Below are 57025 nucleotides of genomic sequence, written 5' to 3'. Positions count from 1 at the left end.
CTAAAGTGACCATGGCCGGTGTGACCATCGGCAAGGTTACCGCCATCGATCTGGACCGTGATTCCTACACCGGTCGGGTGACGCTGCAACTGGACAAGTCGGTGGACAACCTGCCGACCGACTCCACGGCCTCGATCCTGACGGCCGGGTTGCTTGGCGAGAAGTACATCGGCATCAGCGTGGGCGGTGAGGACCAAGTGCTCAAGGACGGCGGGACCATCCATGACACCCAGTCGGCGCTGGTGCTGGAAGATCTGATTGGCAAGTTCCTGCTCAACTCCGTTGGCAAGGAACCGAAAGAAGCGCAACCGGCTAATTAAGGAGTTTCCATGATTTCGATCCTGCGACGTGGCTTGCTGGTCCTGCTGGCGGCCTTCCCCCTGATGGCGCTGGCCGCGCAGTCTCCGCATGACGTGGTGCAGAGCACCACCACAGAGCTGCTGGGTGAGCTCAAGGCCAACAAGGAGCAGTACAAGTCCAACCCGCAAGCGTTCTACGACGCCCTTGACCGTATCCTCACGCCCGTGGTCGATGCCGACGGTATTTCCAGAAGCATCATGACCGTCAAGTACTCGCGCAAGGCCACGCCCGAGCAGATGCAGCGCTTCCAGGAAAACTTCAAGCGCAGTCTGTTCCAGTTCTACGGTAACGCCCTGCTGGAGTACAACAACCAGGGGATCGTCGTGGACCCGGCCAAGGCCGATGACGGCAAGCGTGCCTCCGTAGGCATGAAGGTCACCGGCAACAATGGCGCCGTGTACCCGGTTCAGTACACTCTGGAAAACCTGGGTGGCGAATGGAAGGTGCGTAACGTGATCGTCAACGGCATCAACATCGGCAAGCTGTTCCGCGACCAGTTCGCCGATGCCATGCAGCGCAATGGCAACGACCTGGACAAGACCATCGACGGCTGGGCCGGCGAAGTGGCCAAGGCCAAGCAGGCCGCCGACAACTCGCCAGAGAAGACCGTCAAATGAGTGAGGCCGGCGTAAGCATGGCCGAGCCGGGCGTGCTGCGCCTGGCCGGCGTGCTGGACTACCGCAGCGGGCCCGCCCTGCGCAAGCAGGGCAGGGCGCTGATCGCGGGCTGCCGCGAGGCGCAGTTGGTGCTCGATTGCTCGGCTGTACAGCGCTCCACCAGTGTCGGCCTGTCGTTGCTGCTGGCCTTCATGCGCGATGCCCAGGCCACCGGCAAGGGTTGCCAGGTGCGCGGTATGCCCGACGACATGCGGGAAATTGCCGAGGTCTATGACCTCGATGAAGTGCTGGCAACCTGATGTTCCGGCACGGATGATGGCCCCTCGGTCAGCGAAGCCCTCGTTGGGCTTCGCAGGCGAGGGGCTTTTTTGTATGATGGCCGACCCGTGCGCATCGGGCGCCGATTGAGGTTGAGCATGCAGGCCGTAGAAGTTAAAAGCTTCCTTGAAGAGAAATTGCCGGGTTCCCGGGTCGAAGTTGAAGGCGAAGGCTGCAACTTCCAGTTGAACGTGATCAGCGACGAGTTGGCTGGCCTGAGCCCGGTCAAACGCCAGCAGGCGATCTATGCTCACCTGAATCCGTGGATCGCCAATGGCAGCATCCATGCGGTAACCATGAAATTTTTCAGCAGCGCAGCCTGGGCTGAGCGCACCTGAGCCAACGTGGCGGCGAGATTCCAATGGACAAACTGATTATTACTGGCGGCGCTCGCCTTGATGGCGAGATCCGCATTTCGGGCGCGAAGAACGCAGCCCTGCCGATTCTGGCGGCGACCCTGCTGGCCGACGGCCCGGTCACCGTGGGCAACCTGCCGCACCTGCACGACATCACCACCATGATCGAGCTGTTCGGCCGCATGGGCATCGAGCCGGTGATCGACGAAAAGCTGGCGGTCGAGATCGACCCACGCACCATCAAGACCCTGGTCGCGCCTTACGAGCTGGTCAAGACCATGCGCGCCTCGATCCTGGTGTTGGGCCCGATGGTCGCCCGTTTCGGCGAGGCCGAAGTGGCCCTGCCTGGCGGTTGCGCCATTGGTTCGCGCCCGGTCGACCTGCACATCCGTGGCCTCGAGGCCATGGGCGCGAAGATCGAAGTCGAAGGCGGCTACATCAAGGCCAAGGCGCCTGAGGGTGGCCTGCGCGGTGCGCACTTCTTCTTCGACACCGTCAGCGTGACCGGTACCGAGAACATCATGATGGCCGCTGCCCTGGCCAAGGGCCGCAGCGTGCTGCAGAACGCCGCGCGCGAGCCGGAAGTGGTCGACCTGGCCAACTTCATCAACGCCATGGGCGGTAATGTCCAGGGCGCCGGTACCGACACCATCGTCATCGACGGCGTCGAGCGTCTGGGCTCGGCCAACTACCGCGTGATGCCGGACCGTATCGAGACCGGCACCTACCTGGTTGCCGCTGCCGTGACCGGTGGTCGCGTCAAGGTCAAGGACACCGACCCGACCATCCTTGAAGCAGTACTGGAAAAACTCAAGGAAGCCGGCGCCGACATCAATACCGGCGACGACTGGATCGAGCTGGACATGCACGGCAAGCGGCCGAAAGCCGTCAACCTGCGTACCGCCCCGTACCCTGCTTTCCCGACCGACATGCAGGCGCAGTTCATCTCGCTCAACGCCATTGCCGAAGGCACCGGTGCAGTGATCGAGACAATCTTCGAGAACCGCTTCATGCACGTCTATGAAATGCACCGCATGGGCGCGCAGATCCAGGTCGAAGGCAACACTGCCATCGTCACAGGCGTCAAGGCGCTGAAGGGTGCCCCGGTAATGGCCACCGACCTGCGTGCTTCCGCCAGCCTGGTGCTGTCGGCGCTGGTAGCCGAAGGCGATACCCTGATCGATCGCATCTACCACATCGACCGTGGTTACGAGTGCATCGAAGAAAAACTGCAGATGCTGGGCGCGAAGATCCGTCGCGTGCCGGGCTAATCGTCTGCCTGGTGCATCCTGTGGGAGTGCGGTTTGCCCGCTTTCGCAGGATGCGCCTAACGAATTGAATGCGGTCGGGCTCTACGCCCGGCCGGCAGTAGCCGCTTAAGGACCGACGTTCCAATGTTGACCATCGCGCTTTCCAAAGGCCGTATTCTCGACGATACCCTGCCATTGCTGGCCGAGGCCGGTATCGTGCCGACCGAGAACCCGGACAAGAGCCGCAAACTGATCATCCCCACCACGCAGGACGATGTGCGCCTGCTGATCGTGCGTGCCACCGACGTGCCGACCTATGTCGAGCATGGTGCCGCCGACCTGGGTGTGGCCGGCAAGGATGTGCTGATGGAGTACGGCGGCCAGGGCCTGTACGAGCCCCTGGACCTACAGATTGCCCGCTGCAAGCTGATGACCGCCGGTGTGGTCGGTGCACCTGAGCCCAAGGGCCGTCTGCGCGTGGCTACCAAGTTCGTCAACGTAGCCAAGCGCTACTACGCCGAGCAGGGCCGCCAGGTCGACATCATCAAGCTGTACGGCTCGATGGAGCTGGCACCGCTGATCAATCTCGCCGACAAGATCATCGACGTGGTCGACACCGGCAACACCCTGCGTGCCAACGGCCTGGAGCCCCAGGAACTGATCGCCACGATCAGCTCGCGCCTGGTGGTCAACAAGGCCTCCATGAAAATGCAGCACGCCCGTATCCAGAGCCTGATCGACACGCTGCGCGAAGCGGTCGAATCGCGACACCGCGGTTGATTCCTGCGCGCGACCTTCGCTGTCGCGCCCATCTATCCGCGTCATAGCCATTTTTCTCGGGTGCCCGCGCGGATGGACTGGTAGCTTAGGGTGCCTGAGCATTCGCCAATAATCGAGGCCCTCGCCATGACCGTGTCCACTGCAATTGCCCGTCTCAACGCTGCTGATCCGGATTTCGCCCGACATCTGGATCATCTGCTGAGCTGGGAAAGTGTGTCCGATGACGCGGTCAACCAGCGCGTGCTCGACATCATCAAGGCCGTGCGCGAGCGTGGCGATGCGGCGTTGGTGGAATTCACCCAGCGTTTCGATGGTGTCGATGCCAAGTCGATTGACGACCTGATCCTCAATCGCGAGCGCCTGGAACTGGCCCTGACCCGCATTACCCCGGCCCAGCGCGAAGCCCTGGAAAAGGCCGCCAACCGCGTGCGCATGTACCACGAGCGGCAGAAACAGGACTCCTGGCAGTACACCGAAGCCGACGGCACCGTGCTCGGCCAGAAGGTCACCCCACTGGACCGCGCCGGCCTGTATGTGCCGGGTGGCAAGGCGTCGTACCCGTCGTCGGTGCTGATGAACGCCATCCCGGCCAAGGTTGCCGGCGTGGCCGAAGTGGTGATGGTGGTACCGACCCCGCGTGGCGAGGTCAACGAACTGGTGCTGGCGGCTGCCTGCATCGCCGGTGTCGACCGTGTGTTCACCGTCGGCGGTGCCCAGGCTGTCGCCGCCCTGGCGTACGGTACCGAAAGCGTGCCGCAGGTGGACAAGATCGTCGGCCCGGGCAACATCTACGTTGCCACCGCCAAGCGCCACGTGTTCGGCCAGGTGGGTATCGACATGATCGCCGGCCCGTCGGAAATCCTCGTGGTGTGCGATGGTCAGACCGACCCGGACTGGATCGCCATGGACCTGTTCTCCCAGGCCGAGCACGACGAAGATGCCCAGGCCATCCTGGTGAGCCCGGACGCCTCCTTCCTCGACCGCGTTGCTGCCAGCATCGACAAGCTGCTGCCGACCATGGAACGTGCCGAGATCATCGAGAAGTCGATCAATGGCCGCGGTGCGCTGATCCAGGTACGTGACATGCAACAGGCCATGGAAGTGGCCAACCGCATTGCACCCGAGCATCTGGAGCTGTCGGTGGCCGACCCGCAGGCCTGGCTGCCGCACATCCGCCACGCTGGCGCGATCTTCATGGGCCGCCACACCAGCGAAGCGCTGGGCGACTACTGCGCCGGCCCCAACCACGTGCTGCCGACTTCCGGCACCGCGCGTTTCTCGTCGCCGCTGGGGGTGTACGACTTCCAGAAGCGCTCGTCGATCATTTTCTGCTCCGAGCAGGGCGCGTCCGAACTGGGCCACACCGCCTCGGTCCTGGCCCGTGGCGAGTCGCTGACTGCCCACGCCCGCAGCGCTGAATACCGCATCCTGACCCAAGAGAAGGGGAACTGAGCATGAGTCGATTCTGGAGCCCCTTCGTCAAGGACCTGGTGCCTTACGTGCCGGGCGAGCAGCCCAAGCTGGCCCGCCTGGTCAAGCTGAACACCAACGAAAACCCCTACGGCCCTTCGCCCAAGGCGCTGGAGGCCATGCGCGGCGAGCTGAACGACAACCTGCGCCTGTACCCGGACCCGAACGGTGACCGGCTGAAGCAGGCGGTGGCCGAATACTATGGCGTGACCCCGGCACAAGTATTCGTCGGCAACGGCTCGGACGAGGTGCTGGCGCACATCTTCCACGGCCTGTTCCAGCATGACGCACCGCTGCTGTTCCCGGACATCAGCTACAGCTTCTACCCGGTCTACTGCGGCCTGTACGGTATTGCCTTCGAGCAGGTGGCGCTGGACGAGCAGTTCCAGATTCGCATCGAGGACTACGACAAGCCCAACGCCGGCATCATCTTCCCCAACCCCAACGCGCCGACCGGTTGCCTGATGCCGCTGCAGGTGGTGGAGCAGTTGCTGCAGGCCAACCGTGATTCGGTGGTGGTGGTTGATGAAGCCTACATCGACTTCGGTGGCGAAACCGCAATCAGCCTGGTGGACCGCTATGACAATCTGCTGGTCACTCAGACCCTGTCGAAGTCGCGTTCGCTGGCCGGGTTGCGGGTTGGGCTGGCGGTGGGGCACCCGGACTTGATCGAGGCGCTGGAGCGGATAAAGAACAGCTTCAACTCCTACCCGCTGGACCGTGCCGCGATCGTTGGCGCGGCGGTGGCGTTCGAGGACCGCGAATACTTCGAGGAAACCTGCCGCAAGGTGATCGACAGCCGCGAGGTGTTGGTCGGGCAGCTGCAGGCCAAGGGCTTCGAAGTGTTGCCGTCGGCAGCCAACTTCATCTTCGCTCGCCATCCGCAACGAGATGCCGGTGAGCTGGCTGCGCGACTGCGCGAACAGGGCGTGATCGTGCGCCACTTCAAGCAGCCGCGCATTGCCCAGTTCCTGCGCATCACCATTGGTACGCCAGAGATGAACCAGGCGCTGCTCGATGCGTTGAACTGACGCCATCCACTGCCCTGCGCGGTCCTTGTAGGAGCGGCCTTGTGTCGCGAAAGGGCGCTCCTACAAAAGATCGCGCCAGGTTTTTAATCGCTGCTCTCTTCAATGACAAACACTTTGCCCACCGGTATGCTGCGCCAATTCATCGGATGATTGGTTGAGTTGAATGAGTAGCGAATTGACCAAGCGTTCACTGGTCGAACTGGCCGTCGAGCGCATGCGCGAACGCATCGTGCTGGGCGACTGGCAGGTTGGCCAGCGTTTGCCGACCGAGCCGGAGCTTGCCCTGCAGTTGGGCATAAGCCGCAATACCGTACGCGAGGCCATGCGTGTGCTGGCGTTCAGTGGCCTGGTGGAGATCCGCCAGGGCGACGGCAGCTACCTGCGTACCGCCCAGGACCCGCTGCAGGCGGTGCAGGCGATGTCACGCTGCACGCCCGAGCAGGCCCGCGAAACCCGGCATATCCTCGAAGCCGAGGCCATTGGCCTGGCCGCACTGCGCCGAACCGACGCCGACCTGCAGGCGCTGCGTGAAGCCCTGGCCAATAGCGCCGGGCATTTTCACGGTGATATCGATGCTTATGTGGCCTGCGACCTGGTGTTTCACCAGCGGCTGGTCGATGCCGCCCATAACCCGGCCTTGAGTGAGCTGTACCGGTACTTTTCCGGGGTGGTGGCTGCCGCGCTGCAGCACAACATGGCGACCGTGCCGCGCTGTCAAGCCACGTTCGACTTGCATGGGCAGATACTTGCCGCCATCGAGCAACGCGATGCGGAGCAGGCCAAGCGCCTGAGCCGTACCCTTATCGCATCCTGACTCCGAGAAGGCCATGGCTGATTCCATCACCCGTAACACCCCACCGAGCGAGCGGGACCTCGAAGAATTGCTGATCGACGCCGAGGCTGACGACGAGCAGGTCCAACAGCAGCCGGTACCGATACAGCGGCCTTGGCTGTTGTTGCTTGGCCTGGTGCTGGTGGCATTGAACCTGCGCCCGGCATTGTCGAGCATGGCGCCGGTGCTGGGCCAGGTGTCCGAAGGCTTGGGGCTGAACGCCTCGCAGGCCGGTTTGCTGACCACCTTGCCAGTGCTGTGCCTGGGGCTGTTCGCCCCTTTGGCGCCGGTGCTGGCGCGGCGCTTTGGCAGCGAGCGGGTGATCCTCGGCATTCTCGCCACCCTGGCGCTTGGCATAGTCGTGCGCAGTAGCTTGGGGGCCACCGGGGTGTTCCTCGGCAGCCTCATGGCGGGTGCCAGCATCGGCATCATTGGCGTGCTGTTGCCGGGCATCGTCAAGCGCGATTTCCCGCAGCACGCTGGCACGCTGACCGGCGTGTACACCATGGCGTTGTGCCTGGGCGCCGCCATGGCGGCTGGTGCTACGGTGCCCCTGGCCCAGCACTTCAACGACAGCTGGGCGCTGGGCCTCGGCTTCTGGATGTTGCCGGCCCTGCTGGCCATGCTGGTGTGGCTGCCGCAGGCCCGCCAGGGCCATGGCCTGCACAAGGTAGCTTATCGCGTGCGTGGGTTGTGGCGTGACCCGCTGGCCTGGCAGGTAACCCTGTACATGGGCCTGCAGTCATCACTGGCCTACATCGTATTTGGCTGGTTGCCATCGATTCTGATCGGTCGCGGCCTGAGCCCGACCGAGGCGGGGCTGGTGCTGTCGGGGTCGGTGATCGTGCAGCTGGTCAGCTCGCTCAGTGCGCCCTGGCTGGCCACTCGCGGCAAGGACCAGCGCCTGGCGATCCTGCTGGTCATGCTGATTACCCTGGCCGGCCTGTTCGGGTGCCTGTATGCGCCGCTGTCCGGGCTGTGGGGTTGGGCGGTTGTGCTGGGCCTGGGGCAGGGCGGTACCTTTGCCCTGGCGCTGACCTTGATCGTGCTGCGCTCGAAGGATGCCCATGTGGCGGCAAACCTGTCGAGCATGGCGCAGGGGGTGGGCTATACCTTGGCGTCGATGGGGCCGTTTGCGGTGGGGCTGGTGCATGACCTGACCGGGGGCTGGGCGGCAGTGGGGTGGATCTTTGCCGTGCTGGGGCTGGGTGCCATCGTGTTCGGCCTGGGAGCCGGGCGGGCTTTGCATGTGCAGGTGAGCAGCGAGAAAGTCTGACGTTGATGTTGGCAGTGCCGGCCCTTTCGCGGGTAAACCCGCTCCCACAGCTACTGCACAATTTTCAAGATGTGTGCGATCCCTGTGGGAGCGGGTTCACCCGCGAAGGGGCCGGTACTGGCATAAGCAACCGGGGCAGATTATCGTGCTGCTTTCATCCCCAGGACGGACCAGCCCCCATGAGCGACGCCAACCGCGACCTGATCACCCGCTTCTACCAGGCCTTCCAGCGCCTGGATGCCGAGGCCATGGTCGCCTGCTACAGCGACGATATCGCCTTCAGCGACCCGGTCTTTGGCACCTTGCGTGGCAAGGATGCAGGCGACATGTGGCGAATGCTCACCAGCCGGGCCAAGGACTTTACCCTGACCTTCGACAACGTCCGCGCCGATGAATGCACGGGCGCCGCACATTGGGTGGCCACCTACCTGTTCAGCCAGACCGGCCGCACCGTTGTCAACGATATCCAGGCGCGTTTCGTGGTCCGTGACGGGCTGATCTGCCAGCACGATGACCAATTCGACTTGTGGCGCTGGTCGCGGCAGGCGCTGGGTGTGCCTGGCATGCTGCTGGGCTGGTCGCCGCTGGTGCAGAACAAGGTGCGCCAGCAGGCGTTCAAAGGCCTGCGGGCGTACCAGCATGCTCAAGGCAGCGCTACCGCCTGATCACTCTTGTGATAGCTGAAGGTGGCGCGTTCATCGAGGTCGTTCGGTAGACGGATGCGAATGACAGGTATGAATGTGCCATTGGTCCTGTACCAATCTCGTTGATCGGCCTGAGCTTGTTGCAATGCGCCATACGCGCCTTCGATATGGAAGAACGACTGGATTGGCAGCCTGTTGGACTGCTCTTCGTCCCACGCACCGATCACCACCTCGTTCCACGGGAACGGTAGTTCAGGCGCAAACAACTGTTTGGCGCGTATGCTCTGGTAGAAGGCTTCAGCCCGCTCGGGAACCCGCGCCCGGCGGATATCGAATGCGCATTGGGCCTTGTAGTCGCCGCTTTGCCGGAACCGCTCCATCCACTGCTCGGCAGTGAGTACTCCCTGTTCATGGCAGGCCGCTTCGGTTGCGGCCGTTTGCCGATTGTCGCCGCAACCGCGTTTGTCACGCTCCCAGGTATCACCGTCAGTGGGCCAGGCGCATAGCATTTCGTAGCGCAAGCTGTCTTTTGGGCGTTGCAGCAGCGGGTACAGGGTAAAGCCGCTACGGCCGTCGGCAGCCAGCTGCGTGGTGGGAATGTCGCTGCGCAGGTATGAAAACGATACGCCGCCCTTGTCCTTGCTGTTCTGGCTATGATGCCAGGAATGATAATGCGGTGAAGGTTTGGTTGACCTTAGCAAGACGCCCGAACAGGCATGGGCAGGTACCGCGTTGCCTGGGCAATGCGCGGGCGTGGAATCGTAGTTTTTCTGCAACTGCTCGGCGGTCCGGGCGCCGATGGAGGCCTGGGCGGCGGATGCGCCGGCCAACAGGGCAGCGGCAAGCAAGGTGCGGGATACTGAAGTGAGCATGATGAAGCCCTTATGAGGGTGGGCTCACCAAATTAATGATGGAAAGAGCAGGCGTCGTGAGTGAAAAAGTGCCGGATCAGGCAGTAAAACCTTGGTATGTCTACTTGGTAAGGGCTGCCAATGGATCGCTGTATTGCGGTATCAGCGATGACCCGCAGCGGCGTTTTCTGGCGCACCAGAAAGGGCAGGGCGCGCGTTACTTCAAGACCAGCCCGGCCCAGGCGCTGGTGTATGTGGAGCAATGGCCGGACAAGGGCGAAGCATTGCGCCAGGAGCGGCTGGTGAAGCGGCTGCGCAAGGCGGCGAAGGAGGCGCTGGTGGCCTCCTATGAGGCTGAGTCTTCCGCTATTTAGGGCCGCTTCGCGCCCCAGGGCCCTCAGTCCTTGCGACGCTTCAACTGATCCACCAAGGTGGTCGGAAGCCCCTTGATGATCAAGGTCCCTGCCGCTTCGTCATACTCGACCTTGTCCCCCAGCAGGTGCGCTTCGAAGCTGATCGACAATCCCTCGGCACGCCCGGTGAAACGGCGGAACTGGTTGAGGGTGCGCTTGTCCGCGGGGATTTCAGGCGACAGGCCGTAGTCCTTGTTGCGGATGTGATCGTAGAACGCCTTGGGCCGGTCCTCGTCGATCAGGCTGGACAGTTCTTCCAGCGTGACCGGCTCGCCCAGCTTGGTCTGGGTAGTGGCGTACTCGACCAGGGTCTGGGTTTTTTCGCGAGCGGACTCTTCCGGCAGGTCTTCGCTCTCGACGAAGTCGCTGAAGGCCTTGAGCAGGGTGCGGGTTTCGCCCGGGCCGTCGACGCCCTCCTGGCAGCCGATGAAGTCGCGGAAGTAGTCCGAGACCTTCTTGCCGTTCTTGCCCTTGATGAACGAAATGTACTGTTTGGAATTCTGGTTGTTCTTCCACTCCGACAGGTTGATGCGCGCCGCCAGATGCAGCTGGCCAAGGTCGAGGTGGCGCGAAGGCATCACATCAAGCTCGGCGTTCACCGCCACGCCTTCACTGTGGTGCAGCAGGGCGATCGCCAGGTATTCGGTCATGCCTTGCTGGTAGTGGGCAAACAGGATATGGCCGCCGGTGGACAGGTTGGACTCCTCCATCAGCTTCTGCAGGTGCTCCACGGCCACGCGGCTGAAGGCGGTAAAGTCCTTTTCTTCGTCCAGGTACTGCTTCAGCCAGCCGCTCAGCGGGTAGGCCCCGGACTCGCCGTGGAAAAAGCCCCAGGCCTTGCCTTGCTTGGCGTTGTAGCTGTCATTGAGGTCGGCCAGCAGGTTTTCGATGGCGTCGGAAGCGGCCAGTTCGGAATCGCGGGCATGCAGTACGGCGGGGCTGCCATCGGGCTTTTTGTCGATCAGGTGAACGATGCAATGACGGATTGGCATGGAATTCTCGGGGAGATGCAAAAGTCGTCCAGTTTACCCTAGACACCAGGTGGTGCAGTGGCCGGATGTTGGCAGAAATGGCGGTTGTTCGTTTTTTGTTCAAATTTGTGCGTTTTAGGCTAAAACCCCCGAAAAACCTGCATTAAATCGAAGCGCGCAGCGGATATTTATCCGTTCCTGTGGTAGCTTTGCGCGGTCTTGCGCCCCTTGTGTGGCGCATTGCTGGCAGCGTGCTGTCGTCGTGTCGAACCAAACGTCGATTTGCGTATCTACATACGCGATTGGCGCGGCCCTCCACTTTCAGGGGCTGGCCCGATAACGTCGTAGTGCGCTGCATAACCAACGAATTTGATAGGGAAGGAACACCACCATGGCATTGACCAAAGACCAACTGATTGCCGACATCGCCGAATCGATCGCCGCGCCAAAAGCCACCGCCAAGAACGCTCTGGAGCAACTGGGCCAGATCGTTGCCGACCAGCTGGAAAACGGCGCTGAAATCACTCTGCCAGGCATCGGCAAGCTGAAAGTCGCTGAGCGTCCTGCCCGTACCGGCCGCAACCCTTCGACTGGCGCTGCCATCGAAATCGCTGCCAAGAAAGTCGTCAAGTTCGTTCCAGCCAAAGTGCTGACCGACGCCATCAACAAGTAATTGTTGAAGCTTTGACGAAACCGCGCCCGGCTTGCCCGGGCGCGGTTTTTTCATGCCCGGTTTTTACGCCCGGCGTGCCAGGCCTGGCGCGCGGCGTCGTCGTGGAAGCTCCAGGCGACCATGCGGCTTTGCTTCTGTCCCTGGCCCATTTCACTGATGCGCACGGCCTTGACGCCCGTTTTCCTGAGCGCGGCCTCGATCCCCGGCAGGTTGCTGGCCTTGGACACCAGGCTGGTGAACCACAGCACTCGCTCGGCGTACTGCACGCTTTCACTGACCAGTTGGGTGACAAAGCGGATTTCGCCACCTTCACACCACAGTTCGTTGTTCTGGCCACCGAAGTTGAGCACCGGCAGCTTGCGCTTGGGGTCCTGCTTGCCGAGGTTCTTCCACTTGCGCTGGCTGCCACGGGTGGCTTCGTCGCGTGAGGAATGGAAGGGCGGGTTGCACAGGGTCAGGTCGAAGCGTTCGCCCTCCTGCAGCAGGCCGCTGAGGATGTGCGCACGGTTGGCCTGCTGGCGGAGGGTGATGGCCTTGCCCAGGCCGTTGGCCTGGACGATGGCCTTGGCCGAAGCCAGGGCCACGGGGTCGATGTCCGAGCCGAGGAAGCGCCAGCGGTAGTCGCTATGGCCCAGCAGCGGGTAGATGCAGTTGGCACCTACGCCGATGTCCAGCGCATGCACCTGGGCGCCCTTGGGGATCTCGCCGGCATTGTCGTCGGCCAGCAGGTCGGCGGCCACGTGGATGTAGTCGGCGCGGCCGGGAATCGGCGGGCACAGGTAGTCGGTGGGGATATCCCAGTGCTGGATGCCGTACTGGGCCTTCAGCAAGGCACGGTTGAACACCCGCACAGCCTCGGGGTTGGCGAAGTCGATGCTGGGTTTGCCGTGGGGGTTGGTGATGGTGAAGCGCGCCAGGTCAGGGTGGGCCTTGATCAGGCTGGGGAAGTCGTAGCGGCCCTGGTGGCGGTTGCGCGGGTGCAGGGTGGGTTTGCGGGTCATGGTCGGGTCCTGAAAAGCATCGCCGGCAAGCCAGCTCCCACAGGTATGGTGCTTTCCTGTGGGAGCTGGCTTGCCGGCGATGGGCTGCGAAGCAGCCCGCTATGGCTTCACTTTTGATTAAAGCGCTGCAATCCGCGCATGCTGCTCTGTGAAGTTGGCCAGGGCCTGTTCGGACTCGGCCAGCTTGGCGCGTTCCTTCTCGATCACGGCAGGCGGTGCCTTGTCGACGAAGGCAGCATTGGACAGCTTGCCACCCACGCGTGCCACTTCACCCTGCAGGCGCTGGATTTCCTTGTTCAGGCGCGCCAGCTCGGCATCCTTGTCGATCAGGCCGGCCATTGGCACCAGCACTTGCAGGTCACCGACCAGCGCGGTGGCCGACAGCGGCGCTTCGTCGGCGTCGCCCAGCACGGTAAACGATTCGACTTTGGCCAGCTTCTTCAGCAGGGCTTCGTTTTCCTGCAGGCGACGCTGGTCGTCGGCGTTGGCGTTCTTGAGGAACAGCGGCAGCGGCTTGCCCGGGCCGATGTTCATTTCGGCGCGGATGTTGCGCAGGCCGACCATCAGCTCCTTGAGCCACTCGATGTCGCCTTCGGCGGCGGCGTCGATGCGGCTTTCATTGGCCACCGGCCATGGCTGCAGCATGATGGTCTTGCCTTCGATGCCGGCCAGCGGCGCGATGCGCTGCCAGATTTCTTCGGTGATGAACGGCATGAACGGGTGCGCCAGGCGCAGCGCAACTTCCAGCACGCGCACCAGGGTGCGGCGGGTACCACGGGCGCGCTCGACTGGGGCGTTCTCGTCCCACAGCACCGGCTTGGACAGCTCCAGGTACCAGTCGCAGTACTGGTTCCAAATGAACTCGTACAGCGCCTGGCTGGCCAGGTCGAAGCGGAACTGCTCCAGCTGGCGGGTCACTTCGGCTTCGGTACGCTGCAGCTGCGAGATGATCCAGCGGTCGGCCAGCGACAGCTCGTAGGCTTCGCCGTTCTGGCCGCAGTCCTCGCCCTTGTCCAGCACGTAGCGGGCGGCGTTCCAGATCTTGTTGCAGAAGTTGCGGTAGCCTTCGACGCGGCCCATGTCGAACTTGATGTCGCGGCCAGTGGAGGCCAGCGAGCAGAAGGTGAAGCGCAGGGCGTCGGTGCCGTAGCTGGCGATACCTTCGGGGAACTCAGCCTTGGTCTGCTTGGCGATCTTCTCGGCAAGCTTGGGCTGCATCATGCCGCTGGTGCGTTTTTCCAGCAGGGCGTCGAGGGTGATGCCGTCGACGATGTCCAGCGGGTCCAGCACGTTGCCCTTTGACTTGGACATCTTCTGGCCCTGGCCGTCACGTACCAGGCCATGCACGTACACGGTCTTGAACGGTACCTGCGGGGTGCCATCCTCGTTCTTGATCAGGTGCATGGTCAGCATGATCATGCGCGCAACCCAGAAGAAGATGATGTCGAAGCCGGTCACCAGCACATCGGTGGAGTGGAATTTCTTGAGGAATTCGGTCTGTTCCGGCCAGCCCAGGGTGGAGAATGTCCACAGGCCCGAACTGAACCAGGTGTCGAGTACGTCGTCGTCCTGGCGCAGGACCACGTCGGCACCCAGGATGTGCTTGGCGCGCACTTCTTCCTCGTTGCGGCCGACATAGACCTGGCCAGCCTCGTCGTACCATGCCGGGATGCGGTGGCCCCACCACAGCTGGCGGCTGATGCACCAGTCCTGGATGTCACGCATCCAGGAGAAGTACATGTTCTCGTACTGCTTGGGCACGAACTGGATGCGGCCATCTTCCACGGCGGCGATGGCAGGTTCTGCCAGCGGTTTGGTGGAAACGTACCACTGGTCGGTCAGCCACGGCTCGATGACAGTGCCCGAACGGTCGCCTTTCGGCACTTTCAGGGCGTGGTCGTCGATGCTAACCAGCAAGCCCTGGGCATCCAGGTCGGCGACGATCTGCTTGCGTGCGACGAAGCGGTCGAGGTTGGCGTACTGGGCCGGCAGGCGGGTGTCCACCTGCTCGTTGACGCTGCCGTCGAGGTTGAAGGCCTGCGCGCTGGCCAGCACGAAGGCGTTCTTGTCGAAGATGTTCAGCAGCGGCAGGTTGTGTCGCTTGCCGACTTCGTAGTCGTTGAAGTCGTGGGCCGGGGTGATCTTCACGCAGCCGGTACCGAACTCGGGGTCGCAGTAGTCGTCGGCGATGATCGGGATGCGGCGGCCAACCAGCGGCAGTTCGACGTACTTGCCGATCAGTGCCTGGTAGCGCTCGTCGTTCGGGTTGACCGCCACGGCGGCGTCACCCAGCAGGGTTTCCGGACGGGTGGTGGCGACTACCAGGTAGTCCTTGCCTTCGGCGGTCTTGGCGCCGTCGGCCAGCGGGTAGCGCAGGTTCCACAGGTGGCCCTTCTCGTCGTGGTTTTCCACTTCGAGGTCGGAGATGGCCGTGTGCAGCTTGGTGTCCCAGTTGACCAGGCGCTTGCCGCGGTAGATCAGGCCGTCTTCATGCAGGCGCACGAAGGCTTCCTTGACCGCTTCGGACAGGCCGTCATCCATGGTGAAGCGCTCGCGGCTCCAGTCGACCGACGAACCCAGGCGGCGGATCTGACGGCTGATGTTGCCACCGGACTGATCCTTCCATTCCCAGACCTTTTCCAGGAACTTTTCGCGGCCCAGATCATGCCGGTTCTGGCCCTTGGCCTCGAGCTGGCGCTCGACCAGCATCTGGGTTGCGATACCGGCGTGGTCGGTGCCTGGCTGCCACAGGGTGTCGCGGCCTTGCATGCGGCGGAAACGGATCAGGGCGTCCATGATCGCGTTGTTGAACCCGTGGCCCATGTGCAGGCTGCCGGTGACGTTCGGCGGCGGGATCATGATGGTGTAGGACTCGCCTGCACCTTGTGGGGCGAAATAGTTCTCGGACTCCCAGGTGTTGTACCAGGAAGTTTCGATGGCGTGCGGCTGGTAGGTCTTATCCATGCGCGGCGGGACCCTGTGCATTTATTCGGGAAAGCCGGGAAGTATAACCAAGCTGGGGGCCGCAGGCGACAAGCTGCTGCTATCTGGCATGGCAGGGATGGCCTCTTCGCGGGTAAACCCGCTCCCACAGGTACGGCGCAAGTCTCGAAGCTTGCGCCGTACCTGTGGGGGCGGGTTTACCCGCGAAGAAGGCACCGCCGGATTTCAGTTTTACTCCGAACGCTTGATCAACCGCTCGATCCGCGCATCCAGCCGGCGCTTGATCTCGTTCTCGATGTGCGGGGTGAAGTCTTTGATCACATCCTGCATGATCATCTGCGCCGCCGCGCGCAGTTCGCTTTCCAGGTGCAGCAGGGTGTCCTGGCGGCGGGTCTGCGGGTCGTCTTCGGGCTCGGCCTCAACCGGTTCGGCCGCAGGAACATGGTTGCCGGGCGCTTCTTCCAGCAGCAACGGGATCTGCTCCACCGTCTCTGTCAGCAGCGGTGGTTGCAGGTCGGCGTCGCCAAGCAGCTGGCGTATCGACTCGAGGTCATCGAGCAGATGGGCGGAATCGGGCAGGGGGGAGGGTTTGTCCATCGTCGTCAAAGTCGCTGTAAGCGGTGGTCTTGCAGAGCATAGCCCTGTTCACGGTAGAAACGGAATCGTTCACGGGCAGATTGGCGGATGCCATGCTCTTCAACGACGATCTCGGCAACCCGTTCGAACTGGCCGACAAAGCCCGGTACGTCGGCGCCCAGGTTTATCAACAGGTCGTGGTGGTCGCCTGCACTGTCGGCGGCCAGGCCCAATGCCACGCAGGCATCGGCATGCACCTCTGCGAGGTCGTGGGGCACGAAGGCCTCGCCCTTGAAGCGCCACAGACGTTGGTCCAGCTCGCTGCGCTGCTCGGCGTCCTGGCAATGCAGGTAGACCCGGTGGCCGAGTCGCCAGGCCTTTTCGCACAGCTTGCAGGCGAAATCGAGCCGCGCCGACAGCGAGTCGGTGGGCAGGATGTAGAAATCGACTTTGCTCATGGTGGTATCGCCGGCCGGCGGCGCGCAGTGCGCCACCGGCTTCACGGCGTCAGGCGCCAGCGCGGTCCAGCAGGTACTGGGTCAGCAGGGGCACAGGGCGGCCAGTGGCGCCCTTGTCCTTGCCACCGCTGACCCAGGCGGTGCCGGCGATGTCCATGTGAGCCCAGTCGTAGGCCTTGGCAAAGCGCGACAGGAAGCAGCCGGCGGTGATGGTGCCGGCCTTCGGCCCGCCGATGTTGCCCATGTCGGCGAACGGGCTGTCCAGCTGCTCCTGGTACTCATCGAACAGCGGCAGCTGCCAGGCACGGTCGTCGGCGCGCTTGCCGGCGTCGAGCAACTGGCCGACCAGGTTGTCGTTGTTGCCCATCAGGCCGGTGGTGTGGCTGCCCAGGGCGACGATGCAGGCGCCGGTCAGGGTGGCGATGTCGATGACTGCCTGCGGCTTGAAGCGCTCGGCGTAGGTCAGGGTGTCGCACAGCACCAGGCGGCCTTCGGCGTCGGTGTTGAGGATTTCCACGGTCTGCCCGCTCATGGTGGTGACGATGTCACCCGGGCGGGTGGCGCCGCCGCTCGGCATGTTCTCGGCGCAGGCCAGCAGGCACACCAGGTTGACCGGCAGCTGCAGCTCGAGCACCGCACGCAGGGTGCCGAGCACGCTGGCGGCACCGCACATGTCATACTTCATTTCGTCCATGCCGGCACCAGGCTTGAGGCTGATGCCGCCGGTGTCGAAGGTAATGCCCTTGCCCACCAGCACGTACGGCTTGTCCGCCTTCTTGCCGCCCTGGTAGTTGAGCACGATCAGGCGTGGCGGCTGGTCGCTGCCCTGGCCGACGGCGTAGAACGCGCCCATGCCCAGTTCCTTGATCTTCTTCTCGTCCAGCACCTCGACTTTCAGCGCCTTGTGCGCCTTGCCCAGATCCTTGGCCTGTTCGGCCAGGAAGCTTGGGTGGCACAGGTTGGGCGGCAGGTTGCCCAGGTCGCGGGTGAAAGCCATGCCGGTGGCGATGGCGCTGGCATGCTTGACGGCACGCTCGACCTCGGCCTGGCCGGCCTTGTCGGCCAGCAGGGTGACCTTCTTCAGGGCGCGCGGCTCGGCCTTCTGGCTCTTGAAGCGATCGAACACGTACTCGCCGTCGAGCAGGGTCTCGGCCAGCAGGCGGTACTTGCCGTAGTGGGCATCGCGGTTGCTGACCGCGATGTCGTCCAGGGCCAGCACTGCGTCAGCGCCATTCAGGCGCTTGAGCACGCCGGCCACACTCGCGACCAGTTTGCGCCAGGCGCGGTCGCCCAGGGCTTCGTCCTTGCCGCTGCCCACCAGCAGCACGCGCTCGGCCTTCAGACCCGCGAGGTTCTGCAAGAGCAGGGTCTGGCCCGGCTTGCCGGCCAGGTCGCCACGCTTGAGCACGGCACTGATGGCGCCCTCGCTGGCCTGGTCGACGGCCTTGGCCACGGCGCCGAGCTTGCGGTTTTCACCTACCGGGAGGACCAGGGTGGCGGTTTTTACGGATGCAGCAGCTACGCTTTTTACAACCAGTTCCATGTCAGGATCCCCGAATGATCGATACAGTCGGCGCTGTGTGTTCCAGCGCTCTGGACGGGCCTGGCCGCGTCGTCGCGCGCCAGCGGAAAAGCTGCCAGTTTGAGCCTGCGGCAAGCGTGCTGACAACCCCGTTATGCGCCTTCATGCGCGGCGAAGTGACAGGGGCGGTCAATCACAGGATAATGCGCGCACTTTACATGGAGGTTCGCCTTTGGCGAACCGGCATTGGTCTTGGCTGTACTAAGTCATTGTCTGGCGCCATTGATTGGCAGTCCGCCCTGACAACCCAGGAGTGTCTGGTTTGATCGTCTTTCGTTATCTGTCCCGCGAGGTCCTGGTGACCTTGAGCGCCGTCAGCGCCGTGCTGTTGGTGATCATCATGAGTGGGCGCTTCATCAAGTACCTGGCCCAGGCTGCCCAGGGTGTGCTCGACCCGAGCGTGCTGTTCCTGATCATGGGCTTCCGCCTGCCGGGCTTCCTGCAACTGATCCTGCCTCTGGGGCTGTTCCTCGGCATTCTCCTGGCGTACGGGCGCTTGTACCTGGAAAGCGAGATGACCGTGTTGTCGGCCACCGGCATGAGCCAGCAGCGCCTGCTGGGCCTGACCATGGCGCCGGCCGCCCTGGTCGCCCTGCTGGTAGCGTGGCTGAGCTTGAGCCTGGCACCGCTGGGCGTGGCCCAGGTGCAGCAGATCATTGCCCAGCAGGATGCCCTGACCGAGTTCGACACCTTGGTGCCGGGCCGCTTCCAGACCCTGCGCGACGGCTCGCGGGTGACCTACACCGAAGAGCTGTCGGACGACCGCATCAACCTGGCTGGGGTGTTCATCTCCGAGAAGCGCTTCAACCAGGACAAGACCAAGGACCGCGCCCCGTCGGTGCTGGTTGCCGAAAAAGGCCACCAGGAAATCCAGGCTGACGGCAACCGCTACCTGGTGCTGGAAAACGGTTACCGCTACGACGGCAACCCGGGCCAGGCCGATTACCGTGCAATCAAGTACGACACCTACGGGGTGCTGCTGCCCAAGCCGGAAGTCGCCGAGGAAGTGACCGATCGCGAAGCCATTCCCACTTCCGAGCTGATCGGCAAGAAGGGCCTGCGTGAGCGTGCCGAGCTGCAGTGGCGGCTGTCGCTGCCCATCCTGGTATTCATCGTCACCATGCTGGCGGTGCCGCTGGCCCGGGTCAACCCGCGCCAGGGCCGCTTCCTCAAGCTGCTGCCGGCAATTCTTCTGTACATGGCCTACCTGACAATGCTGATTTCCGTACGCGGCGCCCTCGAAAAGGGCAAACTGCCGATCGCCCTGGGCATGTGGTGGGTCCACGGCCTGTTCCTGCTGATCGGCCTGGGCCTGATGTACTGGGAGCCGCTGCGCCTCAAACGCGCCGCCCGTCGTGCGGAGGTGGCCCATGGGTAAGCTCGACCGCTACATCGGCCAGAGCGTGCTGCTGGCAATCCTCGCCGTGCTGGGGATCATCCTCGGCCTGGCGTCGCTGTTTGCCTTCATCGACGAGATGAGCGACCTGAGTGACACCTACACGGTGATGGAGGCGGGCAACTTCGTCCTGCTGACCGCACCACGGCGCCTGTACGAAATGCTGCCGATGGCTGCTTTGATCGGCTGCCTGATCGGCCTGGGTAGCCTGGCCAGCAGCAGCGAACTGACCATCATGCGTGCTGCCGGGGTTTCCATCGGGCGCATCGTGTGGGCGGTGATGAAGCCGATGCTGGTGCTGATGCTGGTCGGCCTGCTGATTGGCGAGTACGTGGCGCCGGTGACCGAGAACAAGGCCCAGGCCGACCGTTCCCTGGCCCAGGGTGGCGGTGATGCGCAAAGCTCCAAGCGCGGCATGTGGCACCGCCAGGGCGAGGAGTACGTGCACATCAACGCCGTGCAGCCTAACGGCCTGCTGCTGGGTGTGACCCGTTACCGCTTCGACAGCGAGCGCAAGATCGTCACCTCGAGCTTTGCCCGCCGTGCACAGTACCAGGAGGATCACTGGATGCTCAGCGATGTGCGCACCACCTTCTTCCGGGGCGACCACACCGAAGTGGTGACCGCGCCGCAGGAGCGCTGGGACGTTTCGCTCACTCCGCAATTGCTCAATACCGTGATCCTGGCGCCGGAGTCGCTATCCATCACCGGGCTTTGGGACTACATCCATTACCTGTCCGACCAGGGCCTGAACAATGCTCGATACTGGCTGGCGTTCTGGACCAAGGTGTTGCAGCCGATGGTGACCGCGGCGCTGGTGCTGATGGCCATTTCGTTCATCTTCGGCCCGCTGCGTTCGGTAACCCTCGGCCAGCGCGTGTTCACCGGTGTACTGGTGGGCTTCGTGTTCCGCATCGCTCAGGACCTGCTTGGGCCTTCGAGCCAGGTGTTCGGCTTCCCGCCGCTGCTGGCGGTGGTGATTCCGGCAGGCATCTGTGCGCTGGCCGGCGTGTGGCTGTTGCGCCGGGCAGGTTGATGGCCTGAGCTGTACAAGAAAGCCGACCTCAGGGTCGGCTTTTTCATGGGTGTTAGCCTGTGCTGGCCTCTTCGCGGGTAAACCCGCTCCCACAGGAATCTCACCGGTCGTGATGCCTGTGCTGTACCTGTGGGAGCGGGTTTACCCGCGAAGGCACAGGCAATACAGGCCTCAGTTCATTTCTTCTGCTTAGGCACCCGCACCAGCTGGCTTTCCGAATAGATGTCATGCCAGCCCCGCTTGCGCTTGTCGATCAACACCCAGAAAAACCCCAGCCCCAGGCATAGCCACGAGGCAATCGACACTACGAAGCGCAGCAGCGCCTGCCACAGGCTGATGGCCGTGCCATCGGCATTCTGCACCCGCACACCCCATACCTGCATGCCTAGGGTCTGCCCGCCATGGGTCCAGAACTTGGCAAAGAAACCGAACAGGACGAACAGCAGCACCGTCGACAGCAGCGGGTCGCCGTCCAGTGCGCCAGCCTCGGTCAGCTCACGCATCCGGGCTTCGCCGATGATCGCCATCTGGATCATCTTGTAGGCGCCAGCGGTCACGATCAGCAGCGCCGTGCACAGCAGGAAGTCGTAGAACATCGCCGCCAGGCGCCGGCCCAGGCCGACCGGCGGAAAATCACCCTGGGGTGTGAGCAGAGGCTTGGACATGCAAAACGGCTCCAGAAAACGAAGCCGCTATTCTACGGGCAAAAAAAAACCCCTGCACTTGGCAGGGGCTTTTCTCGAAGTCGGGTTCGGCTTAGCCGGCGACCTGAACTTTGTCAGCCTGCATGCCTTTCTGGCCCTGGACTGCTTCGAAGGTGACCTTCTGGCCTTCTTTCAGGCTCTTGAAGCCGTTACCTTCGATAGCGCGGAAGTGCACGAACAGATCCGGACCGCTTTCTGGGGTGATGAAGCCGTAACCTTTTTCGTCATTGAACCACTTGACGGTACCGTTCTGACGCTCAGCCATTGTCTTATTTCCTATGAAGCTTGAATTTTGATGACAGTTTCTTTTGCATTAAAGGAAGCAAAAGATTACTGGGCTGGGTTGCAGGAAAGTAAGAGACGTCAAACGGGTTGTAGCAGATTGCGGCTACTGGCCCAGGTCACGAACTGTTGCGACCCATGCAAACACAGTGCAGTGACTCTACGCCAACTCCCGAGCGAAAAACAAGCCCTTGGTCGTATGGAAAATCGGCCGCTTGCCGATAACCGACCGATTTGTCGGAAACGGCATGGCGCCTGGCCTGGCGCCATGTTCAAAAGTTATTGGACAGGTTCGAAAACGAATATGTCGAACCTGCCCGCAACCTTCACAAAGCGGCTTCAGCCCCGGTAGTAACGTTGTGCCACGAAAGGCATTTTGCTGACTTTCAAGGCAACCTTCTTGCCACGTACCAACGCAAACAGCGGGGTGTCGATAGCAGCATGTTCACTATCGATATAACCCATTGCTACAGGTGCGCCGAGTGTCGGACCAAAGCCACCGCTGCACACTTTGCCTACAGGTTTATCGTTTGCATCGACAATATCCGCGCCTTCACGTACCGGGGTACGTTCCTGCGGCAACAGGCCCACACGTTTGCGCGCCACACCATCGCGCTGGTGGGCGAAGATGGCTTCGGCACCCGGGAAGCCGGCGGCACGCGCGCCATCGGCACGGCGAACCTTGGAAATGGCCCACAGCAGGCTGGCTTCCACCGGCGTGGTCTCGGTGTTCATGTCGTGGCCATACAGGCACAGGCCGGCTTCCAGGCGCAGCGAGTCGCGCGCACCCAGGCCGATCGGCTGTACTTCGGGCTCTGCCAGCAGGCGGCGGGCCAGGGCTTCGGCTGCATGTACCGGTACCGAGATTTCGTAGCCGTCTTCACCGGTGTAGCCCGAGCGGCTGACGAAGCAGTCTTCGCCCAGCAGTTTCACCGGGCGGAACTGCATGAAGGTCATGCCGGCCACTTCCGGGGCCAGGCGCTCCAGCACCTTGACCGCCGTCGGGCCTTGCAGGGCCAGCAGGGCGCGCTGCTCGAACAGCGGCTGCACCTCGCAACGGCTGCCGATGTGTGCTTGCAGGTGGGCCAGGTCCTGGTCCTTGCAGGCGGCGTTGACTACCAGGAACAGCGTGTCGTCGCCCAGGTTGGCGACCATCAGGTCGTCGAGTATGCCGCCTTGCTCGTTGGTGAACATGGCGTAGCGCTGCATGCCCACCGGCAGGTCGATGATATCCACCGGCACCAGGCTTTCCAGGGCCTTGGCGGCATCGCTGCCGCGCAGGGTGATCTGGCCCATGTGCGAGACATCGAACAGGCCGGCCTGCTCGCGGGTGTGCAGGTGTTCCTTGAGCACGCCCAACGGATACTGCACCGGCATGTCATAGCCGGCGAACGGCACCATGCGCGCACCCAGTTCCAGATGCAGGGCGTGCAGTGGGGTCTTGAGCAGTGTTTCGGACATCGGTGACTCCTTGCTGTTGTTGTCGGGTCAACATTCGATGATGTTGACGGCCAGGCCGCCACGGGCGGTCTCTTTGTATTTGCTTTTCATGTCGGCGCCGGTCTGGCGCATGGTGCGGATGACCTTGTCGAGCGACACGTAGTGCTGCCCATCGCCGCGCAAGGCCATGCGCACCGCGTTGATCGCCTTCACCGAGCCCATGGCGTTGCGCTCGATGCAAGGCACCTGGACCAGCCCGCCGATCGGGTCGCAGGTCAGGCCCAGGTTGTGTTCCATGCCGATTTCGGCAGCGTTTTCCACCTGTTGCACGGTGCCACCCATCACCTCGCACAGCGCACCAGCAGCCATCGAGCAGGCCACGCCGACCTCGCCCTGGCAGCCTACTTCGGCGCCGGAGATGGAGGCGTTTTCCTTATACAGGATGCCGATGGCCGCGGCGGTGAGCAGAAACCGCACCACCCCGTCCTCGTTGGCACCCGGTACGAAGCGCATGTAGTAATGCAGCACCGCCGGGACAATGCCCGCGGCGCCGTTGGTCGGCGCGGTGACCACGCGCCCGCCGTAGGCGTTTTCCTCGTTCACTGCCAGGGCATAGAGGTTGACCCAGTCGAGTACCGACAGGGCATCGCGCAGGCTGGCCTCCGGGTTGCGGCTCAGCTGGCGGTACAACGCCGGCGCTCGGCGCTTGACCTTGAGCCCACCCGGCAGGATGCCTTCATGCTGGCAGCCGGCTTCGACGCAATCCTGCATCACCTGCCAGATGCGCAGCAGCCCGGCACGGGTTTCCGCTTCGGGACGCCAGGCCGCCTCGTTGGCCAGCATTACCTGGCTGATCGACAGGTTTTGCCCGGTGCAGTGGCCGAGCAGCTCCTTGGCGGTCTTGAACGGGTAGGTCAGCGGTGTGCTGTCCTCGACGATGCGGTCGTGGCCGGCGGCGTCCTGGTCGATCACGAAACCGCCGCCCACCGAATAGTACTCGCGGCTGCGGATTTGCAAGCCGGCCTCGTCGAAGGCGCGGAAGATCATGCCGTTGGGGTGGTAGTCCAGCGGCTTGCGGATCATCGCCAGGTGCTGCTTTTCGATGAACGCGATGCTGTGCTCGCCGAGCAGTTTCAGCCGACCGCTGTCGCGGATGGCCTGCAGGCGTGCAGGGATGGTGTCGGTGTCGATGACATCGGGGTGCTCGCCCTCAAGGCCCAGCAGCACGGCTTTGTCACTGCCATGGCCCTTGCCGGTGGCGCCGAGCGAGCCATACAGCTCTGCCTTGACGCTGACGGTGCGGGCAAGCAGGTCATCACGGCGCAGCCCTTCGGCGAAACGCGCGGCGGCGCGCATCGGGCCGACCGTGTGCGAGCTGGAGGGGCCGATGCCGATCTTGAACAGGTCGAAGACGCTCAAAGACATTGCTCATTCCCTCCGGTAGGTAAGGCGAGTGCTGCGCACTCGATCGCCGGCAAGCCAGCTCCCACAGGTACTGCACCAGCCTTGGAAAACAGGTGAGCCCTTAAGGGCTGGCAAGCCAGCTCTCACAGGTGTTGCACCAGCCTTGGGTGCGGTGAGGCCCCCGTGGGAGCTGGCTTGCCGGCGATGAGGCCAGAGCGCCTGGTCAGGCGTCCTGATAGCTCTCGATCGATGGGCAGGCGCAGACCAGGTTGCGATCGCCGAACACGTTGTCGACCCGGCCGACCGGCGGCCAGTACTTGCCTTCCACCAGGCTCGGCAGCGGGTACACCGCCTGCTCGCGGCTGTAGCCATGAGCCCATTCGCCAACCAACTCGGCCGCAGTGTGCGGGGCGTTCTTCAGCGGGTTGTCGTCCTTGTCCAGGCTACCGTTCTCGACCGCGCGAATTTCTTCGCGGATCTGGATCATCGCGTCGCAGAAGCGGTCCAGTTCTTCCTTGGACTCGCTTTCGGTCGGTTCGATCATCAGCGTGCCTGCAACCGGGAAGGACATGGTCGGGGCGTGGAAGCCGAAGTCGATCAGGCGCTTGGCCACGTCGTCGACGCTGATGCCGCTGGTGTCCTTCAGCGGGCGCAGGTCGAGGATGCACTCGTGGGCCACCAGGCCATTGCCGCCGGTATACAGAACAGGATAGTGCTCTTCCAGGCGACGGGCGATGTAGTTGGCGTTGAGGATCGCCATCTGCGAGGCACGCTTGAGGCCGGCACCGCCCATCATGCGGATGTACATCCAGGTGATCGGCAGGATGCTGGCGCTGCCGAACGGCGCGGCGCAAACCGCGCCCTCGGTGTTTTCCAGCTGTGCGTGGCCAGGCAGGAATGGCGCCAGGTGCGACTTGACGCCGATCGGGCCGACGCCCGGGCCGCCGCCGCCGTGCGGGATGCAGAATGTCTTGTGCAGGTTCAGGTGGGAAACGTCGCCGCCGAACTTGCCCGGGGCGCACAGGCCGACCATGGCGTTCATGTTGGCGCCGTCGATGTACACCTGGCCACCGTTGTCGTGGATGATCGCGCAGATTTCGCCGATCGCTTCCTCGAACACGCCGTGGGTCGACGGGTAGGTGATCATGATCGCGGCCAGGCGCTCGCGGTGCTCGATGGCCTTGGCGCGCAGGTCCTCGACGTCGACGTTGCCGCGGGCATCACAGGCGGTGACCACTACACGCATGCCGGCCATGTGAGCGGTTGCCGGGTTGGTGCCGTGGGCCGACGACGGGATCAGGCAGATGTCGCGGTGGCCTTCGCCACGGCTGCGGTGGTAGGCACGGATAGCCAGCAGGCCTGCGTACTCGCCCTGGGAACCGGCGTTGGGTTGCAGCGACACGGCGTCGTAGCCGGTGGCGGCGCAAAGCATGGCTTCCAGCTCGGTGGTCATCTGCAGGTAGCCCTGGCTCTGCTCGGCCGGGGCAAACGGGTGCAGGTTGCCGAACTCGGCCCAGGTGACCGGGATCATTTCGCTGGCGGCGTTCAGCTTCATTGTGCACGAGCCCAGCGGGATCATGCTGCGGTCCAGCGCCAGGTCCTTGTCGGCCAGGCGGCGCAGGTAACGCATCAGCTCGGTTTCGCTGTGGTAGCGGTTGAACACCGGGTGCTGCAGGATGGCCGACTGGCGCAGCAGGGCGGCAGGCAGCAGCGAGCCGGTGCTGGCGGCCAGAGCGTTGAAGTCTGGCTGGGCCTGGTCGCCACCGATCAATTGCCACAGGGCCTCGACATCGGCCTGGCTGCTGGTTTCGTCCAGCGACAGGCCCACGTGGGCGGCGTCGATCTGGCGCAGGTTGATGCCTTGGGCGCGCGCCTTGTCATGCAGGCTGGCAGTGGCACTGCCGGTGGCCAGGGTCAGGGTATCGAAGGCGCTGGCGCCCACTACCTGCACGCCCAGCGTCTTCAGGCCGGCGGCCAGGATCGCGGTCAGGGCATGGGTGCGTTCGGCGATGCGCTTGAGGCCGGCCGGGCCGTGGTACACGGCGAACATGCTGGCGATGTTGGCCAGCAGCACCTGAGCGGTGCAGATGTTGCTGGTGGCCTTTTCGCGGCGGATGTGCTGCTCGCGGGTCTGCATGGCCAGGCGCAGGGCTGTCTTGCCGAAGCGGTCGATCGACACGCCGACCAGGCGGCCCGGCATGTCGCGTTTGAACGCATCACGGGTGGAGAAGTAGGCCGCGTGCGGGCCACCGAAGCCCAGCGGCACGCCGAAGCGCTGGGCGCTGCCGATGGCCACGTCGGCGCCGAACTCGCCCGGCGGGGTCAACAGGGTCAGGGCCAGCAGATCGGCGGCCACGACGACCAGGGCGTTGGCGGCGTGGAAGCGCTCGACAACTTCACGGTAGTCGAACACTTCACCGTTGCTGGCCGGGTACTGCAGCAGGGCGCCGAAGAAGGCGCTGACATCGCCCAGCTCGCGCTCGTCGCCGACCACGATTTCGATGCCCAGTGGCTCGGCGCGGGTGCGCAGCACGTCCAGGGTTTGCGGGTGGCAGTGCACGGAGGCGAAGAAGGCGTGGCTGGCCTTGTTCTTGGACAGGCGCTTGCAGAAGGTCATGGCCTCGGCCGCAGCGGTGGCTTCGTCGAGCAGGGAGGCGTTGGCGATCGGCAGGCCGGTCAGGTCGCTGATCAGGGTCTGGAAGTTCAGCAGCGCTTCCAGGCGGCCCTGGGATATTTCTGGCTGGTACGGGGTATAGGCGGTGTACCAGGCCGGGTTTTCCAGCAGGTTGCGCAGGATAGGCGCTGGGGTATGGGTGTTGTAGTAGCCCTGCCCGATGTAGCTCTTGAACAGCTGGTTCTTGCCGGCGATGGCCTTGAGCGCGGCGAGCGCGTCGGCTTCGCTCTGGCCATCGTGCGAGCCGAGCACGCTGGTACCTTTGATACTGTCGGGAATGACCGCGGCGGTCATGGCTTCCAGCGAGTCGAAGCCGAGGGCGGCCAGCATGGCCTGCTCGTCAGCGGCGCGCGGGCCGATATGGCGGGCGATGAATTCGTTGGCGGTGCCGAGGTTGATGGTCATGGCAGGGTTCCTCAGGCGTCGTCGTTGGCTTTGATCAGGCGGTCGTAGGCGTCCTGGTCAAGCAGGGCGGCCACGGCGCTGGCGTCGGCGGGAATGAAGCGGAAGAACCAGCCTTCGCCCATCGGGTCTTCGTTGACCAGCTCCGGGCTGTCTTCAAGTTGGTCGTTGATCTGGACCACTTCGCCGGTAAGGGGCATGTACACACCGCTGGCGGCCTTGACCGACTCGACGGTGGACGCTTCGCTGCCTTTCTCATACTGCTGCAACTCTGGCAGTTGCACGAAAACCACATCGCCAAGGGCGTTCTGGGCGTAGGCGGTGATGCCCACGGTGACGCTGCCATCGGCTTCGACGCGCAGCCATTCGTGATCTTCAGTGAAACGCAACTCGCTCATGGGGAATCCTCGGGAAGCAGGGCGTTAGGCGCAGTGGCTCCGCGCTCTTGGGGTTGGGATTCCCTTAGCAAAAATGCGGCCAATCGTTAAAAAATGTTATTAATCAATAAGTTATCTATTTAGCGTGATTATTTTATCAATTTGATGGAATGAAAACGCTACAGCAGGAGGGTGATGGAAAAGGGTTTGGGGATCAAACCCTTGCACAGTCGTATCCGAATGGATGTGTATTGATTTCAATACGGCGTATTGAAATCAATACAGGGTGTTGAGGACGCGATGCTTGGCCACGACACCTGCGCCGCTCGTGAAATACGCCCTGGAACATGGCCTGACTTCGATCTAGGCAAACCAGGGCAATGCCAGATACAGCTTGATGACGATGACATTGATGATGTCGATGAAGAACGCCCCCACCATCGGCACGACCAGGAAGGCGATGCGCGAGGCTCCGTAGCGTTGGGTCACCGCTTGCATGTTGGCGATTGCCGTTGGCGTTGCGCCCAAGCCGAAGCCACAGTGCCCGGCAGCCAGTACTGCTGCATCATAGTTGCGACCCATGACCCGGAACGTGACGAATATCGCGAACAGTGCCATGACCAATGTCTGTGCGGCGAGCAATGCAAAGAACGGTAATGCCAGCGCTGAAAGATCCCACAACTTGAGCGACATCAAGGCAATGGCCAGGAACAACGACAAGCTCACATTGCCCAATACCGAGACTTCCCGCTCGAATACTTGATAAAAGCCGAGCGCCGAAAGGCCGTTTCGCAACACCACGCCCACGAATAGCACGCAAACGAACGTTGGCAGTTCAAGCGCCGTGCCTTTCAGCAAACCGTTAAGTAACGAACCCACGAGCAAACTGACGGCGATAAGCGCAAGTGTCTCGATAAATGAAAACGGCGTAATCAGGCGTTCTTTGTCCGGTTGTTCGAAACCTTTGGGCAGTTGTGGCGCTGCTTCTTCGATACCAGGCGTCGCTACTCGCTTGATCAGCAACCGGGCGACCGGGCCACCAATCAGGCCACCCAGTACCAGGCCGAAGGTAGCTGATGCCATTGCCAATTCGGAGGCCGAGGCCAGGCCAAACTTTTCGGTGAACGTGGCCCCCCACGCAGCGCCTGTGCCGTGGCCGCCCGACAATGTGATGGAGCCGGCCAGCAGCCCCATCAGTGGGTCGAGCCCCAGTGCCGTTGCCAGGCCGATGCCCATGGCGTTCTGAACCAGCAGCAAGCCGGTTACCACCAGCAGGAACACGGTAACCACGCGGCCACCTTTCTTCAGACTGGCGAAGTCTGCACCCAAACCAATGGTGGCGAAGAATGCCAGCATCAGAGGGGTTTGCAGTGAAGTATCGAATTGCACGTGGATATCGAAGCTGCGCAACGCCAGGAACGCCAAGGCGACTACCAAGCCGCCAGCGACAGGTTCCGGAATATTGTAAGTGCGCAAGAAACCAATACGCGCAACCAGGCCGCGTCCCAATAACAGTACCAAAGAGGCGGCTACAAGCGTCCCGTAAAAATCGAGTTCAAACATCAGGTGTTCTCGTCATATCCAGTAGCGGACCACTTCCCGCTATGGGGCGGACAAGTGGGGTGACAGGTGGGAATACACTGTCATCATTCTACGAGGCATCCGTGGGAGAGTATCTTTCACTGGCGTAGGAAAAGCCTGAATAACAACCGGATTATTACAATAACTATCAGGGGCCTCTTTGCGGCCCACCGCAGGCAAGCCAGCTGCCACAGGTATCGCGCAGAATTCAGGACGTGTGCGATACCTGTGGGAGCTGGCTTGCCTGCGATGGGCTGCGTAGCAGCCCCCGTTGACGCTATCTGGCAGGTATCAGGCTTTGCCTGGTATTCCATATTTGCGCAGGCGCTGCGCAATGGCGGTATGTGAAGTTTGCAAGCGCCCTGCCAGTTGCCGCGTCGATGGGTAGCTTGCGTACAGGCGTTGCAGCAACTCGCGCTCGAAATCGCCTACGGCCTGTTCCAGGCTGGCCACTTCGCCGTCCTGGCCACGGGCCACCGAGGTGCCGGCGATGTCCAGGTCACCGATATCCACCAGGTTGCCCTCGCAAATGGCTGCGGCGCGGAATATCACGTTCTGCAGCTGGCGCACATTGCCCGGCCAAGGGTTGGCCAGCAGTGCCGAATGGGTGGCCGGGGTCAGCCGGCAGGGTGGGCGCTGGATCTGTGTGCAGGCCTGCTGCATGAAGAAATGCGCCAGCATCAGGATGTCCTGGCCACGGTCGCGCAGCGGCGGCACTTGCAGGTTGAGCACGTTAAGGCGGTAGAACAGGTCTTCGCGGAAGCTGCCTTCGGCGACCATGCGCTCCAGGTCGCGGTGGGTGGCGCTGATGATGCGTACATCCACCTTCACTTCGCGGTCGCCACCCACCCGGCGGAAGCTGCCATCGCTGAGAAAACGCAGTAGCTTGGCCTGCAGGTATGGCGACATCTCGCCGATTTCATCGAGAAATACCGTGCCTTGGTTGGCCAGTTCCATCAACCCGGGTTTGCCGCCCCGTTGCGCGCCGGTGAAGGCGCCTGGGGCGTAGCCGAACAATTCGCTCTCGGCCAGGCTCTCGGGCAGCGCAGCGCAGTTCAGGGCCAGGAATGGCGCTGCGTGGCGGCTGCTGATGGCGTGGCAGGCGCGGGCTACCAGTTCTTTGCCGGTGCCGGTTTCGCCATGCACCAGCAGTGGTGCATCGAGTGCCGCCACGCGCAGGGCGCGGGCCTTGAGAGTGCGGATTGCCGGTGATTCGCCGAGCAAGGCATCGAAGCCTTCGGCATGGTCGTGGTGCAGGGCCGAAAGGCGTTCGCCCATGCGTGTGGGGGGGTATAGCGTCAGCAGGCCACCGGCGTTGGTGATCGGCATGGCGTCCAGCAGCAAGCTCTGGCCGTTGAGCTGCATCTCGCGCATGGGCAGGTGGAAGTTGTTGTCCAGCAGGGCCTGCAGCAGCGCCGGGTCACCGAACAGTTCACCCACCGAGCGCCCGGCCGATTCGCGGCCGCACAGTTCGATCAGCGCCGGGTTGGCCAGCAGCACCTTGCCGGCACTGTCCACGGCCAGCACCGGGTCGCTCATCGCCGCCAGCAGGGCATCGAGCTGCAGGTGCCGGCGTTGGCCTGGGAGGATGTCGACCACGTCCACCGATTGCACGCCCTGTACCTCGAACAGCGCGTCGTGCAGTTCTTCGAGCACGGCAGGGCTGAGGGTAGGGGCGTCGATGTAGACGTTCGGCGGGACCATCTCCACGGCGTCCAGGTTGAGGTTGCGGGCACCGAGCAGGGCGAGGACTTCCTGGGTGATGCCGACGCGGTCGATGAAGCTGACGTGGATGCGCATGGGGGACGGTGAAGTGGTGGCCGGGGAGGGCGGTAGTATGCCTCAACATCGCCGGGGCCGCTTTGCGGCCCTATCGCGACGCAAGGCCGCTCCTACAGGTCCCGACAATGACGCGATCCCTGTAGGAGCGGCCTTGCGTCGCGATGGGCTGCAAAGCAGCCCCCGGATCCTGAAATCACTCCAGATGTTCAGGCTTGATCGGATCGCCCGATTTCACATCCAGCTTTTCGCGAATGTCCGCGAACATATGGTCATAAAGCTTGTGCGGCGAACTCAGGTTCTCGAATTTCTTCGGTGACGGCAGGTACGACTGCGCCCTTCGGCTCAGCTGCATCAGGAAGCTGGGCAACACTTGGTCCTTGGCCAGGAAGAACTTTTCCTCCACTGGCTTGCCTTCGATGCTGCCATGCATCTTGAACTGGATGCCTCTGCCTTCCTTGGGGTCCGACACTGCCTCGTATTCGATGTTCAAGTCATAGCTGTGGTCGTTCTGGTTCAGCGCAGTGCGCTCGATGTGTACATGACCGGGCTGGTACTGGGCCATGGCAAGCTCCTTTGGAAGGTCGAAAATGGCGGGCGCTGGCGCCCGCCCACTGCATTCAACGGTAGCTGATCCCCGGCTTGGCGGTGGAAACCCGCGTGCCGGCGGTGCCTTTGACTATGTCTTCGATGTTCTCCAGCGAACTGATCACTGCCACTTTGCCGGTGTTGCGGGCAAAGTCGCAGGCTGCCTGCACCTTCGGCCCCATGGAACCGGCGGCGAAGCCGAGGCGTTCGAGTTCGTCGGGGTGGGCCTGGGCAATGGCCTTTTGCGTGGGCTTGCCCCAGTCAACATAGGCGGCATCGACGTCGGTGGCGATTATCAGTAGGTCGGCGTCCAGCTGCTCTGCCAGCAGGGCCGAGCACAGGTCCTTGTCGATCACCGCCTCGATGCCCTTCAGCTTGCGGTTTTCATCGTACATGGTGGGGATGCCGCCGCCGCCGGCGCAGATCACGATGCTGCTCTTTTCCAGCAGCCACTTGATCGGGCGGATCTCGAAGATGCGCTTGGGTTTCGGGCTGGCCACCACACGGCGGTACTTGTCGCCGTCGGCCTTGACCACCCAACCCTTTTCCTTGGCCAGGCGCTCGGCCTCTTCCTTGCCATAGACCGGGCCGATGAACTTGGTCGGGTCCTTGAAGGCGGGGTCGTTGGCGTCCACTTCGACCTGGGTCAGCAGGGTGGCGAACGGCACCTCGAATGCCAGCAGGTTGCCCAGTTCCTGTTCGATCATGTAGCCGATCATACCCTCGGTCTCGGCACCCAGCACGTCCAGCGGGTAGGCCTCGTCGGGCTTGTAGGACAGGCCTTGCAGCGACAGCAGGCCGACTTGCGGGCCGTTGCCGTGGGCGATGACCAGTTCGTTGCCTGGGTGGATCTTGGCGATCTGTTCGGTGGCGGTGCGGATATTGGCGCGCTGGTTGTCAGCGGTCATGGGCTCGCCGCGACGCAGCAGGGCGTTGCCGCCCAATGCAACAACGATACGCATGGGGAATGTCCTTTAACGAAAAGAAGGGAGCGCTGTACTCGACCGGTATCGCCGCCCCCTTGTGGGAGCGGGTTTACCCGCGAAAGCGTCAGCCCATGCAACGCGGCTGGTGCTACTGATGCATTCGCGGGTAAACCCGCTCCCACAGGGATCCGGGTTGCCCGGCTTGCCGAGTCAGCCTTTACAGGTCAGCCAAGGTCGATACCAGGATCGCCTTGATCGTGTGCATGCGGTTTTCCGCCTGCTCGAAGGCGATGCAGGCCGGCGACTCGAAGACGTCGTCGGTCACTTCGATACCGTTGGCCAGGTCCGGGTACTGTTCGGCGATCTGCTTGCCTACCTTGGTTTCAGAGTTGTGGAACGCCGGCAGGCAGTGCATGAACTTGGTCCGCGGGTTGCCGGTGGACTTCATCAGCTGTGCATTCACCTGATACGGCTTGAGCAGCTTGATGCGCTCACCCCAGGCTTCGATCGGCTCACCCATCGATACCCACACGTCGGTGTGCACGAAGTCCACACCCTTGACGGCGGCAACCGGGTCTTCGGTGAGGGTGATGCGCGCGCCGCTTTCCTCGGCGTACTTGCGGCAACGCTCGACCAGGTCATCATGCGGCCACAGCGCCTTGGGCGCGGCGATGCGCACATCCATGCCGAGCTTGGCACCGATGAGCAGCAGCGAGTTGCCCATGTTGTTGCGGGCGTCGCCCAGGTAGGCGTAGCTGATGTCGTGCAGCGGTTTGTCGCTGTGCTCACGCATGGTCAGCACGTCGGCGATCATCTGGGTGGGGTGGTATTCGTCGGTCAGGCCGTTGAACACCGGTACGCCGGCGAACTTGGCCAGTTCTTCGACGATTTCCTGCTTGAAGCCACGGTACTCGATGGCGTCGTACATGCGCCCGAGCACGCGGGCGGTGTCCTTCATGCTTTCCTTGTGGCCAATCTGCGAGGAGGTCGGGTCGATGTAGGTGACATTGGCGCCCTGGTCATAGGCGGCCACTTCGAAGGCGCAACGGGTACGGGTAGAGGTTTTTTCGAAGATCAGCGCGATGTTGTTGCCTTTCAGGTGCTGTTGCTCGGTGCCGGTGTACTTGGCGCGCTTGAGGTCGCGGGACAGGTCCAGCAGGTAGCGCAGCTCGCGGGTGGTGTGGTGTTCCAGGCTGAGCAGGTTGCGGTTGTGAATATTGAACGCCATGACAGCTTCTCCTTGGATTCGGTAGTGTCCCGGCCGGTGCGTTGTGGGCCCGGCCGGGTGCAATGGTCGTTAGTAGTCGATCGGGTCGCGCACGATCGGGCAGGTCATGCAGTGGCCGCCGCCCCGGCCCCGGCCCAGTTCGCCGGCACTGATGGTGATGACTTCGACACCTGCCTTGCGCAGCAAGGTATTGGTGTAGGTATTGCGGTCGTAGCCAATGACCACGCCCGGCTCGATGGCCACCACGTTGTTGCCGTCATCCCATTGTTCGCGCTCGGCGGCAAAGCTGTTGCCTCCGGTTTCGACCACGCGCAGCTTGACGCCCAGTTGTTCGCCCACCACTTCGATGAACGACTTGTTGATGCGGCGTACGTCCATGCCGTAAGGCTTGCTTTCATCCGGGCGAATGATGAACGGCACGATCTCTTTGACCACTTCCGGGAAGACCGTGACCAGGTCGCGGTCGCAGAAGCTGAACACGGTATCCAGGTGCATGGCGGCGCGCGATTTCGGCAGGCCCGCGACGATCACTTCCTTGACGGCGCCCTTGGCGAACAGGTTCTGCGCCAGTTGGCCGATGGCCTGGCGCGAGGTGCGCTCGCCCATGCCAATCAGCACGATTCCCTTGCCGATCGGCATGACATCGCCGCCTTCTAGGGTGGACTGGCCGTGGTCCTTGTCCGGGTCACCGTACCAGACCTGGAAGTCGGCGTTGGTGAACTGGGGGTGGAACTTGTAGATGGCGGTGGTCAGCAGGGTTTCCTGGCGTCGCGCTGGCCAGTACATCGGGTTGAGCGTGACGCCGCCGTAAATCCAGCAGGTAGTGTCACGGGTGAACTGGGTATTGGGCAGCGGTGGCAGGATGAAGCTGGAGTGGCCCAGGTAGTCGTTGTACATCTTGACCACTTCGGCACCCTCGCTCTGCGGCAGATCCTGCCCGGCAACGCCGCCAATCAGGAACTCGGCGAGGTGGCGTGGCTCGAGGCCTTCGAGCCAGCTGCGCACTTCGTTGGTCAGGCCCACGCCGACCGTGTCCGGGGTGATCTTGCGATCGAGGATCCACTTGAGTGCCTCGGGTTGCTGGACGATGTCGGTCAGCAGGTTGTGCATCTCCAGCACATCCACGCCACGCTCGCGCATCTTGGTGACAAAGTCGAAATGGTCACGCTTGGCCTGGTCGACCCAGATCACGTCGTCGAACAGCAGCTCGTCACAGTTGCTCGGCGTCAGGCGCTTGTGCGCCAGGCCCGGCGAGCAAACCATCACTTTGCGCAGTTTGCCGGCTTCGGAGTGGACACCGTACTTCTGTTTTTCAGCGGACATGATTTCATTCCTCCAGTTGAACGAAGACGTGGGTCAAAGAGTCAGGAAGCCGTCGTACAGGCCAAAGGCTGCCACCAGGGCGCCGATGACCACGGCTGCGAAGATCAGTTTTTCCACGTTGGTGAAGACAGGTTGGCCAACCTCACGCTTGGCCTTGGCGAACAGAATCGCGCCAGGTGCGTAGAGCAGGGCCGAGAGCAGCAGGTATTTCACGCCGCCGGCGTACAGCAGCCAGATGGCGTACAACAGGGCGATACCACCGATCACCAGGTCCTTCTGCCGTTCGGCCAAGGCCTGTTCGTAGGTTTCGCTACGCACTGCCAGCAGCACGGCATAGGCTGCCGACCACAGGTAGGGCACCAGGATCATCGATGTGGCCAGGTAGATCAGCGACAGGTAGGTGCTGTTGGAGAACAGCGTGATAACCAGGAAGATCTGTACCATGGCGTTGGTCAGCCACAGGGCGTTCGCCGGTACCTGGTTGGCGTTCTCGCGGCGCAGGAATTCCGGCATGGTGTGGTCCTTCGCGGCGGCGAACATGATCTCGGCGCACAGCAGCACCCACGACAGCAGTGCCCCAAGCAGCGAAATGATCAGGCCGACGCTGATCAGCACCGCGCCCCAGTGGCCGACCACATGCTCCAGCACGGCAGCCATCGACGGGTTCTGCAGCTTGGCCAGTTCCGGTTGGGTCATGATGCCCAGCGACAGTACGTTGACCAGCACCAGGAACAGCAGCACGGTGACGAAGCCGATAACCGTGGCCTTGCCCACGTCAGAGCGTTTTTCCGCCCGCGACGAGAAGATGCTCGCGCCCTCGATGCCGATGAACACCCAAACGGTGACCAGCATCATGTTGCGCACCTGGTTCATCACACTGCCAAGCTCTGGCGTGCCAACCGCCCAGATGTCAGCAGTGAAGATGTCGAGCTTGAAGGCGAACAGGCAGATCAGGGCGAACAGCAGCAGCGGCACCACCTTGGCCACAGTGGTGACCAGGTTGATGAACGCCGCTTCCTTGATGCCGCGCAGCACCAGGAAGTGCACTGCCCAAAGCAGCACCGACGCGCCGATGATGGCGGCCGGGGTGTTGCCTTCGCCGAAGATCGGGAAGAAGTAACCCAAGGTACTGAACAACAGCACGAAGTAGCCGACGTTGCCCAGCCAGGCACTGATCCAGTAGCCCCAGGCCGAGGAGAAGCCCATGTAGTCGCCGAAACCGGCCTTGGCGTAGGCATACACCCCGCCATCCAGGTCAGGCTTGCGGTTGGCCAGGGTCTGGAACACGAACGCCAGGGTCAGCATGCCGACCGCGGTGATCGCCCAACCGATCAGCACAGCGCCAACCCCTGCGCTGGCAGCCATGTTTTGCGGCAGCGAGAAGATACCGCCACCAATCATCGAACCGACGACAAGTGCAACTAACGCGCCGAGCTTTAGTTTTCCGGATGAATCAGACATTTAACAACTCCTGCCAGGAGAAAGTTGACGACAGCGTAAATCCGACGCCGCTGCCATTCGCTGACTTGGGTCAGTTCATGGCGACGTGAAGTAGGAAAATTCCTTCACGGAGCTCCCGGAGAGTGCCGACAACTTTTGCTGCAGGCCTTGCACGCTGGCACCTCCATGTCCTTCTAGAGCAAACGCTCTGTTCAGCCTGCGAAGCTTGAAGCTAGCCTCTTTTGCCGCTTTCGCAAATTTTTCACAAGAATTTCGAGCTTTATCGGGCCCTTCTCTAGTTGCTCGCGAGCTGCTAGTTTTTACTCGAAGCGGGCATAGACAAAGCAGTTATTAGTGCTATAGCTTCATTGGTCCGGATCATTATAAGTAACGCCATCTATATGGACGGCATGGCTGTTTCAAACCCATGACAGCGCGTTAAAAAAGGAAAGCTCATGAGCGAACCGGGACAAAAGCTGCGCCTGGGTGCGCTGATCGCGTTGGTGGTCGGCTCGATGATTGGTGGCGGGATATTCTCTTTGCCGCAAAACATGGCGGCGCGTGCCGATGTGGGGGCAGTGCTGATCGGTTGGGGTATCACCGCGATCGGCATGCTGGCCCTGGCTTTTGTGTTCCAGACCCTGGCCAACCGCAAGCCTGAGCTGGACTCGGGGGTGTACGCCTACGCCAAGGCCGGCTTTGGCGAGTACATGGGTTTTTCCTCGGCCTGGGGCTACTGGATCAGTGCCTGGCTGGGCAACGTCGGCTATTTCGTGCTGCTGTTCAGCACCTTGGGGTTCTACTTCCCGGTGTTTGGCGAGGGCAACACGCCGATTGCCATCGGTTGCGCGTCGCTGCTGCTGTGGGCGGTGCATTTCCTGGTGCTGCGCGGCATCAAGGAGGCGGCGTTCATCAACCAGGTGACCACCGTTGCCAAGGTGGTGCCATTGCTGATCTTCGTGGTGATAGCGGCATTTGCCTTTCGCGCCGATATCTTCACCCGTGACATCTGGGGTCTGAGCAACCCGCAGTTCGGCAGCGTGCTGGAGCAGGTGCGCAACATGATGCTGGTGACTGTGTTCGTGTTCATCGGCATCGAGGGTGCCAGTGTGTATTCCGGGCGCGCCCAGCGACGCTCGGATGTCGGCAAGGCCACGGTGATCGGTTTCCTGGGGGTGCTGGCGCTGCTGGTGCTGGTCAATGTGCTGTCGCTGGGGGTGATGACCCAGCCGGAACTGGCCGGGCTGCAGAACCCGTCACTGGCTTCGGTGCTGGAGCATATCGTCGGGCCCTGGGGCGCCTTGCTGATCAGTATCGGCCTGGCGGTTTCGCTGCTTGGCGCGCTGCTGTCCTGGGCGTTGCTGTGCGCCGAGATCCTCTTTGCCACGGCACGGGACAAGACCATGCCGCGCTTCCTGGCCCAGGAAAACGCCAACCATGTGCCGGCCAACGCCCTGTGGCTGACCAACTGCATGATCCAGGGCTTCCTGCTGATCACGCTGTTTTCCGCCGGTACCTATACCAGCCTGATCTACCTGGCGTCGTCGATGATCCTGGTGCCCTACCTGTGGTCGGCGGCCTACGCCGTGCTGTTGGCGGTACGTGCAGAAACCTACGACGGGCAGCCGGCCTTGCGCCGCAAGGACCTGCTGGTAGCGCTGATTGCCCTGGTATATGCGGTGTGGCTCTTGTACGCCGGCGGGCTCAAGTACCTGTTGCTGTCGGCGCTGCTGTACGCGCCGGGCGTTATCCTGTTCGCCCGGGCCAAGCATGAGCAGGGAAAGGCCTTGTTCACTGCCTGGGAAAAGCTGATTTTCGCCGCCGTGCTGGCCGGCGCCGCCCTGGCGGCCTATGCCCTGTACTCAGGGCTGCTGAGCTTGTGACCGGGCAGGGCAGGGGGCGTGCTCCGGGCGGGACCAGATCCACAGGTTGCCCAGGGCCATGCCGGCAATGGCCAGAAACACCGGCCAGCGGTGTTCCAGGAACGTCAGCATCAGGCCCGCGCACAGCAGCATGCTGAGGGTCGCGCTGACCTTGGCCCGGCGCTGGATAACCTTGCCATTGCGCCAGTTGTGCAGGATCGGCCCGAACAGCCGGTGGTTCTCCAGCCAGGCAGACAGGCGCGGTGAACTGCGCGTGGCCGCCCAGGCGGCCAGCAGGATGAATTCGGTGGTCGGCAGGCCGGGGATGATGATCGCGACCAGGCCAACGCCCAGGCTCACGTAGGCCAGGAGTGCATACAGCAGGCGGGCAAGTTTCGAGCGGGCGGGTCGGGTCATGGTCTCATTGCATAAAGCGGTTCGGCCACCGGTAGGGTGGCCGGATACGGTGTGTCAAACCAGCGCGGCATCCGCAGCGTAGGCGTGCTTGAGCAGTTCGGTGAAGCGCTCGAAGGCAGCAACTGCGCCGCGTTCGGCAGCGGTGTCCTCTTCGGTGGACAAGGCCAGGCCATCCAGAATGCGGGTGAACTGCTTCCAGCCTTCAGCACGGCCGCCGGCCGGTTCACCCAGGTGTCGAGCACCGAAGTTGTCGGACAGTCCCAGGGCCACGGCACGCTTGATCAGAAACGCAGCGCCCAGTTTGGAGCCTTCGGAGACGAAGATCCAGCCCATTGCCTCGCCCAGGCTCGGGTTGCGCAGGGCCTCCGGCACGGCTGGCGGTACTGCGGTGTCGAGGTCGGCGAGGTCCAGGCGGGCCTGTTCGGCACGGCAGCGCTCGGCCAGGTCGGGGACGATGGCGATCAGTTGCGGGTCGTTGTACAGAGCCTGCAGCTCGGCCTGGAACAAGTACTGGGCGGCCACGAAGCGGGCGAAGCTTTCGCGGCTGTCGAAAGGGGCGTGGGAACTGACCAGTGCATCCAGTTCGGCATGAGGGGTGTGGGTGATCTGTTTCAGGCGCTGGGAGCGCAGGGCTGGGCGGTCGGTCATAGGGCATTCCTTGGAAAAAAAGGGCGTCTAGAGACAAGACGAACCAGCGGGGATGGAACAGTAAAAAAAGCCGGTATTTGTGCTGGTAGTAATGGCCTCTTGGCGGGTGAACCGGCTCCCACAGGTATTGCGCAAACCTCGGGCCTGCGATGTCCCTGTGGGAGCGGGTTTACCCGCCAAGAGGCTGGCACTGACGAAACAAGCCTGTCAGCGATAATTCAGGTCAGATATCCCAGACCACATTGATGCCGAAGTTGCGCCCCGGCATGGTCAGGCGGTCGATGTTGGCCGGCTGGGTCACGGCCGCTTCACCCTGGCCGTCGTAGCTGCGTACCGAATCCCACTGCCAGTACTTCTTGTCGGTGAGATTGTACAGGCCGGCGTTGATGGTCACATCGTCGGTAACCTTGTAGTAGCCGGTCAGGTCCAGCACCCCGTAGCCTGGGGTGCGGAACTTGGAGCTCGAGCCGTCGGGCGAGTAGAAGGTACTGTCGTCGACGCGGGTCTTGCGCTTGACCAGTGTCCAGCTCAGCAGGCCGCCGTAGTGCTGTTGTTCGTAACCCAGGCCGAACACGCCCTTGAGCGGGTTGACGCTGTTCAGTGGCTCGCCGGTGTCATCGTTACGGCCATAGGTGTAGGCGATCGAGCCCTGGGTATACAGGCCCTGCGGCGCACCGAAGTGGTTTAGGTTCAGGCGGCCCTTGACCTCGGCACCCTTGATGGTGGCGTGCTTGATGTTGTTGGCCTTGAAGGTCTGCTCCAGGTTGGCGCTTTGTACGGCATCTTCGTCGATGAAGTCGTGGTACTTGTTGTAGAACACCGCCACGTCGAAATTACCTGCGTCGAAGTTGCCACGCAGGCCGGTTTCATAGCTTTTGCTCTTTTCGGGTTCGAGGCCCGGGTTGCCTTCTACGCGGTAGCCTTGCTCGATGTTCTCGAACTTCCCGTACATGGCTTTGGCGGTCGGGGTGCGGAAACCTTCGGCGTACTGGCCATACCAGGTGTAGTTGTCGTTGAAGGCGTAGGTCAGGCCGAACTTGGGCGAGATACGGTGCCACTTCTTGTCCGAATCGTCCTGGGAGGTGGGCACGGTACCGGATGACTCCAGGCCACGCAGGAACTCCTCGGTGAACCTGGGCTTCATGCGCGTGTAGTCGTAACGAGCGCCAGGCAGGAAGGTCCAGTTGTTCCAGCGGATTTCATCCTGTACGAACAGGCTGTAGGTGTTCACGGTCGGGTCCGGGAAGTCACTGACCAGCGCCTGGCCGTCTGCCGGGCGCTCGGCGCCAGCGGCGGAACAACCTGAACCAACGGCCAGGCAGGTGCCGGTGCCGCTGCGCGAACCGGTGACCTTCTCGTGCTTGAGGGTGGTGCCGTAGGTCAGCAGGTGGTCGGTGGCGCCGAGGCTGAAAGCCTTGTCCAGCTGGGCATCGAATACCCATTGGCGGTCCTTGTAGAGGGTGTCGCGGGTACGCAGTACCTGACGGCCAGGTGGTGCGTAGACCTCCTCGGTGTGCTGGTCGGTCTTGGCGATCTGGTAGTTCAGGCTCCACTTCACATGGTCGGCGACCAGCGAATCGAGGCCGAACTCATGGTTGATGCCAAAGCGTTCGCGGGTGATGGTGTCGTTGCCATTACGCGCCTTGTAGTAACCCGAGGCACCCAGGCCAGGAATGAACGGCCCGCCCACCGCACTGAGGATGTTCTGGTCGCGGTCATCCTTGTAGTGTTCGTAGGTGAAGCCCAGGCGCGCGTCGTCGGCGTAGTTCCAGCCCAGCTTGGCCAGTACGTTGGTGGTGCGCACATCCATCGGATTGGCTTCGGTACGGGCCAGGCCGTCACCGCTGTGGCCACCGTGGGTCTCGGTTTCGTGGCCGTTGCGCTGGCTCAGGTGCAACAGGCCGTCGAAGTCGCCCTGGCGGCCGGCGACGGTGGCGGAGGTCAGCCAGCTCTCGTCGGCCGAGCTATAGCCAGTCTTCAGGCGGGCGCCTGCGTCCTTGCCGGGCTTGATGATGTCTTCCGGGTCGAGGGTGAAGTAGCTTACTGCCCCGCCGATGGCGTTGCTGCCGTACAGCACAGAAGCCGGGCCGCGGAGGATTTCCATACGCTTGACGATCTCCGGGTCCACGTAGTTGCGCTGGGTCTGGGCGTAGGGGCCGAAGAAGAAGCTGTCGGGGATCGACACGCCATCGACCTGGGTGAGGATGCGCTCGCCGTCGATGCCACGGATGTTGTAGCCGTTCAGGCCGCTGCGCTGGCCGGTGCCAGCTACCGACACGCCCGGTTCGTAGCGCACCAGGTCCTGGATGTTGTTGACGTTCTGCCGGTCGAGTTGCTCGCGTGTCTGCACGCTGACGGTGCTCGGCACCTGGCTGACGTCCTGGGCGCTGCGGGTGGCGCTGACGGTCACTTGTTGCAGGGCAATCACGTTGGCGCTGGCCTGGCGTTCGAGTACCACATTGCCACTGCTGATCTTGCGAAAGCCCAGGCCGGTGCCGTGTAGCAGGCGCTTGAGCGCGGCTTCCGGGGGTAGCGAACCCTGCACCCCTGGCGATGCCACGCCGTCGGCCAGTTCAGCGCTGAAGCCGACCTGCCAGCCGGTGACCTGGCTGAAAGCATTGATGGCCGAAACCAGCGGCTGCTGGCCGATGCTGAAGCGGTAGTCGCCCATGCGCGGGCTGCTGGCCTGTGCCGTTTCGGTGGCCAGTGCCGGCAGGCTTATGGCACCGCTGGCGAGCAGGGCAAGGTTCAGTAGGGAAAGGCTCAGGAGGGACAGTTGCCCTCTGTGGCGAGGAAGGGGGGAGGGGCGGGTAGGACCTGTGGACATCGGAAGCGCTCCCTGACGCGCGGGCTGTTATAGGTGATGGCTGTACTCGTTTTCAAACGAGAATCAGTTGCATTGGCTATAACGAGACGGGCGGGGTAGCGTGACTGCGTAAAAAAAGTTGGATTGCGGTCTGACGATCTGTATCGCGATTTCTATGGGAACGTGTCGGGTTTCAGATTTGCGGATCAGTTCAGGATGACCAGCGCCGGGTACTCATGCAGCTGTGCCGAGGTGATGTGGGCCAGCGCGCGCAGGGTTTGCAGCGGCTGGTCGAGGCGGTAGTTGCCGGTGACTGCCATGTCTTCCAGCTGCGCATTGCGGTTGATGATCCAGCCTGGGTAGTAGCGCTGCACCTCGGCCAGCACCTGGCTCAGCGGGCAATTCTCGAACACCAGGCGGCCGTCGACCCAGGCCAGGTCCTTGTGCATGTCGGGGCGCTGGCGCTGGCCGAACCCCTGGGGGCCGACGCTGATGCTGTCGCCGGCGCTCAGGCGAATGCGCTGGTCGCGGGCCCCCTGCAGGTCGACATCGCCGCGCTGCACCCTCACCTGTGCCTCGCCGTCGAGGTAGCGCACGGCAAAGTCGGTGTCGCGCACCTGCGCGCGCAACGGCCCGGCCTGCACTTCCAGTGGCAGCAGCGCGCCCTCGGGGACCTGGAAATAAGCCTCGCCCTGTAGCAGGCGGGCGATCTGGTGGCCGTCACGCTGCTCGCTGGCAAATGCCGAATTGGTGTTGAGCAGCACTTTCACGCCGTCTTCCAGCTGCAGGCGCTGGCGCTCGCCCACCACCGTCAAGTGGTCGGCCTGCAGGCGCATGGGCAAGTTGCCCAGGGTGAACAGCCCGACCAGCAGCAGCGCCGCCGTGGCCAGGGGTTTCCAGTGGCTGCGCAGGCGCCCGCGCCACGAGCGGCGCTGTTGCTGATGCATCTGCACGGCCGCCTGGTGCAGCGGTGCGCCGTTCCACAGGGCTTCTGCCTCGACATAGGCCTCGGCATTTTCCGGCGCTGCGCTCAGCCAGGCTTCGAAGGCCTGGGTGTCCTTGGCGTCGGCGCATTGCAGGCGTACCAGCCAGTCCAGCGCCTCGTCCATGGCACGAGCACTGGGCCCGGCGGGTGACGGGCGAGGGGGGCTGTCGGTCACGGTGAATCCTTGAATGGTTTTTGCGAATGATCAAGGCTGAGGCGGGGCGTGGCAAGGGCTTTGCGTTGCCTCACTTGAGGCGGTCGGCGACCCCCATGCAGATCGCCATGATCAGTTTCAGTTCCTTCTGTACCGTGCTGGGCGAAACATTCAGTTGTTCGGCGATTTCCAGGTAGGTGGCGCCATGCAGGCGGCTGAGGATGAAGATGCGCTGCTGGCGTTCGCTCAGTTGGTTGAGGCTGATGCTCAGGTGCTTGAGTAGCTGCTCGGCATGGGCCGCATCCTCGCTGCTGGTGGCCGGCGCGGCCACGCTGTGCAGGACCTCGTCGGGCACGTCGTCGACCAGCATGCGCGATTGCACTCGGCGCGCGCGCAGGTGGTCGAGGGCCAGGTTGCGTGCGGTCTGGAACACGAACGGTTCGATGTGTTCGATGGGCCGTTCACCGAGGGCGCGGGACACCCGCAGGTAGGTTTCCTGCAAAAGGTCCTCGGCCGTGTTGGGGTTGCCCACCATGCGCTGCAAGGTGCGCAGCAGGGTAAGGCGCTGGACGAGGAAGACAGAGTTGAACCGGGACTGACTCACGGGGGGACCTGGCCGACGAAAGGTTAATGATAATGCTTATCATCCTCCTCGAAGGTCAAGCCTGGAAATGTTAGGAAAGGGTAAAGATTGTGAGTATTGGGCGCAGAGGCGCTCGCTGCGGCATTATCAGCGCCTGAGAGATCGAGCGCCGCGCGGGCGACGCTCGATCTCTCAGGCGGTAAAAATGCCGTGTCATGCTCAGCCGGCGCGGCACAACGCCAGGCAGTTATCCAGCATGCGGTTGGAGAACCCCCACTCGTTGTCATACCAGGCCAGCACCTTGAGCATGCGCCCGTTGGCCCGGGTATGGTTGGCATCGAAGATCGACGACAGCGGGTTGTGGTTGAAATCGCAGGAAACCAGCGGCAAGGCGTTGTAGCCCAATACCCTGGAGTGCTTGCTGGCCTCGAGGAACAACTGGTTGACCTGCTCGGGCGTGGCCTCGCGCTTGAGGTTGACTGTGAGGTCCACCAGCGACACGTTGATCACCGGTACCCGTACCGCCATCCCGGTCAGCTTGCCGGCCAGCTCCGGCAGCACCAGGCCCACGGCCTCGGCGGCGCCGGTCTTGCTCGGGATCATCGACTGGGTCGCCGAGCGCGCACGGTACGGGTCGCCGTGGTACACATCGGTCAGCACCTGGTCGTTGGTGTAGGCATGGATGGTGGTCATCAGTCCCTGTTCGATGCCGAACTCGCGGTGCAGCACCTGGGCAATCGGTGCCAGGCAGTTGGTGGTGCAGGAGGCGTTGGAAATGATCTGGTGCGAGGCCCGCAGGATGTCGTGGTTGACCCCGTACACCACGGTGGCATCGGCGCCTTTGGCCGGTGCCGAGACGATCACCTTGCCAGCCCCCGCAGCCAGGTGCGCGGCGGCCTTGGCGCGCTCGGTGAACAGCCCGGTGCATTCGAACACCACGTCGATCGCTTCGGCCTTCCAGGGCAGTTCGGCCGGGTTGCGGATGGCGCTGACCGCGATGCGGTCACCATTGACCGTGAGGCTTTCGTGGTCGGCCTCGACGCTGGCGTCGAAGGTGCCGTGCACGCTGTCGTACTTGAGCAGGTGGGCATTCATGGCGCTGTCGCCCAGGTCGTTGATGGCGACGACCTGCAGGTCCTGGCGGTAGCCTTGGGTATACAGTGCGCGCAGGACGTTGCGCCCGATGCGGCCGAATCCATTGATGGCGATGCGTAGGGTCATGGCAGTACCTCTGGCAGTCCGAGTGAAACCTGTGGCACAAAGGAGCTTCACTGAAACGGTTTTGTTGTTGGAATTACAAGATTATTCACCTGCCGATAGAAAACAAGCCTTTTTAGTGGCAGTATTTTGTTTAAACATACAACGAGTGGTTGGGCGACGTGCCTCCACCGATGCAGCGGGCTCCTCTACCTTGAGCCTAGGCCGCAATCGTTTGGAGGGGAAATGCTCGGTAAACCGCCCTTACAATTAGCCTGGAGTCCAGTACATGCATCCGCGCATCCTTGAGGTCACCCAGCGGCTGGTCGAACGTAGCCGTGCCACCCGCGAACGCTACCTGCAACTGATTCGCGGCGCGGCCAGTGACGGCCCCATGCGTGCCAGCCTGCAGTGCGCCAACTTCGCCCATGGCGTGGCTGGTTGCGGCAGCGACGACAAGCAGACCCTGCGCCTGATGAACGCGGCCAACGTGGCCATCGTCTCGGCCTACAACGACATGCTTTCGGCGCACCAGCCCTACCAGCACTTCCCCGAGCAGATCAAGCAGGCCCTGCGCGATGTCGGTTCGGTCGGCCAGTTCGCCGGTGGCGTGCCGGCCATGTGCGATGGCGTGACTCAGGGCGAGCCGGGCATGGAGCTGGCCATAGCCAGCCGCGAAGTGATCGCCATGTCCACCGCCGTGGCCCTGTCGCACAACATGTTCGACGCCGCGCTGATGCTGGGCATCTGCGACAAGATCGTCCCTGGTTTGATGATGGGCGCACTGCGCTTTGGTCACCTGCCGACCATTTTCGTCCCGGGCGGGCCGATGGTCTCTGGCATTTCCAACAAGCAGAAGGCCGACGTGCGCCAGCGTTATGCCGAAGGCAAGGCCAGCCGCGAAGAGCTGCTGGATTCGGAGATGAAGTCCTACCACAGCCCTGGCACCTGTACCTTCTACGGCACTGCCAACACCAACCAGCTGGTGATGGAAGTGATGGGCCTGCACCTTCCGGGCGCCTCGTTCGTCAACCCGTACACACCGCTGCGCGACGCGCTCACCGCCGAGGCCGCGCAGCAGGTCACGCGCATGACCAAGGCCAGCGGCAACTTCATGCCGCTGGGTGAAATCGTCGACGAAAAGGCGCTGGTCAACTCCATCGTCGCCCTGCACGCCACCGGCGGCTCGACCAACCATACCCTGCACATCCCGGCGATTGCCCAGGCCGCCGGTATCCAGCTGACCTGGCAGGACATGGCCGACCTGTCCGAGGTGGTGCCGACCTTGTCCCACGTCTACCCCAACGGCAAGGCCGACATCAATCACTTCCAGGCCGCGGGCGGCATGGCCTTCCTTATCCGCGAGCTGCTCGATGCCGGGCTGCTGCACGAAGACGTCAACACCGTGGCCGGCCATGGCCTGCGCCGCTACACCCAGGAGCCGTTCCTCGACAACGGCAAGCTGGTGTGGCGCGAAGGGCCGCAGCACAGCCTGGACGAAAGCATCCTGCGCCCGGTCGCGCGGCCGTTCTCGGCCGAAGGCGGCCTGCGGGTGATGGAGGGCAACCTCGGCCGCGGCGTGATGAAGGTGTCCGCTGTCGCCCCTGAGCACCAGGTGGTCGAGGCGCCAGCGCGGGTGTTCCAAGATCAGCAGTCGCTGGCCGATGCGTTCAAGGCAGGCGAGCTGGAGCGTGACTTCGTCGCCGTGGTGCGCTTCCAGGGCCCGCGCTGCAACGGCATGCCGGAGCTGCACAAGCTCACACCGTTCCTCGGCGTGCTGCAGGACCGTGGCTTCAAGGTGGCGCTGGTTACCGACGGGCGCATGTCCGGTGCTTCCGGCAAGATCCCGGCGGCCATTCATGTTTGCCCCGAGGCTTATGACGGCGGCCCGCTGGCACGAGTGCGCGATGGTGATATTGTGCGGGTCGATGGTGTCGAAGGCACGCTGCGGGTAATGGTGTCGGCCGAAGAACTGGCCAGCCGCGACCTGCCGCCAGCGCCACAGGGCAACGACCTGGGCTGCGGGCGCGAGCTGTTCGGCTTCATGCGCATGGCGTTCAGCCCGGCAGAGCAGGGCGCCAGTGCCTTCACCTCGGCCCTGGAGAACCTCAAATGAAGGACCTGCTGGTTGGCGACATCGGCGGCACCAATGCCCGTTTTGCGTTGTGGCGTGACAACCAGCTGCATGAAGTGAAGGTCTTCGCCACCGAGGACTACACCAGCCCGGAACAGGCCATCGAGGCTTACCTTGAAGGCCTGGGCATTCCCCGCGGCGGCGTGACTGCTGCCTGCCTGGCGGTGGCCGGGCCGGTCAATGGCGACGAGTTCCGTTTCACCAACAACCATTGGCGCCTGAGCCGTCTGGCATTCTGCCAGCGACTGCAGATCGAGCAGCTGCTGCTGATCAATGACTTCACCGCCATGGCGCTGGGCATGACCCGCCTGCGCGATGGCGAGTTTCGCGAAGTGTGTCCAGGCCAGGCCGATCTTGCGCGTCCGGCGTTGGTCATCGGTCCGGGTACCGGTTTGGGTGTCGGCTCCCTCTTGCGAGTGGGGGAACGTTGGTGTGCCTTGCCGGGCGAGGGCGGGCACGTCGACCTGCCGGTGGGTAATGCCCGCGAAGCAGCGATTCACCAACAGATTCACGCGCAGATCGGCCACGTCAGCGCCGAAACCGTGCTCAGTGGCGGTGGTCTGCTGCGCCTGTACCAAGCAATCTGTGAACTGGACGCTGACATACCCCGACACAAGACCCCGGCGCAAATCACCGATGCTGCGCTGGCCGGCGAACCACGGGCGCTGGCGGTGATCGAACAGTTCTGCCGTTTCCTTGGCCGAGTGGCGGGTAACAATGTTCTGACGCTGGGCGCGCGGGGAGGGGTCTATATTGTCGGCGGCGTGATCCCGCGGTTTGCCGAGCTGTTCCTGCGCAGCGGGTTTGCCGCGAGTTTTTCCGACAAGGGCTGCATGAGTGGTTATTTCGCTGGCGTACCGGTTTGGCTGGTGACGGCGGAGTTTTCCGGGTTGCTGGGGGCCGGGGTGGCTTTGCAGCAGGCGCTGGATCACGGATAGGTAGGCCACTGCGCGACCCAATCGCCGGCAAGCCAGCTCCCACACCGATCGCTTCAAGCCTAGGGTTGTGCAATAACTGTGGGAGCCTGGCTTGCCGGCGATGGGTTGCGAAGCAGCCCCAGAAAGCAACACCCGACAGCAGGCAAAAAGACCTGCAATCAACAAGAGGAAGGACCACCTTGAGCACTGCCGGCAAATCGATCCTGATGGTCGACGACGACCAGGAAATCCGCGAGCTGCTGCAAACCTACCTGAGCCGCTCCGGCTTCCAGGTGCATGCCGAAGCCGACGGCAAGGGCTTTCGCCGCGCGCTGGAATCCACCCCCTGCGACCTGGTCATCCTTGATGTCATGCTGCCCGACGAAGACGGCTTCAGCCTGTGCCGCTGGGTACGCCAGCACCCGCGCCTGGCACGGGTACCGATCATCATGCTCACCGCCAGCTCCGACGAAACCGACCGGGTCATCGGCCTGGAGTTGGGCGCCGACGACTACCTGGGCAAGCCGTTCAGCCCCCGCGAACTGCAAGCGCGGATCAAGGCCCTGCTGCGTCGCGCCGAGTTCGGCCAGGCGGCGCCGGGCGGTGCGGTGCTGGCCTTCGACGACTGGCGCCTGGACACGGTCAGCCACCGCCTGTTCCATCGCGACGGTGAGGAAGTGATTCTCTCTGGCGCCGACTTCGCCCTGCTCAAGCTGTTCCTCGACCACCCACAGCAGATCCTCGACCGCGATACCATCGGCAACGCCACTCGTGGTCGCGAGCCGATGCCGCTGGACCGCATCGTTGACATGGCGGTCAGCCGCCTGCGCCAGCGCCTGCGCGATACCGACAAACCACCCCGGCTGATCCGCACCGTACGCGGCAGCGGCTACCTGTTGGCTGCCCATGTCTGCAATGCGCCCTGAGCGGCGCTGGCGACTGCTGCCGCGCTCGCTACTGGGGCGCATGCTGTTGCTGACCCTGCTGGTGGTGCTGCTTGCCCAGGGTTTGTCGAGCGTCATCTGGGTTGCCCAACTGCGCGCCAGTCAGTTGCAGGGCCTGCGTGCCAGCGCCAGTAGCCTGGCTCATTCGATGAGTGCCAGCGTCAGCTACTTCCGCTCGTTGCCAGTGGCCTATCGGCCGATGGTCCTCGACCAGTTGCGCAGTATGGGCGGTACACGCTTTTTCGTGTCGCTCAACGCCAAGCCGCTGGACATGCCGCTACTGCCCGTTACCCCGCGCAAGCAGGCGGTGATCGATGTGTTCCAGCAGGTGCTGCATGAGCGCCTGGGTTCGCAGATGGAAATTTCCGTCGAGTTCGTCGGGCCCGACGACCTGCGTATCTTCAACAGCGGCCTGAAGCTCGACGAACTGCCACGCTCCTGGGCGCATTACTCGCTGACACTCGAGCCACTCAACCCGCCGGTGCTGGTAACCCAGATCCGCCTGGGCGAGGGTGAGTGGCTGTACATCGCCTCGCTGCTGCCCGAGCCCTACACCAGCCTGGAGGCCGAGCGCCTGCCGCGCCAGCAGATTGGCTTCATCGTGTTGACCACGGCCCTGCTGCTGCTGTTCATCGGCTTGCTGGTGCACTGGCAAAGCTGGCCGCTCAAGCGCCTGGCGCGCGCTGCCCGAGAGATGTCACTGGGCGCCGATGTGGCACCGGTGGCCGAAGGTGGTGGCAGCGAGGTGGTCGAGGTGGGGCGTGCGTTCAACAGCATGCGCGAGCGCATCAGCCGCTACCTGACCGAGCGTAGCCAGCTGTTCAGTGCCATCTCCCACGACCTGCGCACGCCGATCACCCGCTTGCGCCTGCGCGTCGAGCTGCTGGAGGACGAGCGCCTGCAGGCCAAGTTCAGCCAGGACCTGGACGAGCTGGAGCTACTTGTCAAAGGTGCATTGCAGTGCGTGAAGGACACCGACATCCACGAGAACATCGAGCCGGTCGACCTCAACCAGGTGCTGGAAATCCTGGCCGAGCCGTACCTGGGCGATGGCCGCATAACGCTCGAAGGCCGGGCGCTGGCGCCATACCCGGGCAAACCGCTGGCGTTGCGGCGCTGCATCGGCAACCTGATCGACAACGCCATCAAGTACGGCGAGCGAGCGCGGCTGCGCATCATCGACAGTGCCGAGGGGTTTGTCCTGCAAGTGGATGACCAGGGGCCGGGGGTGCCGCAGCAGCAGCTGGAGCAGGTGTTCGAGCCGCACTTCCGTCTGGCCGGGCAACAGCAGGGGTACGGGCTGGGGTTGGGGATTGCGCGCAACATTGCCCATAGCCATGGCGGGGAGGTGAGCTTGCTGAACCTGCGTGAGGGCGGGTTGCGGGTGACCTTGTACCTGCCGCGGGGCATGGACTGAAGGGTTGTATTGCCTGTACCGGCCCCTTCGCGGGTAAACCCGCTCCCACAAAGACCTCACAGGTCCATACAGGCTCCGAGGCTAATGCAAAAACTTGTGGGGGCGGGTTTACCCGCGAAGAGGTCGGCACAGGCAGCACAAATGTCACTTACTGGTGACAAATCCACCTTCCTTGGTGACATTCCCATCCAGGCCCGCTCACTAGAATTCGCAGACGACTGGCAAGGATCTAGCTGGCCCATGAACACCTACAACCTGCCTTCCACCCGCTGGCTCGACGCCCCGGCCCACACCGCCTGGCGCATGGCCGAAGGGCAGCGCCTGCTGGCCTTCGCCACGGCTTCGAAACTGCCCGATGGCTTCGGTAGCCTCGACGCCGCAGGCCTGCTTGCCCCCGGTGCCCGCGCCGAAACCCTGATCACCGCCCGCATGACTCACTGTTTCGCCCTGGCCCACCTGCAGGGCCTGCCTGGCTACCTGCCCTATGCCGAACACGGTGTTGCCGCCCTGCTTGGCGCGCTGCAGGATGCCACCTACGGCGGCTGGTTCGCCCACCCCGGAGGCCATGACGACAGCGGCAAGGCGGCTTACCTGCATGCCTTTGTCGCCCTGGCCGCCAGCTCGGCGGTGATGGCAGGTGCTTGCGGTGCACCAGCCTTGCTGGCAGGCGCGGTGCAGGTGCTCGAAGCGCATTTCTGGAGCGAAGAGGAGGGTGCCCTGCGGGAAGCCTTCTCCCGCGCCTGGCAGTTGCCCGAGCAGTACCGTGGTGCCAACAGCAACATGCATGCGGTCGAGGCCTTTCTGGCCCTGGCAGACGTAACTGGTGACAACCTGTGGCTGCAACGCGCCTTGCGCATCGCCGAACGCATCATCCATACCCATGCCGCCGCCAACGGCTACCGGGTCATCGAGCATTTCGACGCCCTCTGGCAGCCGCTGCCGCACTACAACCAGGCGTACCCGGCAGACCACTTCCGGCCTTATGGCTCCACCCCCGGGCATGCCTTGGAGTGGGCGCGGTTGCTGTTGCATCTGGAAGCCAGCCTGGAACAGGCCGGCCTGCATGCCCCGCAGTGGCTGCCAGACTGTGCCCGTGCATTGTTCGATACAGCCTGCCAGCAGGCCTGGAACGTCGATGGCGCGCCCGGTTTTGTCTACACCCTGGACTGGGCCGATCGCCCGGTGGTGCGCGCACGCCTGCACTGGGTGCATGCCGAAGCCTGCGCCGCCGCCGCGGCCCTGTTGCAGCGCACGGGCGAGGCGCACTACGAGCAGTGGTACCGCCGTTGCTGGGACTTCATCGTCAACCATTTCATCGACCATGGCGCTGGCAGCTGGCACCACGAACTCGATACGCGCAACCAACCGGCCGCGACCATCTGGCCAGGCAAGCCCGACCTCTACCATGCCTACCAGGCGCTGCTGCTGCCGGGCTTGCCACTGGCACCCAGCCTGGCCAGCAGCTTGGCCGGCAATGTAACCAAACGATGACATTCACGCATCGCTTCGTTACCTGGCGAGGCGAGCACGCTGTTTAGACTTCATGCAACGCAAGCGATCGACTTGCACGGCATAACAACAAGAAAGGTGCTTCGATGAATTCCACGCTCCGTCTCGCTGCCGCCATCTCCCTGGCCTCCTTGCTTCCATTCAATGCCCTGGCTGCCGAATCCAAAGGCAGTGTCGAGGTGGTGCACTGGTGGACCTCTGGTGGTGAAAAAGCGGCGGTCGATGTGCTCAAGGCCCAAGTCGAAAAAGATGGTTTCACCTGGAAGGACGGTGCCGTTGCCGGTGGTGGTGGTGCCACCGCCATGACCGTGCTCAAGAGCCGCGCCGTTGCCGGCAACCCGCCGGGTGTCGCGCAGATCAAGGGCCCGGACATCCAGGACTGGGCGGCCACCGGCCTGCTCGACGCCGATGTACTCAAGGATGTGGCCAAGAAAGAAAAGTGGGACTCACTGCTCGACAAGAAAGTCGCCGATACCGTCAAGTACGACGGTGACTATGTCGCCGTACCGGTGAACATCCACCGCATCAACTGGCTGTGGATCAACCCCGAAGTCTTCAAGAAGGCCGGCATCGACAAGGCGCCAGCCACCCTCGACGAATTCTACGCCGCTGCCGACAAGCTCAAGGCCGCCGGCTTCATCCCGCTCGCCCACGGCGGCCAGCCGTGGCAGGACAGCACCGTGTTCGAAAGCGTGGTGCTGGCGGTGATGGGGGCCGATGGCTACAAGAAGGCCCTGGTCGACCTTGACAGCACAGCCCTGACCGGCCCGCAGATGGTCAAGGCGCTGACCGAACTGAAAAAGGTCGCCACCTACATGGACCCGGATGGCAAAGGCCAGGATTGGAACCTGGAAGCGGCCAAGGTCATAAACGGCAAGGCCGGCATGCAGATCATGGGCGACTGGGCCAAGAGCGAATGGACCCTGGCGAAGAAAACCGCCGGCAAGGACTACCAGTGCGTGCCATTCCCCGGCACCGACAAGGCGTTCCTGTACAACATCGACTCGCTGGTGGTGTTCAAGCAGAACGACGCCGGCACGTCTGCCGGGCAGCAGGATATTGCCCGCAAGGTGCTGGGCGAGGACTTCCAGAAGGTCTTCAGCAGCAACAAGGGGTCGATCCCGGTGCGCAACGACATGCTTGCCGACATGGGCAAGTATGACTTCGACGTCTGCGCGCAGACCTCCGCCAAGGACTTCCTGGCCGATGCCAAAAATGGCGGCCTGCAGCCGAGCATGGCGCACAACATGGCCACCACGCTGGCCGTGCAGGGCGCGTTCTTCGATGTGGTGACCAACTACATCAACGACCCCAAGGCCGACCCGGCCGATGCGGCGAAGAAGCTGGCGGCGGCGATCAAGGCTGCCCAGTAAGGCTGACGCGAATCCGTTGTAGGAGCGGCCTTGTGTCGCGATGGGCTGCGCAGCAGCCCCATAACCTGCGCACTCGATCTTTCAGGTAGGTATCGACCTTGAGTCCGTTGGGGCTGCTGCGCAGCCCATCGCGACACAAGGCCGCTCCTGCAGGGGAGTGCGGCGCCTTTGAGGTGAACCATGACCACAGCAACCGCCCAACTGCGGGCCTCACCCCTGGACGCGTTACAGCGCTGGCTGCCCAAGCTGGTGCTGGCGCCGAGCATGTTCATCGTTCTGGTGGGCTTCTACGGCTACATCCTCTGGACTTTCGTCCTGTCCTTCACCACCTCGACCTTCCTGCCGACCTACAAATGGGCCGGCCTGGCGCAGTACGCCCGGCTGTTCGACAACGATCGCTGGTGGGTGGCAAGCAAGAACCTGCTGCTGTTCGGCGGCCTGTTCATCGCCATCAGCCTGGTCATCGGTGTAGTGCTGGCGGTCCTGCTGGACCAGCGCATCCGTCGCGAAGGTTTCATCCGCACTATCTACCTGTACCCCATGGCGCTGTCGATGATCGTCACCGGCACCGCCTGGAAGTGGCTGCTCAACCCCGGCATGGGCCTGGACAAGCTGCTGCGTGACTGGGGCTGGGAGGGCTTTCGCCTTGACTGGCTGATCGATCCAGACCGGGTGGTGTACTGCCTGGTGATCGCCGCCGTGTGGCAGGCCTCGGGCTTCATCATGGCGATGTTCCTTGCCGGCCTGCGTGGCGTCGACCCGTCGATCATCCGTGCCGCTCAGATCGACGGTGCCAGCCTGCCGCGAATCTACTGGCGCGTGGTGCTGCCCAGCCTGCGCCCGGTGTTCTTCAGTTCGCTGATGATCCTCGCGCACATTGCCATCAAGAGCTTCGACCTGGTGGCGGCCATGACTGCCGGTGGCCCAGGCTACTCGTCCGACCTGCCCGCGATGTTCATGTATTCATTCACCTTCAGCCGCGGCCAGATGGGCATGGGCTCGGCCAGCGCCATCCTGATGCTCGGGGCGATCCTGGCGATCCTCGTGCCTTACCTGTACTCGGAGTTGCGGAGCAAACGCCATGCATAGCCCTCTCGACAAAGCAGTGCCGAGCCCGAGCCGCATCGCCATCCACGCGGTGCTGTTACTGGCGGTGCTGCTGTACCTGGTGCCGCTGGTGGTGATGCTGCTGACCAGCTTCAAGACCCCGGAAGACATCAGCACCGGCAACCTGCTGAGCTGGCCGGCGGTAATTACCGGCATCGGTTGGGTCAAGGCCTGGGGCACGGTCAGCGGTTACTTCTGGAACTCGATCATGATCACCGTGCCAGCGGTGCTCATCTCCACCGCCATCGGCGCGCTGAACGGCTATGTGCTGTCGATGTGGCGCTTCCGCGGTTCGCAGCTGTTCTTCGGCCTGCTGCTGTTCGGCTGCTTCCTGCCGTTCCAGACCGTACTGCTGCCGGCCTCGTTCACCCTCGGCAAGCTTGGCCTGGCCAGCACCACCACCGGCCTGGTACTGGTGCACGTGGTCTACGGCCTGGCCTTCACAACGCTGTTCTTCCGCAACTTCTACGTGAGCATCCCCGATGCGCTGGTCAAGGCTGCGCGCCTGGACGGTGCCGGGTTCTTCACCATTTTCCGCCGCATCATCCTGCCGATGTCCACGCCAATCATCATGGTCTGCCTGATCTGGCAGTTCACCCAGATATGGAACGACTTTCTGTTCGGCGTGGTGTTCTCCAGCGGCGATTCGCAACCGATTACCGTGGCCCTGAACAACCTGGTCAACACCAGCACAGGGGCCAAGGAATACAACGTCGACATGGCAGCGGCGATGATCGCCGGCCTGCCAACCCTGCTGGTCTACGTGGTGGCAGGCAAATATTTCGTCCGCGGGCTGACTGCTGGCGCGGTAAAGGGGTAAGTCATGGCAACGCTCGAACTTCGCAATGTGAACAAGACCTACGGCAGCGGCTTGCCGGACACCCTCAAGGACATCCAGCTGTCGATCAAGGATGGCGAGTTCCTGATCCTGGTCGGCCCGTCGGGCTGCGGCAAATCGACCTTGATGAACTGCATCGCCGGGCTGGAGCAGATCACCGGCGGTGCGATTCTCATCGACCAGCAGGACGTCAGCGGCATGAGCCCCAAGGACCGCGACATCGCCATGGTGTTCCAGTCTTACGCGCTGTACCCGACCATGAGCGTGCGCGAGAACATCGAGTTCGGCCTGAAGATCCGCAAGCTGCCCCAGGCCGCCATCGACGAAGAAGTGGCGAGGGTGGCCAAGCTGTTGCAGATCGAGCACTTGCTGGCGCGCAAGCCGGCGCAGCTGTCCGGTGGCCAGCAGCAGCGCGTGGCCATGGGCCGGGCGCTGGCGCGGCGGCCGAAGATCTACCTGTTCGATGAACCGCTGTCCAACCTCGATGCCAAGCTGCGCGTCGAGATGCGTACCGAAATGAAATTGATGCACCAGCGCCTCAAGACCACCACCGTGTACGTCACCCATGACCAGATCGAGGCCATGACCCTGGGCGACAAGGTGGCGGTGATGAAGGACGGCATCATCCAGCAGTTCGGCACCCCGCAGCAGATCTACAACGATCCGGCCAACCAGTTCGTCGCCAGCTTCATCGGTTCGCCACCGATGAACTTCATCCCGGTGCGCCTCACTCAACAGGACGGGCGCCTGCTGGCCTTGCTCGACAGCGGCCAGGCGCGTTGCGAACTGCCTCTGGGGGTAGCCGCTGACGAGCTGGATGGCCGCGAGATTATCCTGGGCATCCGCCCCGAGCAGATTGCCCTGGGTGCAGCCGAGGGCAATGGCCTGCCCGGCATTCGCGCCGAGGTGCAGGTGACCGAGCCCACCGGGCCGGACCTGCTGGTGTTCGTCACCCTGAACCAGACCAAGGTCTGCTGCCGCCTGGCGCCGGATGTGGCGTGCCGGGTCGGCGACAGCCTGAACCTGCAATTCGACCCGGCCCGGGTGCTGCTGTTCGACGCTGCCAGCGGCGAGCGCCTGCACCTGGCCACTACTGCCACGGCCATGAAGGACAATGTGGCGCATTTCAAAGGCCGATAACTCGTCTACACC

Annotated in this window: 51 protein-coding genes (1 of these 51 cut by a window edge); 25 read left to right on the top strand and 26 right to left on the bottom strand. The window is 63.1% G+C overall.

Annotated features, from left to right (window positions below; genetic code table 11):
• The 11 genes from mlaD to CAF92_RS10050 all read left to right on the top strand — a co-directional run.
• Window positions 1-320 carry the 3' portion of an outer membrane lipid asymmetry maintenance protein MlaD gene (gene mlaD, locus CAF92_RS10100; RefSeq protein WP_003257921.1) on the top strand. 166 nt of this gene lie to the left of the window's left edge, so the window shows 320 of its 486 coding nt (coding positions 167-486); the start codon falls outside the window, past its left edge; its stop codon occupies window positions 318-320.
• A 9-nt stretch (window positions 321-329) separates the two neighbouring features.
• Window positions 330-977, top strand: a complete 648-nt coding sequence (locus CAF92_RS10095) for a phospholipid-binding protein MlaC (RefSeq protein WP_046615765.1) — start codon at window positions 330-332, stop codon at window positions 975-977.
• The gene (locus CAF92_RS10090; RefSeq protein ID WP_046615764.1) at window positions 974-1276 is read left to right on the top strand and encodes a lipid asymmetry maintenance protein MlaB; all 303 of its coding nucleotides are present in this window, start codon (window positions 974-976) and stop codon (window positions 1274-1276) included. Before CAF92_RS10095 ends, CAF92_RS10090 begins: the two co-directional genes overlap by 4 nt.
• 117 nt (window positions 1277-1393) lie before the next feature.
• Window positions 1394-1633: a BolA family protein gene (locus CAF92_RS10085; protein WP_003255121.1), complete on the top strand. Its 240-nt coding sequence runs from the start codon at window positions 1394-1396 to the stop codon at window positions 1631-1633.
• 23 nt (window positions 1634-1656) lie between these two features.
• Window positions 1657-2922 (top strand): UDP-N-acetylglucosamine 1-carboxyvinyltransferase, encoded by a 1266-nt coding sequence (gene murA, locus CAF92_RS10080; RefSeq protein WP_046615763.1) that lies wholly within the window; start codon window positions 1657-1659, stop codon window positions 2920-2922.
• 123 nt (window positions 2923-3045) lie between these two features.
• Window positions 3046-3681: an ATP phosphoribosyltransferase gene (gene hisG, locus CAF92_RS10075; RefSeq protein ID WP_046615762.1), complete on the top strand. Its 636-nt coding sequence runs from the start codon at window positions 3046-3048 to the stop codon at window positions 3679-3681.
• 126 nt (window positions 3682-3807) lie between these two features.
• Entirely contained in the window at window positions 3808-5133 is a 1326-nt protein-coding gene (hisD, locus tag CAF92_RS10070) for a histidinol dehydrogenase (RefSeq protein WP_046615761.1), read from the top strand.
• A 2-nt stretch (window positions 5134-5135) separates the two neighbouring features.
• Window positions 5136-6182 (top strand): histidinol-phosphate transaminase, encoded by a 1047-nt coding sequence (gene hisC, locus CAF92_RS10065; protein WP_046615760.1) that lies wholly within the window; start codon window positions 5136-5138, stop codon window positions 6180-6182.
• A 163-nt stretch (window positions 6183-6345) separates the two neighbouring features.
• Window positions 6346-6996, top strand: a complete 651-nt coding sequence (locus tag CAF92_RS10060; protein WP_085600617.1) for a FadR/GntR family transcriptional regulator — start codon at window positions 6346-6348, stop codon at window positions 6994-6996.
• Between the two features lie 13 nt (window positions 6997-7009).
• Window positions 7010-8290 carry an MFS transporter gene (locus CAF92_RS10055; RefSeq protein ID WP_085600615.1) on the top strand — a complete coding sequence of 427 codons (1281 nt, stop codon included), beginning with the start codon at window positions 7010-7012 and terminating at the stop codon, window positions 8288-8290.
• A 179-nt stretch (window positions 8291-8469) separates the two neighbouring features.
• On the top strand, window positions 8470-8955 hold the full coding sequence (locus CAF92_RS10050) for a nuclear transport factor 2 family protein (protein WP_046615757.1): 486 nt from the start codon (window positions 8470-8472) through the stop codon (window positions 8953-8955).
• Here the strand turns inward: CAF92_RS10050 and CAF92_RS10045 are convergent.
• Complete coding sequence (locus tag CAF92_RS10045) at window positions 8934-9806, bottom strand: hypothetical protein (RefSeq protein ID WP_085600613.1); 873 nt, start codon at window positions 9804-9806, stop codon at window positions 8934-8936. The genes CAF92_RS10050 and CAF92_RS10045 overlap by 22 nt on opposite strands.
• Before the next feature lie 56 nt (window positions 9807-9862).
• On the opposite strand from CAF92_RS10045, the gene CAF92_RS10040 reads away from it, so the two are divergent.
• Window positions 9863-10159 (top strand): GIY-YIG nuclease family protein, encoded by a 297-nt coding sequence (locus CAF92_RS10040; protein WP_046615755.1) that lies wholly within the window; start codon window positions 9863-9865, stop codon window positions 10157-10159.
• 23 nt (window positions 10160-10182) lie between these two features.
• Here CAF92_RS10040 and yejK read toward each other — a convergent pair whose 3' ends face one another.
• Entirely contained in the window at window positions 10183-11190 is a 1008-nt protein-coding gene (gene yejK / locus CAF92_RS10035) for a nucleoid-associated protein YejK (protein ID WP_046615754.1), read from the bottom strand.
• 370 nt (window positions 11191-11560) lie between these two features.
• Here yejK and CAF92_RS10030 point away from each other — a divergent pair, with 370 nt between their 5' ends.
• Window positions 11561-11842 carry an HU family DNA-binding protein gene (locus tag CAF92_RS10030; RefSeq protein ID WP_003257928.1) on the top strand — a complete coding sequence of 94 codons (282 nt, stop codon included), beginning with the start codon at window positions 11561-11563 and terminating at the stop codon, window positions 11840-11842.
• A gap of 50 nt (window positions 11843-11892) precedes the next feature.
• Here the strand turns inward: CAF92_RS10030 and rlmF are convergent, their stop codons facing one another.
• The 5 genes from rlmF to CAF92_RS10005 form a co-directional block, all read right to left on the bottom strand.
• Window positions 11893-12843: a 23S rRNA (adenine(1618)-N(6))-methyltransferase RlmF gene (gene rlmF, locus CAF92_RS10025; RefSeq protein ID WP_085600611.1), complete on the bottom strand. Its 951-nt coding sequence runs from the start codon at window positions 12841-12843 to the stop codon at window positions 11893-11895.
• A gap of 117 nt (window positions 12844-12960) precedes the next feature.
• A complete protein-coding gene (locus tag CAF92_RS10020) occupies window positions 12961-15807 on the bottom strand; it encodes a valine--tRNA ligase (RefSeq protein ID WP_085600609.1) in 2847 nt (948 codons plus the stop codon).
• 210 nt (window positions 15808-16017) lie between these two features.
• Window positions 16018-16383, bottom strand: a complete 366-nt coding sequence (locus CAF92_RS10015) for a hypothetical protein (protein WP_046616981.1) — start codon at window positions 16381-16383, stop codon at window positions 16018-16020.
• Between the two features lie 5 nt (window positions 16384-16388).
• Window positions 16389-16820: a DNA polymerase III subunit chi gene (locus CAF92_RS10010; protein WP_085600737.1), complete on the bottom strand. Its 432-nt coding sequence runs from the start codon at window positions 16818-16820 to the stop codon at window positions 16389-16391.
• A gap of 49 nt (window positions 16821-16869) precedes the next feature.
• Window positions 16870-18363 carry a leucyl aminopeptidase gene (locus CAF92_RS10005; protein WP_085600606.1) on the bottom strand — a complete coding sequence of 498 codons (1494 nt, stop codon included), beginning with the start codon at window positions 18361-18363 and terminating at the stop codon, window positions 16870-16872.
• A 301-nt stretch (window positions 18364-18664) separates the two neighbouring features.
• Here CAF92_RS10005 and lptF point away from each other — a divergent pair, with 301 nt between their 5' ends.
• Window positions 18665-19780 carry an LPS export ABC transporter permease LptF gene (gene lptF / locus CAF92_RS09995; RefSeq protein ID WP_085600604.1) on the top strand — a complete coding sequence of 372 codons (1116 nt, stop codon included), beginning with the start codon at window positions 18665-18667 and terminating at the stop codon, window positions 19778-19780.
• On the top strand, window positions 19773-20834 hold the full coding sequence (gene lptG / locus CAF92_RS09990) for an LPS export ABC transporter permease LptG (protein WP_085600602.1): 1062 nt from the start codon (window positions 19773-19775) through the stop codon (window positions 20832-20834). Before lptF ends, lptG begins: the two co-directional genes overlap by 8 nt.
• A gap of 176 nt (window positions 20835-21010) precedes the next feature.
• Here the strand turns inward: lptG and CAF92_RS09985 are convergent, their stop codons facing one another.
• From CAF92_RS09985 to arcD (CAF92_RS09925), 13 genes are all read right to left on the bottom strand, one after another.
• On the bottom strand, window positions 21011-21499 hold the full coding sequence (locus CAF92_RS09985) for an RDD family protein (protein ID WP_046616978.1): 489 nt from the start codon (window positions 21497-21499) through the stop codon (window positions 21011-21013).
• 91 nt (window positions 21500-21590) lie between these two features.
• Window positions 21591-21803 carry a cold-shock protein gene (locus CAF92_RS09980; RefSeq protein WP_003257941.1) on the bottom strand — a complete coding sequence of 71 codons (213 nt, stop codon included), beginning with the start codon at window positions 21801-21803 and terminating at the stop codon, window positions 21591-21593.
• Between the two features lie 356 nt (window positions 21804-22159).
• The gene (gcvT, locus tag CAF92_RS09975) at window positions 22160-23281 is read right to left on the bottom strand and encodes a glycine cleavage system aminomethyltransferase GcvT (RefSeq protein WP_085600600.1); all 1122 of its coding nucleotides are present in this window, start codon (window positions 23279-23281) and stop codon (window positions 22160-22162) included.
• Window positions 23282-23308: 27 nt separating this feature from the next.
• Complete coding sequence (locus CAF92_RS09970) at window positions 23309-24685, bottom strand: L-serine ammonia-lyase (RefSeq protein ID WP_085600598.1); 1377 nt, start codon at window positions 24683-24685, stop codon at window positions 23309-23311.
• A gap of 202 nt (window positions 24686-24887) precedes the next feature.
• Complete coding sequence (gene gcvP, locus CAF92_RS09965; protein WP_085600596.1) at window positions 24888-27743, bottom strand: aminomethyl-transferring glycine dehydrogenase; 2856 nt, start codon at window positions 27741-27743, stop codon at window positions 24888-24890.
• An 11-nt stretch (window positions 27744-27754) separates the two neighbouring features.
• On the bottom strand, window positions 27755-28138 hold the full coding sequence (gene gcvH / locus CAF92_RS09960; RefSeq protein WP_003257943.1) for a glycine cleavage system protein GcvH: 384 nt from the start codon (window positions 28136-28138) through the stop codon (window positions 27755-27757).
• Between the two features lie 342 nt (window positions 28139-28480).
• Window positions 28481-29680 carry a sodium/glutamate symporter gene (gene gltS / locus CAF92_RS09955; RefSeq protein WP_046616973.1) on the bottom strand — a complete coding sequence of 400 codons (1200 nt, stop codon included), beginning with the start codon at window positions 29678-29680 and terminating at the stop codon, window positions 28481-28483.
• Between the two features lie 309 nt (window positions 29681-29989).
• A complete protein-coding gene (locus CAF92_RS09950) occupies window positions 29990-31498 on the bottom strand; it encodes a sigma-54-dependent transcriptional regulator (RefSeq protein ID WP_046616972.1) in 1509 nt (502 codons plus the stop codon).
• 175 nt (window positions 31499-31673) lie between these two features.
• A complete protein-coding gene (locus CAF92_RS09945) occupies window positions 31674-32042 on the bottom strand; it encodes a DUF5064 family protein (RefSeq protein WP_046616971.1) in 369 nt (122 codons plus the stop codon).
• A 55-nt stretch (window positions 32043-32097) separates the two neighbouring features.
• The gene (gene arcC / locus CAF92_RS09940; RefSeq protein WP_003257953.1) at window positions 32098-33027 is read right to left on the bottom strand and encodes a carbamate kinase; all 930 of its coding nucleotides are present in this window, start codon (window positions 33025-33027) and stop codon (window positions 32098-32100) included.
• Between the two features lie 181 nt (window positions 33028-33208).
• Window positions 33209-34219: an ornithine carbamoyltransferase gene (locus CAF92_RS09935; RefSeq protein ID WP_046616970.1), complete on the bottom strand. Its 1011-nt coding sequence runs from the start codon at window positions 34217-34219 to the stop codon at window positions 33209-33211.
• Between the two features lie 69 nt (window positions 34220-34288).
• Window positions 34289-35542, bottom strand: a complete 1254-nt coding sequence (gene arcA, locus CAF92_RS09930) for an arginine deiminase (RefSeq protein ID WP_046616969.1) — start codon at window positions 35540-35542, stop codon at window positions 34289-34291.
• A 33-nt stretch (window positions 35543-35575) separates the two neighbouring features.
• Window positions 35576-37003, bottom strand: a complete 1428-nt coding sequence (gene arcD / locus CAF92_RS09925) for an arginine-ornithine antiporter (RefSeq protein ID WP_046616968.1) — start codon at window positions 37001-37003, stop codon at window positions 35576-35578.
• A gap of 434 nt (window positions 37004-37437) precedes the next feature.
• Between arcD (CAF92_RS09925) and arcD (CAF92_RS09915) the strand changes: the two genes are divergently transcribed.
• The gene (arcD, locus tag CAF92_RS09915) at window positions 37438-38865 is read left to right on the top strand and encodes an arginine-ornithine antiporter (RefSeq protein ID WP_046616967.1); all 1428 of its coding nucleotides are present in this window, start codon (window positions 37438-37440) and stop codon (window positions 38863-38865) included.
• Here the strand turns inward: arcD (CAF92_RS09915) and CAF92_RS09910 are convergent.
• From CAF92_RS09910 to gap, 6 genes are all read right to left on the bottom strand, one after another.
• Window positions 38845-39261: a YbaN family protein gene (locus CAF92_RS09910; RefSeq protein WP_085600594.1), complete on the bottom strand. Its 417-nt coding sequence runs from the start codon at window positions 39259-39261 to the stop codon at window positions 38845-38847. The two genes, arcD (CAF92_RS09915) and CAF92_RS09910, sit on opposite strands and share 21 nt — an antisense overlap.
• Window positions 39262-39315: 54 nt before the next feature.
• Window positions 39316-39909: a biliverdin-producing heme oxygenase gene (locus tag CAF92_RS09905; protein ID WP_085600593.1), complete on the bottom strand. Its 594-nt coding sequence runs from the start codon at window positions 39907-39909 to the stop codon at window positions 39316-39318.
• A gap of 223 nt (window positions 39910-40132) precedes the next feature.
• A complete protein-coding gene (locus CAF92_RS09900; RefSeq protein ID WP_085600591.1) occupies window positions 40133-42736 on the bottom strand; it encodes a TonB-dependent receptor in 2604 nt (867 codons plus the stop codon).
• 185 nt (window positions 42737-42921) lie between these two features.
• Window positions 42922-43875, bottom strand: coding sequence for a FecR domain-containing protein (locus tag CAF92_RS09895; protein ID WP_085600589.1), 954 nt, complete (start codon window positions 43873-43875; stop codon window positions 42922-42924).
• Between the two features lie 70 nt (window positions 43876-43945).
• Window positions 43946-44458, bottom strand: coding sequence for an RNA polymerase sigma factor (locus CAF92_RS09890; protein WP_025337861.1), 513 nt, complete (start codon window positions 44456-44458; stop codon window positions 43946-43948).
• Between the two features lie 198 nt (window positions 44459-44656).
• The gene (gene gap, locus CAF92_RS09885) at window positions 44657-45658 is read right to left on the bottom strand and encodes a type I glyceraldehyde-3-phosphate dehydrogenase (RefSeq protein WP_085600587.1); all 1002 of its coding nucleotides are present in this window, start codon (window positions 45656-45658) and stop codon (window positions 44657-44659) included.
• A 265-nt stretch (window positions 45659-45923) separates the two neighbouring features.
• On the opposite strand from gap, the gene edd reads away from it, so the two are divergent.
• The 9 genes from edd (at window position 45924) to CAF92_RS09840 (ending at window position 57013) form a co-directional block, all read left to right on the top strand.
• The gene (gene edd / locus CAF92_RS09880; protein ID WP_046616960.1) at window positions 45924-47750 is read left to right on the top strand and encodes a phosphogluconate dehydratase; all 1827 of its coding nucleotides are present in this window, start codon (window positions 45924-45926) and stop codon (window positions 47748-47750) included.
• Entirely contained in the window at window positions 47747-48706 is a 960-nt protein-coding gene (locus tag CAF92_RS09875) for a glucokinase (RefSeq protein ID WP_085600585.1), read from the top strand. Before edd ends, CAF92_RS09875 begins: the two co-directional genes overlap by 4 nt.
• A 179-nt stretch (window positions 48707-48885) precedes the next feature.
• Entirely contained in the window at window positions 48886-49611 is a 726-nt protein-coding gene (gltR, locus tag CAF92_RS09870) for a two-component system response regulator GltR (RefSeq protein ID WP_046617133.1), read from the top strand.
• Window positions 49592-51046, top strand: coding sequence for an ATP-binding protein (locus CAF92_RS09865; RefSeq protein WP_085600583.1), 1455 nt, complete (start codon window positions 49592-49594; stop codon window positions 51044-51046). Before gltR ends, CAF92_RS09865 begins: the two co-directional genes overlap by 20 nt.
• A gap of 240 nt (window positions 51047-51286) precedes the next feature.
• Entirely contained in the window at window positions 51287-52537 is a 1251-nt protein-coding gene (locus tag CAF92_RS09860) for an AGE family epimerase/isomerase (RefSeq protein ID WP_085600582.1), read from the top strand.
• 104 nt (window positions 52538-52641) lie between these two features.
• Window positions 52642-53928 carry an ABC transporter substrate-binding protein gene (locus CAF92_RS09855; protein WP_085600580.1) on the top strand — a complete coding sequence of 429 codons (1287 nt, stop codon included), beginning with the start codon at window positions 52642-52644 and terminating at the stop codon, window positions 53926-53928.
• Between the two features lie 180 nt (window positions 53929-54108).
• Complete coding sequence (locus CAF92_RS09850) at window positions 54109-55017, top strand: carbohydrate ABC transporter permease (RefSeq protein WP_025337868.1); 909 nt, start codon at window positions 54109-54111, stop codon at window positions 55015-55017.
• A complete protein-coding gene (locus tag CAF92_RS09845) occupies window positions 55010-55855 on the top strand; it encodes a carbohydrate ABC transporter permease (RefSeq protein WP_046617128.1) in 846 nt (281 codons plus the stop codon). Before CAF92_RS09850 ends, CAF92_RS09845 begins: the two co-directional genes overlap by 8 nt.
• Before the next feature lie 3 nt (window positions 55856-55858).
• On the top strand, window positions 55859-57013 hold the full coding sequence (locus tag CAF92_RS09840) for an ABC transporter ATP-binding protein (RefSeq protein ID WP_085600578.1): 1155 nt from the start codon (window positions 55859-55861) through the stop codon (window positions 57011-57013).
• Window positions 57014-57025: the final 12 nt, after the last annotated feature.

It is taken from the genome of Pseudomonas sp. B10(2017) (assembly GCF_002113295.1).
In the GTDB taxonomy this organism is placed as follows: Bacteria; Pseudomonadota; Gammaproteobacteria; order Pseudomonadales; family Pseudomonadaceae; genus Aquipseudomonas; species Aquipseudomonas pudica.
The sequence above is the reverse complement of the archived record's forward strand: the minus strand, read 5'-3'. Positions and strand labels throughout refer to the sequence as shown.

Excerpts from the sequence above, each read along its gene's own strand:
- CAF92_RS10095 (WP_046615765.1), top strand. The coding sequence starts at position 330 with ATGATTTCGATCCTGCGACGTGGCTTGCTGGTCCTGCTGGCGGCCTTC.
- CAF92_RS09950 (WP_046616972.1), bottom strand. The coding sequence starts at position 31,498 with ATGCGCATCCACGTCAGCTTCATCGACCGCGTCGGCATCACCCAGGAA.
- CAF92_RS09970 (WP_085600598.1), bottom strand. The coding sequence starts at position 24,685 with ATGTCTTTGAGCGTCTTCGACCTGTTCAAGATCGGCATCGGCCCCTCC.
- CAF92_RS09905 (WP_085600593.1), bottom strand. The coding sequence starts at position 39,909 with ATGACCGACCGCCCAGCCCTGCGCTCCCAGCGCCTGAAACAGATCACC.
- CAF92_RS10030 (WP_003257928.1), top strand. The coding sequence starts at position 11,561 with ATGGCATTGACCAAAGACCAACTGATTGCCGACATCGCCGAATCGATC.
- CAF92_RS10015 (WP_046616981.1), bottom strand. The coding sequence starts at position 16,383 with ATGGACAAACCCTCCCCCCTGCCCGATTCCGCCCATCTGCTCGATGAC.
- arcC (WP_003257953.1), bottom strand. The coding sequence starts at position 33,027 with ATGCGTATCGTTGTTGCATTGGGCGGCAACGCCCTGCTGCGTCGCGGC.
- CAF92_RS09855 (WP_085600580.1), top strand. The coding sequence starts at position 52,642 with ATGAATTCCACGCTCCGTCTCGCTGCCGCCATCTCCCTGGCCTCCTTG.
- arcA (WP_046616969.1), bottom strand. The coding sequence starts at position 35,542 with ATGTCCGCTGAAAAACAGAAGTACGGTGTCCACTCCGAAGCCGGCAAA.
- gcvT (WP_085600600.1), bottom strand. The coding sequence starts at position 23,281 with ATGTCCGAAACACTGCTCAAGACCCCACTGCACGCCCTGCATCTGGAA.
- arcD (WP_046616967.1), top strand. The coding sequence starts at position 37,438 with ATGAGCGAACCGGGACAAAAGCTGCGCCTGGGTGCGCTGATCGCGTTG.
- gcvP (WP_085600596.1), bottom strand. The coding sequence starts at position 27,743 with ATGACCATCAACCTCGGCACCGCCAACGAATTCATCGCCCGCCATATC.
- CAF92_RS10090 (WP_046615764.1), top strand. The coding sequence starts at position 974 with ATGAGTGAGGCCGGCGTAAGCATGGCCGAGCCGGGCGTGCTGCGCCTG.
- CAF92_RS10055 (WP_085600615.1), top strand. The coding sequence starts at position 7,010 with ATGGCTGATTCCATCACCCGTAACACCCCACCGAGCGAGCGGGACCTC.
- CAF92_RS09850 (WP_025337868.1), top strand. The coding sequence starts at position 54,109 with ATGACCACAGCAACCGCCCAACTGCGGGCCTCACCCCTGGACGCGTTA.
- lptG (WP_085600602.1), top strand. The coding sequence starts at position 19,773 with ATGGGTAAGCTCGACCGCTACATCGGCCAGAGCGTGCTGCTGGCAATC.
- murA (WP_046615763.1), top strand. The coding sequence starts at position 1,657 with ATGGACAAACTGATTATTACTGGCGGCGCTCGCCTTGATGGCGAGATC.
- arcD (WP_046616968.1), bottom strand. The coding sequence starts at position 37,003 with ATGTCTGATTCATCCGGAAAACTAAAGCTCGGCGCGTTAGTTGCACTT.
- CAF92_RS09945 (WP_046616971.1), bottom strand. The coding sequence starts at position 32,042 with ATGGCCCAGTACCAGCCCGGTCATGTACACATCGAGCGCACTGCGCTG.
- hisC (WP_046615760.1), top strand. The coding sequence starts at position 5,136 with ATGAGTCGATTCTGGAGCCCCTTCGTCAAGGACCTGGTGCCTTACGTG.
- CAF92_RS09900 (WP_085600591.1), bottom strand. The coding sequence starts at position 42,736 with ATGTCCACAGGTCCTACCCGCCCCTCCCCCCTTCCTCGCCACAGAGGG.
- gcvH (WP_003257943.1), bottom strand. The coding sequence starts at position 28,138 with ATGAGCGAGTTGCGTTTCACTGAAGATCACGAATGGCTGCGCGTCGAA.
- hisG (WP_046615762.1), top strand. The coding sequence starts at position 3,046 with ATGTTGACCATCGCGCTTTCCAAAGGCCGTATTCTCGACGATACCCTG.
- CAF92_RS09910 (WP_085600594.1), bottom strand. The coding sequence starts at position 39,261 with ATGACCCGACCCGCCCGCTCGAAACTTGCCCGCCTGCTGTATGCACTC.
- CAF92_RS09935 (WP_046616970.1), bottom strand. The coding sequence starts at position 34,219 with ATGGCGTTCAATATTCACAACCGCAACCTGCTCAGCCTGGAACACCAC.
- CAF92_RS09845 (WP_046617128.1), top strand. The coding sequence starts at position 55,010 with ATGCATAGCCCTCTCGACAAAGCAGTGCCGAGCCCGAGCCGCATCGCC.
- CAF92_RS10060 (WP_085600617.1), top strand. The coding sequence starts at position 6,346 with ATGAGTAGCGAATTGACCAAGCGTTCACTGGTCGAACTGGCCGTCGAG.
- CAF92_RS10045 (WP_085600613.1), bottom strand. The coding sequence starts at position 9,806 with ATGCTCACTTCAGTATCCCGCACCTTGCTTGCCGCTGCCCTGTTGGCC.
- yejK (WP_046615754.1), bottom strand. The coding sequence starts at position 11,190 with ATGCCAATCCGTCATTGCATCGTTCACCTGATCGACAAAAAGCCCGAT.
- gap (WP_085600587.1), bottom strand. The coding sequence starts at position 45,658 with ATGACCCTACGCATCGCCATCAATGGATTCGGCCGCATCGGGCGCAAC.
- gltS (WP_046616973.1), bottom strand. The coding sequence starts at position 29,680 with ATGTTTGAACTCGATTTTTACGGGACGCTTGTAGCCGCCTCTTTGGTA.
- CAF92_RS09865 (WP_085600583.1), top strand. The coding sequence starts at position 49,592 with ATGTCTGCAATGCGCCCTGAGCGGCGCTGGCGACTGCTGCCGCGCTCG.
- edd (WP_046616960.1), top strand. The coding sequence starts at position 45,924 with ATGCATCCGCGCATCCTTGAGGTCACCCAGCGGCTGGTCGAACGTAGC.
- CAF92_RS10005 (WP_085600606.1), bottom strand. The coding sequence starts at position 18,363 with ATGGAACTGGTTGTAAAAAGCGTAGCTGCTGCATCCGTAAAAACCGCC.
- CAF92_RS09980 (WP_003257941.1), bottom strand. The coding sequence starts at position 21,803 with ATGGCTGAGCGTCAGAACGGTACCGTCAAGTGGTTCAATGACGAAAAA.
- rlmF (WP_085600611.1), bottom strand. The coding sequence starts at position 12,843 with ATGACCCGCAAACCCACCCTGCACCCGCGCAACCGCCACCAGGGCCGC.
- CAF92_RS10050 (WP_046615757.1), top strand. The coding sequence starts at position 8,470 with ATGAGCGACGCCAACCGCGACCTGATCACCCGCTTCTACCAGGCCTTC.
- CAF92_RS09985 (WP_046616978.1), bottom strand. The coding sequence starts at position 21,499 with ATGTCCAAGCCTCTGCTCACACCCCAGGGTGATTTTCCGCCGGTCGGC.
- CAF92_RS10020 (WP_085600609.1), bottom strand. The coding sequence starts at position 15,807 with ATGGATAAGACCTACCAGCCGCACGCCATCGAAACTTCCTGGTACAAC.
- CAF92_RS10085 (WP_003255121.1), top strand. The coding sequence starts at position 1,394 with ATGCAGGCCGTAGAAGTTAAAAGCTTCCTTGAAGAGAAATTGCCGGGT.
- CAF92_RS09875 (WP_085600585.1), top strand. The coding sequence starts at position 47,747 with ATGAAGGACCTGCTGGTTGGCGACATCGGCGGCACCAATGCCCGTTTT.
- CAF92_RS09860 (WP_085600582.1), top strand. The coding sequence starts at position 51,287 with ATGAACACCTACAACCTGCCTTCCACCCGCTGGCTCGACGCCCCGGCC.
- CAF92_RS09840 (WP_085600578.1), top strand. The coding sequence starts at position 55,859 with ATGGCAACGCTCGAACTTCGCAATGTGAACAAGACCTACGGCAGCGGC.
- CAF92_RS10010 (WP_085600737.1), bottom strand. The coding sequence starts at position 16,820 with ATGAGCAAAGTCGATTTCTACATCCTGCCCACCGACTCGCTGTCGGCG.
- hisD (WP_046615761.1), top strand. The coding sequence starts at position 3,808 with ATGACCGTGTCCACTGCAATTGCCCGTCTCAACGCTGCTGATCCGGAT.